This window comes from Nostoc sp. (assembly GCF_036919495.1).
Taxonomy (GTDB): Bacteria; Cyanobacteriota; Cyanobacteriia; order Cyanobacteriales; family Nostocaceae; genus Nostoc.
The window spans coordinates 1-57,671 of record NZ_JBALBZ010000134.1 but is presented as its reverse complement, the minus strand read 5'-3'; the positions used below and the strand labels follow the sequence as shown (position 1 = coordinate 57,671).

Sequence of the window (57,671 nt, the reverse complement as noted above, 5' to 3'; positions counted from 1 at the left end):
ATTCGCTAGTGGGTTACCTGATTTACTTTCTCTGGATAATCAAGGACACTTCCTAAGTTTAGAACGGTCTTTTACTGGTATAGGATTTGCTATTTCTCTATTTCAGGTTTCTTTAGAAGGATCTGATGATATTCATCAAATAAATAGTCTTTTAGCAGTTGACTCCAAGAAGATTAAACCAGTTCAGAAAAAACTTCTGTTAGATTTGAGAACCCTAGATGTGCTGCTAGACAACATTGAAGGCTTAACTCTTGGCCCTAAACTACCCGATGGTCAGCAATCATTAATTCTCATCAGTGATAACAATTTCAACTCCCTGCAACGCACCCAGATACTAGCCTTTAAAATTAAAATTGAAACACCATTAATCAGATTATTACGCCGTTTATTACCGAATCTCAACCCTTAGCCATACAGAGGTATTAGGGTTTTAATACCATTTACTTTTCCTGTGTATTCACGGAATTTACTAGCCAGCTTTATCTAGCTTATTTGTAGCTTCCGTGTAATTTCTCAACCCTATTGCTTAATAGATATGTTACACAATATTTAGGAGATTTTTCGAGAGATTAACCATGATTACAGGATATGATTAGTTTTCTACAAATTATGATACTTTCTAAATTTAAATTTAATAATTAACTAGACTTATTAAAGTATTTTGCCAACAATATTTTTTATATATGATTTTTATGTCACCAAATAAAATTGAGAATATGGTAGGGCAAAAAGTAGAATTAGACAATTACATTGGACAGTTTTTAAATAATCGCTATTTAATCAGAGATTTGATTGGCAAAGGTGGTATGGGTAGAGTTTATTTAGCAGAAGATACTGCTAAAGGTGGTATGCCGATCGCAGTCAAAATTTTATCACTCAGTTTGGCGAACCAGCACATGTCCCAACGCTTTGCTAGAGAGATTTTTATCGGCGCTCAATTGGGCCGCAAAAGTAAACATATTGTTCGCATATTAAGTTATGGCGTTACTGAAGATAAAACTCCGTTTTATGTTATGGAATGCCTGCAAGGAAAAAATCTCAAACAAATTCTTAAAGTTCAGCCCTTAACAATATCGAAATTTTTGGAGATTTGTAATCAAATTTGTTTAGGCTTACAATGTGCCCACCAAGGTATCAGCCTCAAAGGAGAGATTTATCCTATTGTTCATAGAGATATTAAACCAGAAAATATATTCATTACTGAAGATAGTAAACAAGGAGAAATTGTTAAAATACTAGATTTTGGTATTGCCAAGTTTTTAACAGAGCGAAGTGGGATGACGCTAACAAATTCTTTTATTGGCAGTTTACCTTACTGTTCTCCCGAACACATGGAAGGGCAAAAATTACTAGATGTCCGCTCTGATATTTACAGTTTGGGAGTACTAATGTTTGAGATGCTGACAGGAAAGCATCCATTTCAGACTCAGACAAAAAGTAACTCCTTTGGTACTTGGTATCAAGCGCATCGCTTTCAAATTCCACCTACCCTTGAGGAAGTGAACCCGCAAGTCAAAATTCCGCAGGTGTTAGAAAAAATAGTGATGAGTTGTTTAGCTAAAGATGTAAGCGATCGCCCTCAAAATATCAACCAAATATTAGAAGATTTAGAAAAAGTTAATATTCAAATTAATGATGCTATTCCTAACAATAGTAGTGACATTATTCAACTTTCATTTCCGGTTCAATTAGTACCTTCAACTTTATTATCAGAAAAAGAGTGTTTGCAGAAGAAGTGGCCAAAAAATAAACCAATTGCGCCAATTGGGTTTCCCCATTTACTACAAACAACTGAAAGAGCTATACCAACTTTTTGGGCAATGTTACCCAAACAAGAAATTACAAAATTTTTAGATAAAATGCATGTTACTGAATTTATCAGTAAAATAAATGTTTACCCGATGTTATTGTGGGTAACCGTACTATATGATGCCCAACTTTCTATGACTAAGTGGTTACCTTATTTTCTGGATTTAAAAGATAATAAAGGTCAGAATATAGCACGTACTTTAGCAGAAGTAGGCTACTATCATCTACTATTTTTTGCCATAGAAGATCCAACTCATTGCTCTCATGTAACAACTTTAAGCCTTACGGCTAACCAGCGCCAGCACCTTATAGATTGTTTAGAGATAAGTCAACATTCAACTGAATTAATTCTGTTTAATCAAGCCAAAAATCTTCTAAAAGCAGATTATGAAAAGTTGAAATTAGATATCTTACACAAGTTAAACGCAGAGCAAAAATCTGAGACAGAAGGTTTAAAAAATTTGATGGATAAATTTTTGGAGATGTTTTTAAAAGTTTTATCACATCCTTGAAAGTCTGCTATCACAATAAAAATGCTTTCTAATATTACCTAATGATATTTGTATATGTCTATATGCTAACTTTAAATATACTCAGCAACAGAGGTGAATAAAGTGAATAAAAGCCCATTTACATCTCCAACTAGTACGGGCTTGCTTGCCAATCGTTATCAAATCAAGCAATTAATTGGTAGCGGTGGCATGGGTGAAGTTTTTTTAGCAAATGATATTTTGTTAGGAGGCACACCAGTTGCTATCAAGTTTTTGACTCAAACTGTTGTCGATAATAAAATGCAACAAGACTTTGCTCGTGAAGCTTTAATGAGCGCAGCTTTGAGTCAAAATAGTTTACATATAGTCCGGGCGTATGATTATGGTGTAAATGAGAAAGGAAAACCATACTACGTCATGGAATATCTATGTGGTAAGAGTTTAAAGGATTTAATTCCGCTAGCACTGCCCATGTTTTTGACTCTCTCCCGCCAAATTTGTTTGGGCTTACAGTGCGCCCATCAAGGCATTAATATTGATGGCAAAATTTTTCCGTTAGTTCATAGAGATATTAAACCTGCCAATATATTAGTTATTCCCGATCCGATATTGGGCCAGTTAGTTAAAATTCTCGATTTTGGTATTGCTAGATTTTTGAATTATGCATCATCAACAGCTAGTACAAGCAGAGGATTTAATGGCACTTTACCTTACTGTTCTCCAGAACAGCTAGATGGGGAAAAATTAGATAGTTGCTCTGATATTTATAGTCTGGGTGTGATGATGTTTGAAATGCTCACAGGCAAAAAACCTTGGGAACCAGAAACTGATTACTTTGGTGCTTGGTATAAAGCACATCACTTTGAGCAACCAAAAGCGATCGCAGATGTTCAACCTACTCTTAAAATACCTCAAAAGCTAAATAATTTAATTATGTCTTGTCTTGCGAAAAAATCTTGCGATCGCCCACAAAATATCGCTCAAATTTTGCAAGTATTAAACAGTTTAGAAGAGTCTAATTATCCCAGTATACCTACAATACCTCCTAGCTCCATTCTTAGCCGTCCTTTAGATTCAGGTTTACCAATCATAGTAGAACAAAGCTGTCGCAAACTTTTGTGGCCTCAAAATAAACCAATTCAAGAAATTGTTTTTCCCCAGCTTATAGACACTGCACAGGGAGCTATAACAGCACTATGGTTGATGTTGCCTAAACAAGAAATCAAAAACTATGCCCTTTCTACCCGTTATAACCACTTTATCTTTATGACATCCCCTCACCCAATGCTTTTATGGGTGACTGTACTCTACAATCGGCGATTGGCTCCTAAGTGGCTACCATGCTATTTAGATATGCAAAATCCCCAAAATCTTAAACTGGTAAATTTCCTGGCTGAAAATGAACACTATCCTTTGATTTTCTTTACTCTGGAAGCACCACATTCCTGCACTAACGTTCTCAGTAGTCGCATCGAGCCAACTCAGCGACAAATGTTGAAGAACTGGGCGCAACAAATTCATAGTCTACCACCAGCTTCTCAACCCCAGTTGAGCAAACAGCTATTAAAGCAGCAGTATAAACAAATGCAATCTCGCATATTGCAGCATCTGGAATCACAGCCACAGGTTGTATTACCCTGCTCTATTTGAGGAAAAATCTGCACCTTGGAAAGACGCGACAAAAAGAATTTCTAATTTCTAACTCCAAAACGCTTGACAATTAGAAAAAAAATAGTGATAATAGCAAAGTTGCCAAACAAGGGACTGTAGTTCAATTGGTTAGAGCACCGCCCTGTCACGGCGGAAGTTGCGGGTTCGAGCCCCGTCAGTCCCGTTCTAAATTTAAGAGTAGTAAATCACTGAACTGAACTTCGGTGATTTTGGATTTTGAATTCCCCAAAGGGATTGACCCAGAATTCAAGGTTTGAATATAAGCTACATTTATCATGCTTTCCGAAAGAGAGAATTAACTGTGACTGTCAGAGTCCGTATTGCGCCAAGTCCAACCGGAAATTTACATATTGGTACAGCTAGAACTGCTGTATTTAACTGGTTGTTTGCCCGCCACCACGGCGGGAAATTTATCCTGCGAATAGAAGACACAGATTTAGAGCGATCGCGTCCCGAATACACCGACAATATTCTTGAAGGATTGAGTTGGCTAGGACTGAACTGGGATGAAGGGCCATTTTTCCAATCTCAACGCCTGGATATTTATAAGGAAGCAGTGCAAAAACTGCTAGATCAAGGATTAGCCTATCGCTGCTACACCACTTCTGAAGAACTAGAGGCTCTCCGAGAAGCCCAAAAAGCTAGAGGCGAAGCTCCTCGTTATGACAACCGTCACCGCAATCTCACGCCAGAACAACGCGCCGCATTTGAAGCAGAAGGTCGCTCCTCTGTGATTCGCTTCAAAATCGAAGATGGGCGGGAAATTGTCTGGAACGACCTAGTAAGGGGAAAGATGTCTTGGCGAGGTAGCGATTTAGGTGGTGATATGGTTATCGCCCGCGCCTCAGAAGAAGGTAGCGGCCAACCTTTATACAACTTTGTCGTTGTAGTGGATGACATCGATATGCAAATCACCCATGTCATTCGGGGAGAAGACCATATTGCCAACACCGCCAAGCAAATTCTGTTGTATGAAGCAATGGGTGCAAAAATCCCAGAGTTTTCTCACACGCCGCTAATTTTGAACATGGAAGGGCGCAAGCTTTCTAAGCGAGATGGTGTTACTTCCATTTCTGAATTTCAGCAAATGGGCTTTACTGCTGAAGGCTTGGTGAATTACATGACATTGCTGGGTTGGTCGCCACCGGACTCGACGCAAGAAATATTTACCTTAGAAGAAGCAGCAAAAGAATTTGGTTTTGAGCGTGTAAATAAAGCAGGTGCAAAGTTTGACTGGGACAAGCTGGATTGGTTGAACAGTCAGTATATCCACAAGACGCCAGTAGATCAACTGACAGATTTACTGATACCCTATTGGCAAGCAGTTGGGTATAAATTTGATAGTGGACGCGATCGCTCCTGGTTAGAACAGTTAGTAAGTTTAATTAGCCAGAGTTTGACTCGTTTAGTAGATGCAGTAGCTCAAAGCAAACTGTTTTTTAGCGACACAGTTGAATTTAGCGACGAAGGTAGTACACAACTCAAGCAAGAAGGTTCTACTGCTGTCCTTGAGGCGATTGTCACAGCCTTAGAAAATCAGCCGCAACTGTCGGAAGCTGCCGCCCAGGATATTATTAAACAAGTGGTGAAAGAGCAAAAAGTCAAAAAAGGTTTGGTAATGCGATCGCTCAGAGCAGCCTTAACTGGGGATGTTCATGGCCCCGACCTTATACAATCTTGGTTACTACTAAATCAGATTGGTTTAGATAAGTCACGCTTGAGTAAGGCAATAACAGAAGCTAATTAGCGATTACAACAATTTTTAGATGGATCTGGGAGTGGAAAGAGACGCGATTAATCGCATCTGTACGGAGTGGTAAGTGAGGGATTATAAGAATTCTTCCCCCATTCCCCATTCCCCATTCCCCATTCCCCATTCCCCATTCCCCATTTCCGACTCGCGACTCCCTACCTTCACCCATAAATTTTGGATTGATTAAGTAATAGAGCAACTATAAGAACAAGAAATCATTAACTAATTACTAATGAATTATCCCCACTTTAAAATCTAAAATAGGTAGTCAATTATCCTCACGTTGGGAACTTGGTGTGTAAAATTCATGTCTTCAAAAACACTTAGAAGCGAACGTAATTACAATGCCAACAAAAGCGCTCAATAGTGGGATGAGATTATCGTTCATGATAGTTATGCTGTTCATCACATCAACAGTAAATACTGCCGTTGATGCTGAGGAAACGCCAACGATATTTGGAGATGTCACCATTAGCCCTCAGTTTTCTCCAGATCCCCTGACAGTTCGCGGGATGAGTGGTGGTTCAATATCTGGGAGTCAAGTAGGTGGGAGAAGTGAAACAGCTACTGGTCCTTGCACCGGATTTGTTGATGTAACACCAGACCACACATTAGCGCTAACAAGTAAATTTGACTACCTAAAGCTGCAAATACAAAGTCCTGAAGACACCACCATCATTATCAAGGGGCCCGGTGGTACTTGGTGCAATGACGATTTTGATGGCAAAAATGCTGGCATGATTGGTGAATGGCTGCCTGGAAATTACGAAGTTTGGGTTGGTTCCTACGAAAAAGACAAGTATCTTCCTTACACTCTACAAATTACAGAAGTTAAGTAGGGAATGGGGAATGGGGCATTGGGCATTGCTTATTTCCCTGATCTCCCTCATCTCCCTCACTGCCCCTAATAATGATTGAGAGAGGCTGGAACAACACGAGGAACATTCTGGAGAAATTATTCAGTGTCTTTGCATCCGGTTGCGCTCCCTTTTCTCGTGCGATTTTGTATTAAAATTAAGTTAACTTTGATTAAGATTCTTGTTGGCATCGCCATAATGCGCCAATCGCTGTATGGGAGTGCATATAAGAGATCAAATTACACAAAATGGATTTATAAACATCCGTTTAACAGCTTAAAGTCGCATGATGAACATTCGGTTACTAAGGCTGATGAATTGTATAGGCATCTAGAGGCAAATTAAGATGAAATTCTCTTGGAAAGTCGTAGTACTCTGGACATTGCCTGCTTTGGTAATTGGTTTTTTCTTTTGGCAAGGGGCTTTTGCAGGCGCTCCTACTGACATGAGTAAGAATGCAGCCAATACGCGCATGACCTATGGTCGCTTTCTAGAATACCTGGATGGCGATCGCGTCACCAGCGTGGATCTGTACGAAGGCGGTAGGACAGCAATTATAGAAGCCCGCGATCCAGACATCGAAAATCGTATCCAAAGGTGGCGGGTGGATTTGCCTGTTAACGCTCCTGAGTTAATTAGCAAGCTCAAAGAAAAAGACATTAGTTTTGATGCTCACCCAATGCGGAATGATGGCGCAATTTGGGGATTGTTGGGCAATCTCATATTCCCAGTTTTATTGATTACTGGGCTGTTCTTTTTGTTCCGGCGTTCTAGCAACCTGCCCGGCGGGCCAGGTCAAGCGATGAACTTTGGCAAATCCAAGGCGCGTTTCCAAATGGAAGCGAAAACCGGGGTCAAATTTGACGACGTAGCCGGGATTGAAGAAGCTAAGGAAGAACTACAAGAAGTCGTCACTTTCCTGAAGCAGCCAGAAAGATTTACTGCTGTAGGCGCACGGATTCCCAAGGGAGTGCTGTTAGTTGGGCCTCCTGGAACTGGTAAAACTTTACTAGCAAAAGCGATCGCTGGTGAAGCAGGTGTACCTTTCTTCAGTATTTCCGGTTCGGAATTTGTGGAAATGTTCGTTGGTGTGGGTGCATCCCGCGTCCGCGATTTGTTTAAGAAAGCCAAAGACAACGCTCCCTGTATCATCTTCATCGATGAAATCGACGCAGTTGGACGGCAACGCGGCGCTGGTATCGGTGGCGGTAACGACGAGAGAGAGCAAACCCTCAACCAGTTGCTCACCGAAATGGACGGCTTTGAAGGTAATACAGGCATTATTATTATTGCTGCCACCAACCGTCCCGACGTACTAGATTCAGCTTTGTTACGTCCCGGTCGCTTTGACAGACAAGTAACTGTCGATGCACCCGATATCAAAGGGCGTTTGGAAATCTTGCAAGTCCATTCACGCAACAAGAAATTAGATAATAGTGTATCTTTGGATGCGATCGCTCGCCGCACTCCTGGATTCACTGGTGCTGACTTAGCCAACTTGCTCAACGAAGCGGCAATTTTGACTGCTAGAAGACGCAAAGAAGCTATCACCCTCCGCGAAATTGATGATGCGGTAGATCGGGTAGTCGCTGGGATGGAAGGTACTCCTTTGGTAGACAGCAAGAGCAAGCGCTTAATTGCATACCACGAAATTGGACATGCTTTGGTTGGGACTTTGTTAAAAGACCATGACCCAGTGCAGAAAGTTACCTTAATTCCAAGAGGACAAGCGCAAGGTTTAACTTGGTTTACTCCCAACGAAGAACAAGGGTTAATTTCTCGTTCTCAGTTGAAAGCCAGGATTACTGGTGCTTTGGGCGGTCGCGCTGCTGAGGAAGTAATTTTTGGGGCTGCCGAAGTTACAACTGGCGCTGGTGGAGACTTGCAACAGTTATCGGGAATGGCGCGGCAGATGGTGACTCGTTTCGGGATGTCCGACTTAGGGCCATTGTCGTTGGAAAGCCAGCAGGGTGAAGTGTTCTTGGGTCGTGACTGGACAACCCGATCTGAGTATTCCGAATCTATCGCCTCTCGCATTGATGGACAAGTGCGAGCGATCGTGGAAGAATGCTACGAAAACGCTAAGAAGATTGTCCGTGAACATCGTACTGTCACCGATCGCTTAGTCGATTTGCTCATCGAAAAAGAAACCATTGACGGCGAAGAATTCCGCCAGATTGTCGCTGAGTACGCTGAAGTTCCTGAGAAACAACAGTATGTACCGCAACTGTAGTAATAGCTGACTCTTTTCTGGGCTAATACGTGGGAATGAGTAAAAAAAGCTAAAAAAATGAGGATGCTATGTGCCATCCTCATTTTTTTTACCTCATCTACTATTTTTGAAGCGATTTCAAGATAGCACTCTAATTTTTGGATTTTACCAATCAAATAAAAATCCGAAACTGGCAAGATGGCTATTGTATATAAATATCTACTCCTTTTTTATTTACAGAAAATGAATAGCAAAGCTAAATTATTGACTTTTGGCATCGTAACGCTTGCTCTTTCTTCTCTAACTGTCGGCACAGTTGTAGCACAGGCGAAACTGACAAATAAATCAAAATTGTTCATCAATGGTATCGGAGAGGTAAGAGTTGGGATGACTGTTTCCCAAGCGGCAAAGGCTGCTGGTACTAAGCTAGCGGGAGATTCGCCGAATAACAGTTGCTACTATGTTAAGCCACAAAACGAACCCAAAAATCTTTCGTTCATGGTTACAAAAGGTCGCATTTCTAGAGTAGATGTGCGGCAGAATACTCAGATTACTACCTTAAAAGGTGCAAAAATTGGCGACACCGAAGCGCAAATCAAGTCTCTCTACCCAGGACAAATTAAAGTCACACCTCATAAATACGTCCAAGGCGGACACTACTTGACATTTATCCCGAAAGACCATGCTAACCAGAACTATCGTGTGGTATTCGAGACTGACGGTAAGCGTGTTACTCAGTTTCGGTCAGGTAAACTACCGGAAGTTGAATTTGTTGAAGGCTGTTCTTGATTTAATAACTTTCTGTTATTGCTCTTATTGCTAAAAGTGATGATCGCTGTGATTTTGTCAAACCTACGACCCCTGTAATATTTTTTAATTCCGTCGAACTCACGTCTTTAAAGTTTAACTGTGATTTTTTAGCTTAAATTATCTTAGGGATGGTACATACCATCCCCATTTTTTATCTTTCCAGTTCATCCACGGCTTTGGGAACTCCCGCAGTTAACACTTCATGTCCATCAGATGTAACTAACACATCATCCTCAATGCGAATACCAATGCCAACCCATCGAGGATCAGTCTCTGGTTGGTCTTCTGCTAGTTTAGTATCAGGCACAATATATAGTCCCGGTTCCACTGTCAAAATTTGACCTGGTTGTAAAATCTGCGGTTTATCTTCACCGTGCTGGTAAACTCCCACATCATGAACATCCAACCCTAACCAATGACTGGTGCGATGCATATAATATGGCTTATATTTCTCTTCTTCAATTAACTTATCAATTTCACCTTTGAGGATGCCAAGTTCAACTAAACCTTCCGTGAGAACGCGCACTGCTGTATCATGAACTGATTTGAAGGGATTACCTGGTTTAATTTGAGCGATCGCTTGTTTTTGCGCCTCTAAAACAATCTCATACAGCGTCTTTTGTTCTGGTGTAAATTTACCACCCACAGGAAATGTCCGTGTAATATCCGAGTTGTAATAACCGTAAGCACAACCGGCATCAATTAGCAGTAATTCTCCATCCTGCATTTGACGGTTATTTTCAATGTAGTGCAGTACGCAAGCATTTACACCAGAAGCCACAATCGAAGGATAAGCCGGCCCTAAGCCACCCCGCACTCGAAAGATCCGTTCCATCTCCGCCTGAATTTCGTACTCATAACGTCCGGGTGCGGCAATTTCTTGGGCATAATTGTGTGCTTCGACTGCGATCGCAGCTGCTTGACGCATCAATTCCAACTCTGCTTGACTTTTGATCAATCTCATGCAATTGAGAACAGGGCCAGTATCTTCAATAGCGATCGGCCCAGTACCACGTTTAGGATAAGTTCTTAGTAAACTTTGGTAATGTCGCAGGATTTGGTCATTGAAGTTGCGATCGCGTCCTAAGTGATAGTAAATCCGGTTGGCTTTTTCCAAATACTGCGGCAACTTTTCATCTAACTCACTAATGGGGTATGCTTCGTCAGCACCATAAATTTCCTTGGCTGCATCTACCCCAGAAAGATAACCAGTCCATACTTCCTTTTCGCGATCCTTTGGTTGGACAAACAGCACAAACCGATGTTCTGAATGATGCGGCGCTAACACTGCTACTGCCTGTGGTTCATTAAAACCAGTCAGGTAGAAAAAATCACTGTCTTGGCGATAAACATACTCGACATCGTTGTGCATCACTGCCATTGGCGCACTGCGAAAAATGGCTGTCCCATCACCAATTTTTGCCATTAACTGTTCGCGACGCTGCCGATATTCTGCTTGCATAGCTGATGTATTTATGAAAGTATTGTGTTATTTTACACTTTTCGCAACTAGAGGATGCATTCATGCCTCTTAATAGTTGCTAATCTAAGTTATTCTAACCAATATTTGTTTCCACTCAAGTTATAAATCATTCGAGAATAATCAATTATCTTGAAAAGCTCAGATCCCGGACTTCTTTAAGAAGTCCGGGATCTAGTTATTCATCAATAATTTAGACTTGCTATACAAACTACTATGTAATCACAGCAGTATTACAGACAGAATAATGATTACATAAATGTGTATGTTTTAATTGAACATTTTAAATATCAAAACAATAGATAAAATAATCAATTTTCATCTATAAATCATCATATATGTAAAGCACAAAATAGATTTTGCAATTGCTTATATAGAACTTGAAAATATTATAATAATCCTTTAAAATAAACATAGATTTATATTCAAACAATGACATTAATAAATAAAAAATAGTTATAAAGAAATCTTAAAAAACTGGTAAATGTTATTTCGTTACAGAAAGAGATTATCGAAAAAAGTTAAAAAAATATGACAACCAATAATAAAAATACACCATGCCTGAAAGTACAAATTCCTCACCCTTATCTTTGAATACATCTAAATGGGTATCAGATTCTTTTGCAAAATCACAAATCTTGACAAATTCTTTTGAGAATTTAAATTATGGTTCGACGTTTGGGAATAAGAGTTCCTCACTTGCATTAGAAAATGAACCGGTAACCACGCCTGTCAAAACATCATCAAATCCCAATCCTAATCCTTACATAACTAGTGCGGCGATTACTCCTGACTTTAACGGTGATGGCAAAACGGATAAAGTTTGGGTCGATTCTACAACCGGTGAGATTATCATTCGGTTAATGGATGGAACAAAAGTTATCGAACAAGGTTCTTTAGGTAAATTTGACCTGACTGCCTATGATTACAAAATTGCTGACTTCAATGGTGATAACAAAACCGATTTCTTATTACGCAATAAGACAACAGGTGAAAATAGCATTGTATTGATGGATGGCACAAAAGCTGCTAGTATGGCATCTTTAACCAGCGTTGATCCAGCGTGGACTCCTCAGATTGGGGATTTCAATGGCGATCGCAAAACCGATATCTTCTGGCATAATGCTACAACTGGTGAAAACGCTATTTGGCAGATGGATGGCACCACCGTTCTAAATGCAACTGTTTTAGATAAAACAGACCCAGCACTAACTCCTACCATTGTTGATTTTGACGGCAATGGTAAGAGCGATATTTTCTGGCGCAATCAGACAACCGGCGATAACACCGCTTGGTTTATGGATGGCGTACAAAAAACTGAATTGGCGCTGCAATCACAGGATGCTGCCTGGACTCCTACCTTTGGTGATTTCAACGGCGACTATAAGACTGATATTCTGTGGAGAGACACTCAAACTGGTGAGAACAAGGTTTGGACGATGAATGGTATCTTAGTCACAGAAGGCGCTCTAGGGACACTTGACTCAGCGTGGACTTCTAAAATTGGCGATTTCAACGGTGATGGCAAGACCGATATCTTCTGGCACAATGGCACAACTGGTGAGAATACCGCTTGGTTGATGGATGGTACAACAGTTGCTACTGAAGCTTTCTTACCGACTAATAGCGCAGCTTTGACACCATCCCTTGGCGACTTCAACGGCGATGGCAAGACCGACATCTACTGGCGCGATCAGACAGCCGGTGCAGACAAAATTTGGACTATAGATGGGACGACGGCGGTTGAGACTCCCATCAGCGACGCAGATAAGCTTACCGGAGAGTGGTATACGTTCTAAAAGTACAGACGCGATTAATCGCGTCTGTTAGGAATGAGACTTAAATAACATACAATTTATATCCCTGGTTTACCTCACCCTCAATCCCTCTCCGATATATTGGAGAGGGAAGCTAGAGACAGGATAAAGTTTTGCATCTTATTTAATCCATGTCCCTTAGAAATCTTCCTGCTTCCCCTACTCCTGTGCTCTAAAAACTTGTAACTCAAAATTTGTAACTCAAAACCTGAATCACGCTATTTTCCGGCAAATCTTTTGGGCTAATGGAAATACTATCTCCATTGCTACGCCGCACTGTCATACCTTGCATCAAGGTCAGAAAATTATCGAGTGGTGAAATATCGCACTTAGCAGCATCAGCGGCCTGTGTGCGGTAATGGGTTGGAATCACTATTTTGGGATTTAAGATTTGCACAGCCTGCTTTGCTTCCTCAGCATTGTAGGCTTTTGCACTGCCTCCCACTGGAATAAATGCTACATCGGGACGCCCCATCAAGATTTTTTGCTCAATGGAAATGGGTGCAGCAGCTCCACCTAAGTGTAGGATATTAATTCCGCCTTGCTTCCAACTCCAAGCGGTGTTTGAACCAAACTGCTTACCACCTTTGCGATCGTGGTCTATGGCAATTCCTTGGAATTTAATGCTTTTAAACTCATAAACTCCTGGTTCGTAAATGAGTTTTGCATTTCCTGGTAATACGTCCACAGCACCTTCATCCAGCAATTGACTGCTAATCAGTACTAAATCTGCTGCAACTTTTGGTTGACGATACCCAGCAGTACAACCGGCCGTCCGAAATGGATTAACAAGAATTTTCGCACCGCCACCAGTAAAAAGAAAGCAAGTATGACCCAACCACTGAACTGATAAACCGCTAGATTGTGCGTCAGCTTGAGATTCAGAACCCAAGTTAGTAACCAAAGCTGTGACTAACCCCGCCCCAGCATAGCCCATCAACTGTCGTCGTTTCATTAATTATGCTCTCGACTGTAACTGTTCCAGAAAATTTCGCAATAACTGTTTTCCTGAAGATGTCAGGACACTCTCTGGGTGAAACTGGACGCCCTGAATATGAGGATACTTCCGGTGTCGCACTCCCATAATGGTGTTATCTTCAACCCAAGCGGTGATTTCTAACACATCTGGGCAAGTCTCACGTTCTATCACCAAACTATGATACCTGGTGGCGGTTAAAGGATTTTCTAATCCCTGAAAAACCCCCTCCCCAATGTGAGACACCTGAGAGGTTTTGCCATGCATCAACTCTGGAGCAGGAATTATTTTACCACCGAACACTTGACCAATGCTTTGATGTCCTAAACAAACACCCAAAATTGGCAACTCTTGTCCTAACTGTTCAATCAATTCTAAAGAAATACCGGCATCTTCTGGGCGACCAGGCCCAGGAGAAATAACCACGGCTTTCGGCTTTAATGCCTGAATTTCATCTATGGATATTTTGTCGTTACGAAAAACTTTAATATCATCTGCCACTGGGAATTCTGCTGCCAATTCTCCCAGATACTGCACTAAATTATATGTAAAACTGTCGTAATTATCGATAACTATAATCAAAGCTCATAACTCCTGGTTTTTACCACTCATCACTATACAAAAAGCATAGACAAATATCTCATGCAATTTGTTCGCTAGGTGTAAAAATAACGCTGATGGGGACGGCTAAAAATTACCAAGTAACCCTTTACCCAGGATGCTTGGCACGTAGGCGTAGCCCGTCGTAGACATCGCCTCACTTTTGAATTGCTTATTAATGTGTTCTCTAGGGGATCGGACAGAGTGTGATCCTAATTATCGGCTTACTTAGCGATGCCTGGGTTGGGCTACGCCAAAGCAAATCACGTATACAAAGCCGATATAATTAACTTTACCAGAGGAGGGAGCAATAGTATACCAGCTACCAGCACCGCTACCAAAGCAGAGACAAGCACTGCACCAGCCGCACAATCTTTAGCAATTTTTGCCAAATCATGGTATGTCTGCTTAACGGTTAAGTCCACAAGAGACTCGATCGCTGTATTTAGTAACTCTAATGCCAAAACTAAACCACTAGTTACACCTATTACCGCTATTTCTACCGCTTGCAGATGTAGAAAAACGCTTAAAGCGATCGCTAACGCGCAAACACTTATGTGGATGCGAAAATTACGTTGAGTTTGAAAACTATAGCTGATTCCAGCCCAGGCATATTTAAAACTAACAAATAAATTAGAGGCTACTTTCCAGGAGAATTCCCGTTCGTTAGACACAAGTGTTTGTAACGAGGTAGGCGTTGGTGATGGAGAAATTTTTTGGGACATAGACTTAAAAACACAAAAACAGAGTTGCTACGTGGGAATATTCGCCGATTTTAATGGCAGAATTAACTTTGAGGCAATCTTTAAGCAATTTTCCACAGAAGTATTATAAAAGTATTACCCAAAATTAACACTATAGAAATACACGAACTACTACTATTCCATGTCAATAGGAATACCTATTGCATTCAGCAATCTCACTTGCTGTTCTAACATTCGCCCCAAACTTTCTTCATCAGGATGATCCCAGCCCAAGAGATGTAACAAACCGTGACTAGCTAACCAGGCTAGCTCAGTGGGTAAGCTATGTTCCTGCTGTTGAGCTTGACGTCGTGCTGTATCTACAGACACGATGATATCACCTAGATATAATGGTACAGAAGCAAGCATCTCTTTGCTTTGAGGAAAATCCACCTCCAAAGCAGCAAAAGCTAAAACGTCTGTAGGCTTATTTTGTTGACGATATTGGGTATTTAGTTCTTGAATTTGCGAGTCATCTGTCAAACGCAGCCCGATTTCATAGCTTGGCGCTGGTGGAATATGAGGGTAAAGGATTTCCAACCAGTCATTAAACCAATTTTCCCAAGTTTCAGGAGCAATTCGGGAATCAGTATCATCAATTTTTACAGATGTTGTCGGGGACAACTCGTAAAAATCATCCTCTACATATAGTTCAACGCTCAGGGGCACATAGTCTCCTAGTCTGAGGTTTACGGTTTTTCGCTAAGACTGTCCTTTGGCCTTTGTCATTGGTCATCTGTCCTTTTAAATATAATTAATGACTAATGACTAATGACTAGTTTAGTGAGTTAGGTAAGCAAGACCAACAAGGAGAGATAAAAGCCCTACAGCAGTCAACGCAAAATGCTTTAGGGAAGTTCCACCCTTCCGTACCATGTTTCGCATGGCTAGTTTTACGTAGCTAGGTTGAGGTTCTGTTGAAGGAGTGTTGCTCATAGTTATTTGTCCACAGACTCTTTTATAACTGTAACAGTTGGTCTGGAATAGAATGGCGATCGCCTGTATATTACTCAGGAATTTATTTGAAAACGCCCCAATAAGAAGGAATGCTATGCAATCGCGCCAATCTTAGAAAAATAAATAACAAGTGCTAAGTAATATTAAAAATAATTACTTAGCACTTGTAAATAATCCCAAATTATGCAGGACTGTTTTCTACTAATTTATTTTCTTGGCGCAGATAAGCTTGAATGAATGGATCAATTTCGCCATTCATCACATCGCCAATCGCCGTTGTTTCTGTATTTGTACGCAAATCTTTCACCATTTGGTAAGGGTGAAATACATAGTTACGGATTTGGTTTCCCCAGGAGGCCTCCACCATATCGCCACGAATTTCGGCAATTTCTTGGGCGCGTTGCTCCTTGGCGATGACCAACAGCTTTGCTTTAAGACGATTTAGAGCTTTTTCTTTATTTTGCAGCTGCGATCGCTCCTCTGTACAGCGCACGGCAAGACCCGTGGGAAGGTGAACAATCCGCACAGCAGTTTCTACTTTGTTGACGTTTTGCCCACCTTTACCACCAGAACGAGTTGTGGTGATTTCCAAATCCTTGTCTGGAATATCCAATTGCACAGAGTTATCAATCTGCGGCATCACTTCCACCCCTGCAAAACTGGTTTGCCGCTTACCGTTAGCATTAAAAGGGGAAATCCGCACTAAGCGATGTGTACCCATTTCCGCTCGCAAATAACCATAAGCATAGCGACCAGTAATTTCTAGGGTTGCCGATTTAATTCCGGCTTCATCACCCTCCGACTCTTCAGCTAAAGTTACCTTATAGCCGTGAGCTTCGCCCCAACGGGTGTACATCCGCATCAGCATAAATGCCCAGTCTTGAGCATCTGTGCCACCAGCACCAGCACTAATCGTCAGTACAGCACCTTCGGCATCATAGGGGCCGGAAAGTAACTGTTGTAACTCCCACTGATCCAGGTCACGATTCAGCTTGGTGATTGTAGATTCCGCTTCTTGCAGTAGTGCCTCATCAGTTTCTAACTCCAACAACTCAACAACAGCTTTAGTATCTTCTAGATTGGCGTGCCACTGATCGTATTGCTGGAGGTGGGCTTTCAGGTCGTTGAGTTCTTGCAGAGTTTGTTGGGCTTGGGTTTGCTCATTCCAAAATTCTGGTTGAGCGGATATTTTTTCCAGGTCTTGAATTTTGGCTGTCAGTGCAGGTACGTCAAAGATAGTCCTGGGTTTTACCCAGGCGGCCAGACAACGTTTCGATTTCGCGTTTGAGTTCTAAGACATCCATAATGCTTGCTGAATAATAGATAGAGCGCTTTGGTTTGGAAAATTGCTCTTTATTGTACTTAATGTTTCTTGATTTTAGCTGTAGTTGGGCAAATTTTTTCTGCACAACTTGTATAGGTTAATGTTTCTCGGCAGTTGACATTCCGCCGATGGCTACGCCAAGTAATTTCCAAATCCTTCTCTGGAATCTCCAACTCAACAGACTCACCCAATATTGGGAGAAATTCTACACTAACTAAACTCGTGTGCAAGCTGTTAGTAACATCAAAGGGGGATATTTGCTGTAGTTGATGTGTGCCTGTTTCTGATTTGAGGTAGCCGTATGCATAACGACCGATAATTTCCAAGGAGGCAGATTTAATCCCAGCTAAATGCCCCGTAAGATTCTTCCACTAAAAGGATTTTGTAACTGTGGCTTTCTCCCCATTTAGAGTACATTCCTAGCAGCATATATGCCCAATATTTAGCATCTACACCACCAACCCTAGCAGTAATAGTGAGAAATGCACCTTTTTGGTCGTGGGGGTTGGACAATAATTGTTGTATTTCTATTGTTTCGAGTTCTTGCTGGAGTTGGGTAAGGTTGATTTGCGCCTCTAGCAACAATTCTTCATCAGCAGATAATTCTAGTAGTTCTAGTGCAGCCTTGATATCTTCTAGAATGAAGTGCGATCGCTGATATTGTTTCTTTGTAGCCTTGAGGAAATCAATTTCTTGAAATATCTGATAAAAACTGGCAGAATTATGCCAGAAAGTAGCTTGAGAAATCAATTGATTCAACTCTTCAATTCTTGCACTCAGTTCTGGGAGGTCAAAGACAGCCTTCAGCCTTGGTCAAGATATTAGACAACCTTTCTACTTCAATTTTGATGTTTAAGAGTTCAAGCATAGTTTTGCTCACTTGAGGCTTAACTTATCTACATATTCTACTGTTAAACAGATAAAAAACCGTGGTTGCTAAAAATTTAACCACGGTTTTTACTTTATAAAACTTTACTTTTGTTAGCGCCTACAGACAATTAATCGCGGCCATTTATAGCAATTAGCAACCGCAAGATAAAGACAAACAAGTTGATGTAAGTAAGGTACATCGACAAAGCAGCAGGTAGATATTGGTCATCGCTGTAAGTGCGGGGTAAGATGTAGAAATCGACAACAGAAACCCCAACAAACAGGAATACTCCTAAACCGGAGATGGCAATTTCTATCCAATTTGGAGTGTAAACACCAAACATCGCAAACCCGAATTGGGCTAGGCACACAACCACCAAGGCGATAACGCCGAGATTGATGGTTTTCGTCAAAGCCATCCCATCTTGTTCAGAAAGATTTGAACCAATTTGACGGGCAGCAATAAAAGTAACGCCACAACCAAGGGCAGCTATACCAATACCTTGAATGCCAACACCTTGGGATCTCAAAGCGACAAATACCAAGCCACTAAGAGTATATCCAGACAAGAGGCTGTAGGTTGCCAACAGGGGTAGTGCAAGACCCTTATTACCTTTTTGGGCAACATTTTGGGCAATAAAGAACAAAATTAACTCCACAATCACCGCACCAATGAAGGTACGAAAGAAGATTCCGGGGTTAGTACGGATAACTCCCAAACCGCCGTAGGTTCCTAATGCCGTTAGCACCAATCCACCACCGACGTAGGGTAGGGCGTTGGCAATTACGTTTGGGCCAACGAGGGCGTGAGATTTAGCCTCACGGAAAGCTTCACGAAAGTTACTGGTATTGCTCATATTGAAAAACTGTTTTTTAGGAAAACGTTCAGCCTATTTCTATTCTTACCAAGATTTAGGGCGAGAAACCAGTAAGGGGTTACGTAAGGTAGGAGACAACTAAACAAAAAGATTATGTAAGGTCGAAATTTTTATCTGAAAAACAAACATAACCTGCAACAGCGAGGGTAATAAAATCATGCGTACAAATACTGAATTATGGAGTGCGACCCCTCACAAGTTCAGTGAAACGACGATAGCTTATTCTGCCCTTGCTGAGGAAAATAATAACAGCTTAGAAGAAAATATACGCAACTCCATTTTCCCAGAAATAGGAGTTACAACAAAGGAATGTATATGGCAGCAAGTGAGTCCTCTTTACGAACTGATGGTATAGAATTATTACACTTGTACCACCAGAATCCTTCTATTAAACTTCGTAATAAACTTGTACAGTTACATACTGGCTTAGTACGGAAGATGGCTCATAAATTTAGCCATCAATGTAATGAACCTTATGAAGATTTAGAACAAATCGGTTATTTTGGTTTGATTAGGGCAATTGAGCGTTTCGACCCTAGCCAAGGATATGCTTTTAGTTCCTTTGCAGTGCCATACATTCGCGGTGAGATGCTGCACTTTTTGCGCGATCGCAGTACTCTATTAAAAATTCCCCGTCGTTGGCAAGAATTATATAATGAAGGGCAAAAGATTCGCAAGGACTTGGCAATGTCTTTAGGTCGCCAGCCCAAGGATGCTGAAATTGCCAGCCACCTCCGGGTATCTGTGCAAGAATGGCAAGAAACCAAGTTAGCTGCTCAAAATCGGATGCCTTTGAGTTTAGATGCAACCGCAGTTAACTATGTTGATTGCCAAATAACCTTGGGTGAAGCACTTCCTTGTCCTCGTTCTCATGTACTTCTGCAACAAGAAGAAGAACGCCAACAACTCCAAGGCGCAATAAATATGTTGGAAGAAAAGCCCCGCATGGCAGTTGAAATGGTATTTTTGAAGGAACTTTCTCGCAAGGATGCTGCTAAAAACATTGGTACTAGTCCAATGACAGTAACGCGTTATCTGCAAAAGGGAATCCAAGATTTGATTTGCTATTTGCAACCACAGGTAATGCCAACTGGATCGTAGTTATTAGTCAATGGTCAGTGGTTAGTAGAAAAGCAACTGACAAATGACAAATAACTAATTATCGAGATTTTAAATCAGCGATCGCACCTTTGGTCATAGCAGCAATAGCTTGATCTGTCGCTTTGGGCAAATGATAATATTTACCGCCTGCTGTTTGCGATAATTCTTTAGCAAAGCCAGTAGACACAAATTTACTTTCTGTATCAATTACTAATAGTTGCATTCCCAGAGCACGGATTCTGGCAGCAATTTCTAATAGTTCTCCTTTAATATCTGGCTTTTCTCCTGGTTCTAGCTGTTCACCCAAAGAACGCGCTAAGGGAATATTACCCCGCCCATCGGTGATTGCTACAAGGACAACTTGCCCAATATCTCCACTCATCTGAGCATTTAAGCCGACGCGCACAGCTTGAGTTAAACCATGCGCTAAGGGCGAACCCCCACCACAGGGCAACCTTTCCAAACGGTTTCGCGCCAAAGCAATAGAACGTGTTGGAGGCAATAATACCTCTGCCTGTTCTCCCCGGAAGGGAATTAATGCTATTTGGTCGCGGTTTTGATAAGCTTCTGTTAACAGTTGCATCACCGCACCTTTAGCCGACTGCATTCGGTTCAGGGCCATTGAGCCAGAAGCATCTACCACAAATACTACCAACGCCCCTGCTTTGCGTACCAGGCGTTTCGAGCGAATATCAGCCTGTTCGACAATAACTTTTCTATCTGGGTGTCTTTCTCTTCGTGATTTTTGATAAGGAGCAGCTGCTCTCAAGGTAGCATCTACTGCAATACGTCGCGCTTTCCCTTTAGGCAACATCGGCTTAATGTAGCGTCCCCTGTCATCGGAAAAGATGACACTGCGACTACCAGATTTACCTTGCCGCTTCGCCATTTGAGTAAAGTACAGCACGTTGTCATCAAGGATTACCCCTTCTGGATCAAAAATGAATTCTTCCGGGATGCTAGGGGGTTCTTGCTCTTGATTTTCTTCCTGTTCTTCTTGTTCCTCTTGTTCCTCTTCAGATTCATCCTGGGGTTCTTCTTGATTCTGTTGCGGTGGGGGTGGCGGAGGTGGCGGTGCTTGTTCGGGTGGTGGTGTCTGCACAACTGTGGCGCGTGGTACAATCACCAATTCCACAGCACGGCGCAAATCTTCGGCATTAACTGTTGTTCGTCCCTCCAAAGCCGCCGCAGCTTTGGCAACCCGCGTGGCGAATAACTCGGCGCGATGTCCCTGAACTCCTCCGCGAATGGCCTCATCCACTAAGTAGGCAATTTGTTCATGGGTGATGATTACTTCTTTCAACCATTCCCGCGCCAAAATGATTTGGGTTTTCAGGGAGTCTAAATCTTCGTTGTACTGTTTGAGAAAGTCTTGGGGAGATTTAGAATAAGCGATCGCAACTTCAACTGCTTCTACTCTTTGATCTAAACCGAGTACACCATCAGCAGAAAGTGCGATCGCAATTCTATCTAATAAATGCTCCCGTAATCCGCCTTCTTCTGGATTGTAAGTGGCAATAAATAAGGATTTGCACGGATGCTGAAAACTAATCCCTTCCCGTTCAATCTGGTTGCGTCCGTCAGATAATACTGTTAGAAGCTGATTTGATATTTGGTCATCTAATAAATTAATTTCATCTACGTACAGTACACCCCGGTTTGCTGTAGCGAGTAATCCAGGCTGAAAAATGGTATCACCTTGTTTTACGGACTTTTCAACATCTACTGAACCTAATAGTCGGTCTTCAGTGATACCTAGAGGAATTTGCAAAAAAGGCGCGGGGATAATTTCGACGGGCACATCTTGAATATCTTTGTCTGCGTACTCCGCCAACAATTGATCGTCCCATTCTTCTGGATGGTTGGGGTCACAATTACTGATTGAGCCTTTGACAACTTCAATCGGCGGTAGTAGAGCGTGGATAGCACGAGCCATCACAGATTTTGCCGTACCGCGACGACCTGCGATCGCTACTCCTCCCAAACCAGGATCAACTGCGGCTAACAGCAAGGCTAATTTTATTGCTTCTTGACCAACTACGGCTGTCAAGGGAAAGGCAGTGATAGTGGGATTGATAGTAGGCGCAGGCATTGTTTGCTTTTATAGCGAGTCTCGGCCTTTAGCATACCAATTTCTGACGCATTTAGAATAAGTATTATGTATGGCAAAGAGAGAAAGGTAAGGTTATGAGTATTGCTCAGGCTAAACGCTTCACACTGGATGAATACCACAGGCTTGGAGAATTAGGCTTTTTCCATGAAGATGACCACATTGAATTAATCAACGGGGAAATTATTGAAATGGCATCCAAAGGTAAAGCCCATGAAACTTGTTTAAGGAATTTGTGGAAGCAACTCCCAAAAATTGTAGGAGATAGGGCAACTTTGCAATCTCAAGCCCCGATTACTTTGCCACCTAAGAGCGAACCTGAACCTGATTTTGCGATTGTTCAAAACCGAGATGATAATTATCTCTCGTCTCACCCTAAACCGACTGATGTGTTATTGGTGATGGAAGTTGCAGATTCTTCTTTAACTTATGACCAAGATGTGAAAATACCTCTCTATGCTAAAGCAGGTATTACTGATTATTGGATATTCAATTTATTCGATAATTATTTGGAAGCTTACAGTGAACCATATCAGGATAATCAAGGCAGACATGGTTATTCAAATAAGCGAATTTTCTTATCAAATGAGGTAATAACTTTTTCCTGCTTCCCTGATTTATCTCTTGATTTAGCTAGGGTGTTTCCGCCAAAGCTGAATTTTTAAACTTTGTTATAGAATTCAGTCATAAGACAAAGGAGTAAGTTTTATGGCTTATAGTGATTTTAAACTTTTTGAAGTTATTGATTCTTTTGGGTTAGTTATCCACGAATCATCTGGACTATTCGCAAATGTGCAGGAGCAAGAATGTAGTGATTTATTATCTACTATTCTGAAGGAAAATGTTGATTTAGCAGTAGCGATAAGTTCAGAAAAAGCTCGTAGTGAAATGATAATTAGTCCAATTTTGTTAGAGATTAGACGCAAATTCAATTATGAAATAAGCTTTTTTTCTGGAGTTGATTTTACTGTTGATAGCCAACGAGGATTAAACGGCTTTTGTGATTTTATTTTGAGTCTTTCTACCGAGCAGTTGCTTGTGCGTAGCCCGGTAATTGTTTTAGTAGAAAGTAAAAATGAGAATTTGAGGTCTGGTTTAGCCCAATGTATTGCCGAAATGGTAGCTGCTCAGTTATTTAATGAGAAAGGTGGAAATCAAATAAAAGCTATATATGGTGCTGTTACTATCGGTACTATCTGGCAATTTCTCAAACTGGAAGGTAATGTAGTTTCGATTGATTTGAGTGAATATTATATTAAGGATATTAAGAGGATTTTAGGTATTTTGTATGGTGCGATCGCTCAAAGTAAATCATAAATTATTTATTGTATAAAATATTATTTTAATAAATAAATGCTGGTTTTGAGGTAATCCCATAGATGATTATTAAAATTGATAAATTGCACGCGATAAATTTTAGGTTAAACTAGATTTTTGTTTAGTAAAATTATCTAAATATATGCAAATACAGGACAAGCAGGATAAAAAACTTGAATTATCACATGAAGATATTTTGAAAAGAGTTGAGAAAGTCATCTTGGAAACCTTGTACGAAAAAAGATATATTGAACTGAGTTAGATATGCTGGCTGCCTAAAATAGCTTTGATAAACCTAGATTTATACTCAACTATATTTTACCAAGACACCGCTATTTGAGTTTTTTTCACATCTTATGATAATAGTGTTATACCGTTTCTTTGTGAAGCTGCATATATTTACCCCCCGGCTACGCCGTCCCCCCTTGTGAAGGGGGGACTGATTATGTGCATTTTCATACAGAATTGGTATTAGTAAAGTTTGCTAACAGTCAATTTCTACAATAGAAAATAAGATAAAAATGCACAGAATTTTGATTTTCAAAAATGAAAAACTTCTGCGACAAGCACTTACCCACCGTTCTTATGTCCATGAAAACCCCGGAGAAGGCGAACATAATGAACGCCTAGAGTTTCTCGGTGATGCTTTGCTGAATTTCTTAAGTGGCGAGTATCTATATAGTTGTCACCCAGAAATGGGAGAAGATGAATTAACACGGCGGCGTTCGGCGCTAGTAGATGAAAAACAATTGGCAAAGTTCGCTGAAGAGGTAGGTTTAGACTTTAGGATGCGGTTAGGAAAAGGCGCAATTCGAGATGGAGGCTTCCAAAATCCTAATTTACTCAGTAGCACCTTTGAAGCTGTACTTAGTGCTTACTATTTAGATAATGATTCCAATATTGAAGCAGTTCGTGCAATTATAGAGCCGCTATTTGATTCTGTAGATCCTAAACATATAGTTGTGTCTCGTTCTAATGTAGACTCAAAAAATCGCTTTCAAGAATGGGTGCAACGCAACGTTACTCCAAATCCCCCCAAATATTTTACAGAACAAATAGGAGGCCCTTCTCACGCGCCAGAATTCATCGCAAAGGTATTAGTAGATGAAAAATTTTACGGCGAAGGTAAGGGACGGAATAAGAAAGACGCAGAAAAAGCTGCTGCTGAGGATGCACTAGATAAGTTGAAAAAACAAGGATTGTTGTAATAATGTTTTTTGATTTCACGCAAAGGCGCAAAGAAGATTTTTACGTCTTGGCGCAAAATCAACTTTCTATTTGTAAGGGCAAAATTACGGTGAAGGTAGAACCAACGCCTACCTCAGAGACTAGCTTAATTTCACCTTCGAGTAGTTTTACTAAGCGGGAGACGATCGCTAATCCCAATCCTGTACTATCAGGCAGATAGGGACGATCGCTAAAACTGACGCGAAAGTAAGGTTCAAATATCTGGGCTTGGTTTTCTGGTGCAATGCCAATTCCAGTGTCAGAAACTGCGATCGCCCATTTTTGATTCTCCAACACCTGACACATTATAATAATAGTCCCCGACTCTGTATAGCGAATTGCATTACTAATAAGATTTGTAACAATCTGTTGGCATTGAAAAGGATCTGTGATTATTTCTTTGGGAGCGCGTTCGCTTTTGGCGTTGGCAAAGCCATCGCAATCTATTACGACTTTTAAATTTTTCCCACCAGCTAAAGGTTCCAACATTTCACAGACATTATTGATTAATTCACACACATCGGTGGGTGCTAGGTGGAGTTTTATCTGCCCTGCCTCATACCGGGAAAGTTCTAATACATCGTTGATAAGGTGGAGTAACTGTCTACCATTGCGTAGTACCCGCTCAATATGTTCGAGATTAGCAGAAGTGTCTTTTATCTCAGTCTTTCGTCGTTGTTGGCGTAAAAACAGATCCGAGTAACCAATAATGGAAGTTAGGGGATGTTTCAATTCGTGGGCTAGTTGCGAAAGATACTCTTGATTGGCGCTAATCAAACGCGTCAGTTCTTCATTATGAAGTGTTAGTGATGACTGCAACTGCTGTAATTCTCGCAAGCGTTCCTCAACATAACTCTTGAAACAGCGAGCGATCGCTTCGTCTATGATAGCGTCAATCAAACGCATGGAACGAATTATCTCTACAGGTGTTCCATCCAATAAATCTGGTTGTAGAGCATCAAATATTACTGTTCGCAGCAGATGATATTCTCTGGCAATTTCTGCTGGATCAAAGCCTTGTTCCGCTCGAATCGCTCCATGCTGAAAACTGGCAGTAACTATTGACTGAATATCATTATCCTGATGTTTTGAAAGCACTGTCACCATTGCTTTCAAAACATCAGGGATGTGATCCTTTACTGCTGTGTAAGATAAGTCATCAGCACTTTCAATCCGTCTATCCTTGCGAACTGCTACAACCCATTTATCGATGATGGTGTCCGTTTTTTCAGCCAGTACTTGACTAAAATCCATTATGTTAAATATCAGCTAGGAAATAGATGAGTAAAGTTCCATATCCAATTAGTTTAGCGAGTGCAGTGAGTTTTTACCAAATTTACCAATTTTGTTCACCTACCAAAAGGAATAGATTATACATGCTCTTTTTTTGCTGATTAACTAACCGTATATAATTTTTTTCAGTATAATTATATATCTGTATTAAAAAATATTGATCAAGCACATAACATTCTTAATGCTTGGCTCGACTATATTGTTTAGTTGTCTATGCAAGGAGTTCACTCACAACACACTTAAAAATATAAGTCCGATTTATTGCAAAATCCCAATATTAACACTTAATTTTAGTATTAAAGTTAACAACATTTATCATAAGCTATATGGCTTTTACTGAGCATCGATGTTATATTGTGCATAATTTAGTATCCATTAGAGTAAGTCAGCCTAATTCAGCGTGTCACAGTGCATAACGCTGGAGCGGAGGAACCAAATTGTGGGGCGTATCTAATAAAAAGTGAGGAGTTGAGAGTGAGGAGTTAGACATTAGTTTACTAAATACTTAACTCATAACTCATAACTTATAACTTTCTTCAGAAGGGCATCTCTCAGCCCTAGCCCGTCAGCTAACTTCGTAGGCATTGAGAGGAGACTGAAGAGACGGCATTTTTATAGTGTTCCGATCTCATCGGTGTCCAAGGCTGGTACTGCTCGGATTCTTTGTACCTGCACTTAAATCTGTTGAGGTCGTAAATGATATTTCAATTAAATTTAGTAGCGATCGCTGCGATCGCTGGACAATCTGCTTGGAAAAAAACAAAACCTGTTATCGTTAGAGATGTCTTTTTTCTACCTGTGTTGGGCTTCTTAGGAATAATTGTGTTGTGGTGGATTATTGCACTTGCCAACCATGAATTGATGCCCACCCCGCCAGAAGCGTTAATTGCTAATCTAGACTACATATTAAATCCCTTCTACCAGCGAGGCCCGGGCAACTTAGGAGTTGGTTGGCTGTTGATTGCAAGTCTGCGCCGGGTATTAATAGGCTTTTTGTTAGGTGCAATAGTAGCGATTCCTCTGGGGTTTCTAATTGGTATGTCTAGATCGGCAATGCTAGCGCTCAATCCGATCATTCAAATTTTTAAACCTGTATCGCCCTTAGCTTGGCTACCCATCGCCTTAGCAATTTTCAATTTAGCAGATCCTTCAGCCATTTTTGTCATCTTTATTACTTCCCTATGGCCAACAATTATTAATACCGCTTTAGGAGTTTCTAGCGTTCCCAAAGATTATTTAGATGTGGCACAAGTCCTAGAAATGCCCCGTTGGCGACGGATTACAAAAATCATTTGGCCTGCAAGTTTGCCATATATTTTTACAGGTTTGCGAATTAGTTTAGGGATAGCTTGGCTGGTAATTGTCGCCGTAGAAATGCTTACAGGCGGTATTGGTATCGGCTTTTTTGTCTGGGATGAATGGAGTCGCTTAAACCTAAGTTCAGTCTTTTTAGCTGTTTTAATAATTGGTGTAACTGGGTTAATTCTAGATTCCGCCGTGGGCAAAATTCAAGAATTAGTAACCCATCGTCCTAAAATTTCCAACTAACAAAATTTGGCTGTTATCAAAACAGCAGAGACTCTGCATCTGAAGCGTGAGCAATTAATCACCAATGGAGCTACAAGAATGGGTGATATTAACTGGACTCGGCGAGATATTATCAAGGGAATAGGAGCAACAACGGCGGGAATGGCGCTGTCTTCCTGTGGCATTTCAGGAGATAGATCCGCCAAAGGATTGACCGAAGAAGCTTTAGCTGTGCAACCAGTAGTTAAAAGCGACGACCTAGAAAAAGCCGATATTACAGTTGGTTACGTTCCTGTTAATGATTGTGCGCCATTTGCGATCGCCTGGAAAAAAGGCTTCTTCCGCAAATATGGTTTGAACGTCACACTCAACCGCGAAGCCAGTTGGGCTACCTCTCGTGACGGTATAATTTTTGGTCGCCTTGATGCTTCACCCGTAGTATCTGGTGCGGTCACCAATGCCAGAATTGGTGCTGAAGGCGCACGCCACGCCCCATTGTGTGCAGCCATGACCATACACCGCCACGGAAACGCCATGACGATGAACAAAGCCATGTGGGATTTTGGGCTGCGTCCGTGGTACGAGTATCAAGAAAAATATGGCGATGGTGCTTTAGAAGCCTTTGGGCGCGATTTCCGAGGCTACTTTGACAAGCAACCGCCAGAACGCAAAGTATGGGCAGTTGTTCTAAGTTCCTCCATTTACGAATACTTTATCCGTTACTTATCCGCCGCCGCAGGTGTTGATCCTTTTAAAGAGTTTCGTGTCATCATCGTTCCGCCACCCCAAATGGTAACAAACGTGCGGATTGGTGCGATGCAAGCTTACATGGTTGCAGAACCTTGGAATACACGAGCAATAACAGGTAACGAAAACATCGGCTTTACCTTCGCACAAGGTAAAGAAGTCTGGTTGGGACACCCAGATCGGCTTTTGGGGGTGATGCAATCTTTCATTGACCAATATCCCAAAACCTATCGTTCCCTAGTCAAGGCAATGATTGAAGCTTGCCAATATTGCAGCAAAGTAGAAAATCGCCAAGAAGTAGCCGAACTCATAACAGACCGTTCCTTTACAGGTGCTAGACCCAAAAAGAAAAATGCCCCAATTGCACAGTTTACAAGTCCGGGAATTCTCGGCAATTACAACTATGGCGGCTTTGACGGCAAAGATCGCACCATCAAAGCAGCTGACACCACAATTTTCTTTGATATTCCTGACAACCTTCCCAAACAGCCAGGAGAACATTCCACATTCTTATGGAGATCGAGAAGTCTTTGGTTGATGACACAAGCAGCGCGGTGGGGACAAATTAAGCAATTCCCCAAAAATGCCGAGAAACTAGCAGAACTTGGCTGGAGAACAGATTTATATCGGGAGATAGCATCTGAAATGGGCATTCAGTGTCCCAAGGATGATTACAAGGTCGAGCCACCAGAAGTATTTATAGATAAGAAAGGCTTCGACCCCAGCGATCCTGTGGGTTATCTGAATAGTTTTGCCATCAGGGCTAACGCTCCCACTAACTTTTTCATGTCTTAAATCCCTGCCAATTTTAGATTTTAGATTTTGATTCCTTGGTTTATGTGTCGCTTTTGGGTGGAATAAACATAAAATCCGACGCTCCTACGTCGCTAAAGCTGCACTATCAGCAACGCAGCATCCTTTTGATCGGGAACAATCCAAAATTGCAAATCTAAAATCCAAAATTGTTTGATGACTAAATTATTCCCGGAGCATTTGATGATGGAATATACCTCATTACCCATTAATACCCAGACCGAAGTTCTTCCCCGCCCTGGATTTTTAGAAATTGAAAATTTAGTCAAGTCTTATCCTACACCTGATAAAGATAACTTTGTTGTTTTAGATGGGGTTAATCTGACGATTGGTGAAGATGAATATATTTCTGTAATTGGTCACTCAGGTTGTGGTAAATCAACTCTAGTAAAGATAGTAGCTGGCTTAGAAAAAGCCACTTCCGGCTCAGTAAGGCTAGATGGAAAAGAAATTCGTCAGCCAGGAGCCGAAAGGATGATGGTATTTCAGAACTATTCACTGTTACCTTGGTTAACAGTGAGAGAAAATGTCCGTTTAGCTGTGGATGAAGTGTTAAAAAATGCTAATCGGGCTGAGAAAATTAGCATTGTAAATCAACACTTGGCAATGGTAAACTTGACGGCGGCGGCTGACAAATATCCTGATGAAATCTCTGGAGGTATGAAACAACGAGTAGGTATTGCCAGAGCTTTAGCAATTCGTCCTAAAATGTTGCTGATGGATGAACCTTTTGGGGCGCTAGATGCACTAACTCGTGGCAAATTGCAGCGCCAGGTATTGGATATTTGGGAAAATAATCGTCAAGCAGTGATGATGATTACCCATGATGTAGATGAAGCAATTTATATGTCCGATCGCATCGTCTTGATGACCAATGGCCCGGCTGCTAGTATAGGAGAGATATTAAAAGTTCCTTTTGAACATCCACGCGATCGCGGGGCCATGCGAAACTCAAAAGAATATTTTGAACTTCGCAATCACGCTCTGAATTTCCTCGATCGATATTTTGCCCAAGACGAGTAAGTTAGATTATCATTTTTTTTAGTGGGTAGCCTAATTCAAATTCATGAAAGCTGAATTTGGAACGGAGGAACCAATGTTTGGGGCTAATCTTACGAGAGACACCTTCCAGTCTTAGCCCGTCAGCTAACTCCGTAGGCAATGGAAGGAACCCCCAAGAGTTTGGCTGTAATACAGTTCTTATTGGGGTTTCCTTGATTGATTTAGGATTTTAAATTTTGGTTATCGTCACTCAATCCAAAATCCAAAATCTCAAATTGATCGCCCTGCTTCTCATTGTTAATTCATTTCATTGGGAGAAGTAAAGCTGTGCAAATTAAGCCAATGTTAGCACGTCTGCAAAGTGCCACAGGCCGAGATGACTTAATTGAACAAATGGTACTGTTGCCAGAACCAAAAAAACCTTTTTCTAAAAAACCTCAACAAGTAAAATCAATTAATTTAATTGTTGCCTATGACGCATCTCCTAACAGTCATACGGCACTAGATATTGCCTTTTGGATTGCCCATCAAACGCGTTTAGCCACTAATGCAGAAGTCACAGTTCAAGCCGTTTATGTCCTAGAAGACAATTCAAAAAGCCAATATCCAAATGTCTTGAGCTTACCAATACAACAGCCTCAACTTGAGTGCCAAATCAGTGAAATATCAAATTCTGCCACACAGGTATTAACTCAACCCCAATTGCAGACAGTAGTAACTCCCCTGCAACAAGCAGATATAATTCTCTGGCAAGCCCGAAGTCTAGCTGAAGAATGGCAAGGTTGCTTCAAATCTCATTTACGGTTTGGCTGCATTTCTACAGAACTTAAAAAAGTTGTTGAATCAGAAGCTGCTGATATCTTATTCCTCGGTTGCAACTCTGTCAATCATCCGATGATTGAGGCACTAGGTTCTAATTTTCCCTGCGCTGTTTTGGGTATCCCCAGTTGTATTGATGAATAATCACTGTTAAGAATTTCAGTAATTTTTATCCAATTGTAATCATAGATAAGTCACCTATAACTAGGTGGCTTTTTTCGCTACTAAATAAATAAACCAAAGGAGGAACCCCTGCGTTGCAGGGGTTCCTCCTAACTTCTTAGCTATTTGCTAATAACTAATGATGTGTAGCACGTCACGAAGAACGCTATACCCAGCTAAATCCCAAAGTAAATATGCAAGGAATCCAATTGCTGCCAAGCGACCATTCCAAATTTCGGCTTGAGGTGTCCAGCCAAACAAAAATTCATTGCGATCGCGTCCATTGTATTCTGTTGCAACAGGTGGTAAATCTGTAGATGGACGAGTTCCTTGAGTTGCCATTTTTTTTCTCCGATATCTAGTAATGTTTCCGGTGTTTAATGTCTAGTAGCCAACTATGCGTAAAACGTCACGCAGAACGCTATAGCCTGCTAAATCCCACAATAAATAAGCTAGAAAACCAATTGCTGCAAAGCGACCATTCCAAATTTCGGCTTGGGGTGTCCAGCCAAACAGAAATTCATTACGATCTATGCCGTTGTATTCTGCTGCAACAGGTGGTAAATCTGTAGATGGACGAGTTCCTTGAGTTGCCATTTTTTTTCTCCGATATCTAGTAATGTTTCAAGCGATGTTCTAGTAGCTAACTAAGCGCAAAACCTTACGAGCAACACTCTAGCCAAATAAATCCCAAAATAGATAGGCAAAAAAGCCAATTATTGCAAAATGACCGTTCCGAATTTCGGTTTGAGGAGTCTAGCCAAACAGAATTTTATTGCAATATTTGCCATTCCATTCTGTTGGAAATAGTGGCAAATCCTTGGAATAACGAGTTGCCATTTCTTTATCCTCAACGCTTCATTTGTTAACTTTAATGTAGCTGTTTGTAACTAGACTTATTTCTGTCTTTGGGTACAAACTGTAGGCACTTCTTCTGGACGATTATCAGAAAGGTATTTTTTTAGACAAATCCACCTTGAGAGGGTGACCAAAAACAAATATGTAACAAAATGTAAAGAACTTATAAAAAACTACCATTAAAATAGAATCAATGGCTACAAATAAGCAATTAAAAAGTAAAAATTAGCTATACATAATTAAGATTAGGTGGTAATTTGATTAAGATTCTCACCGAGGAATAAAAAAAGTTATATCTTTCGCTGGATACACTTTTCAATCTTTAGAGAGATGCTTTTAATAGCCAAATTCCAGGATTCTGAGCTAATGAGTTAGGTATTGCCATAGGTACAAACATACATAAATATAAGAGTTGCTTCTCAAGAAAATCTTAATTCCCCAAATTTAAACCTTAGAAGAAGGAAATACAATGTTCCAAAGTACGGAAATCATGTTGGGACTCTACAAACCACTATTGTGGGTAGCACAGACTCCATCATTAGATACCTCAAACGTCACGCCAGCACAGGCATCTGCTCTCATTTCCGGGCCGCACTTTTTTGTGGCTTTAATTTCCGGCGTGATCCTAGCCTTTGCTTTCCAATTAGTTCTAACTAATTTCTCCCTTGCATTCGGTATCTCCTACCTGGGGCACTCATCTGACTCTGATTCAGATAGTGGGGAAGCGGAAAGTTTGGGCGGTAACATTCGCAAAATTGGCACCGCAGTAGGGTTTTGGACATTATCCACTGTGAGCGTCGCCTTATTAATCGCTTGTTTTCTCGCGGTGAAATTGAGCCAGGAAATCTTTAGCCCAGGATTGGGAGCGATTCTCGGTTTGGTGATTTGGGGTGCTTACTTTTTACTCCTCGTCTGGGTAAGTTCCACTACCGTAGGTTCCTTAATTGGCTCAGTAGTGAATACGGCAACTTCCGGTTTTCAGGCGATTATGGGCACAGCCACCGCCGCACTGGGTGCTAAAGCTATCAATAACCAAGTTGTCGCAACAGCTGAAGCCGCCGCCGCCGCCGTCCGCCGGGAACTAGGAAGCGCCATCGACCCTGGAAGTATCCGCGAGAATATAGAAGATTACTTAGACAAGCTGCGTCCTCCAGAGCTAGATTTGTCAAAGATTCGGAGCGACTTTGAAAATTTACTCAACGATCCGCAATTAAAAGCGATCGCAGGGACTCCAGATATTCGCAACATCGACCGCCAAAAGTTTATCGAGTTAGTCAGCAGCCGCACCGACCTTTCCAAAAAAGATGTTAGCCGGATTGCTGATACGTTGTATAAAGTTTGGCAGCAAGTCGTGAGTCAGCAATCACCCACCGAAGACCGACTGGGTGAGTTGATGGATTATCTGAAATCACTTCCAGCAGGACAAAACAAAACAGATGAACTCAACGCCAAACTGGATCGGTTATTAGCAGAACAGGGTGGTTCCAAAGAAGCTGACCAAAAAGCAGCGTCTGGCCCAATGCAAAGTACAATCCAGCAAGCACTATCCGCCTTAACCGCCACTGTGCTAGGACGGGCAGATTTGCCTGATTTGGATGTAGAAAAAATCTTGCGTAGTCTCACCACCGCCAAAGATAAAGTCACTCAACAAGCAGATAAGCTAGGTTTGCCAACACCATCAGAACCTTATAGTCCAATTCGGACTGATGTCGAAAACTACCTACACAACACTTATGCTTGGCAACTAAGCCCAGAAAGAATCGCCCAGGAATTTCGTGATGTTCTCTATGACCCAGCAGCTGATCCTGGAATAGTCCGCAGGGAACTAGAACGACTATCCCGCAACGATTTCGTCAATATCCTACAACAACGCGGACTCCTTACCCAAGCTCAAATTCAGCGCATTGCAGATCAGTTAGAAGCTGTCCGCCGCGATGTGCTAGTGATAGTTACAGGTATTGAAGAAAGAGAGATAGTCCAAGACTTGCAACGGGCAGTGGAAAGTTATCTGCTAGTTACCCCGAAAGCAGAATTGACAGTACAAGGCATTGAGCAGAATTTCAAACCACTGGTGCAAGACGCAGATGCTGATTATGAAACTCTGACATTGCGACTAGCCCACCTCGATCGTCAGGAAATGCGGGCGATATTGCTGCAACGTAATGATGTCCAGCTATATGAAGTAGACAGCATTATCGAGGAGTTGGAAAAACAACGCGATCGCGTCTTGGTAGAATCCAAAGGGCTAGCAGAACAGGCGCAATATCAAGCAGAAACCCTGTGGCTGAATGTAGAATCATATCTGCGTAATACAGGGAAATCAGAACTGAATCCTAATGCCATCCGCGCGGAGTTCAAAAAGCTACTGGAAGATCCGCAAGCTGGAATTAGCTCAATTCGGGCGCGGTTGTCTCGTTTTGACCGCGATACCTTGGTGCAATTGTTGAGTCAACGGCAAGATTTGAGTGAGGATCAAGTTAATCAAATCATCAATACTGCTGAGGAGTCGTGGCATAACATTCGCCACACACCCCAAGCTGTAGTGGATAAAGCCAAAGAGCAATACGACTCTGTTACTACCACGATCGCAGATTATCTGCGGAATACTGGTAAACAAGAATTGAACCCAGAAGGTATCCAGCGAGATTTGACCAGATTGTTTGAAAATCCCCAAGAGGGAGCCGTAGCACTGCGCCGTCGGTTGTCGCAGGTAGACCGGGATACACTGGTGAAGTTACTCAGTCAACGTAAAGACTTGAGTGAAGAACAAGTCAATGAAATCATTGATTCCACGCAAAGTTCGATTCGCAACTTTGTGCGTGCGCCTCGTCGTTTAGCTACCCGCACACAGCAAAGAGCGGAAACATTCAAAACTTATGTGGAAGAGTATCTGCGCCAAACTGGTAAGGAAGAACTGAATCCAGAAGGTATCAAGCGCGACTTGCAATTATTGTTGCACGATCCGCGAGTTGGGGTAGAAAGTTTTAGCGATCGCCTTTCCCATTTTGACCGTTCTACGATCATCGCCCTGCTGAAAATTCGGGAAGATATTTCCGATGAAGAAGCGGCGCGGATTGCCGATAACATTGTATCCGTAAGGGATCAATTTGTAGAACAAGTGCGGAATATCCAACGAGGCATTCAAGATGCGATTGACGGGGTTTTTGCCCGGATTCGTAACTATCTCAACTCCTTGGATCGCCCGGAACTTAACTATGATAGTATCAAGCGCGATGTCCGCACATTTTTTGACGATCCGCAAGCGGGGTTTGATGCCTTGCGCGATCGTCTCTCCTCTTTTGACCGTGATACCCTGGTGGCAATCATGAGTTCTCGTGAGGACATCTCTGAGGAAGATGCCAACCGGATCATTGACCAAATTGAACGGGCCCGCAACACAGTATTGCAACGTGCAGAACGCATACAGCATGAAGCCCAACGCCGCCTAGAACAGGTGAAGCATCAAGCACAGCGTCAAGCGGAAGAAACCCGCAAAGCCGCCGCAACAGCAGCTTGGTGGCTGTTTGCCACAGCATCCGTATCTGCGGTTTTCTCTGCATTAGGAGGAGTAATCGCTGTAGTTACGCAGTAGTTTAACAAGTTTTCTCCGCTAACTTTTAAGCCTCCGTTATGGGAGGCTTTTTTTATTTGGGATGTCATTAGTAATTACGAATTGTTTAATTGTCCTAATGTACATCGGAGCAAGCTCCTCGCAACCGTATTGGGATTGGGGGTGGAGTTCAGTACCTACTTAACACAGAACCGCTAAATTTTATAAAACCTTCCGTGGCAACAATGGCAAAATTTTTTAGCTAAAATTCAAAATGTGAATAAAGTCATGCTGAAATTATGACTTTATTCCACTGTGTATTATTTTTTAGTATTTTAAACTGAGAGCAATACAGCAAATCAATTAATTTGTCTAACAAAGGAAACTTACTATAAATCTAATAAGTAAGAATATTTGTTCATAAATTCTTGATAAATGCTGTATAAAACTCAAGTAAATTGATGGAAATTTAACATGAAACGTATTTTATTAGGTACATTACTTGCTCTACCATTGGCAATTTCCTCCTTGCCATCGCAGGCATCGGCAGCAGAAATTATTGTCAGACCCAATGTTCATAGAGCCGCTATTGTGCATAGACCTATTGTTGCCCTATTTCACCGAAAACTGATTCCTGCACATTGGGAAACAGTACGACGCGGTAACCGATGGGTTAAGGTTAGAGTTCCTGCTCATTATGTAAATGTAAGAGGTTAATATCTAAATAGAGGCTAACAACTGTAGTAGAGTTGTTAGCCTCTAGTCGGTAGTTTGTTGCTAAAGAAGACTTACAAAGTAAATAAAAGTATCTGACATAAGTCAATATAATTAACATGAATATATCTCAAAATTTTCCGAATTTAAAAAACCTTCTAATAGTTATACTTGGAATTAGTTTATTGACAGCCGGCGATTCCATTCAGGCTGAAGAAAAAAGTATAACTAAAGAAAAAATCTTGAGTGGTGATAATTATGGAGAACTACATGACCAAGGAAAGTTACGTACTTACTATTTGTACACTCCAAAATCTTATAATCCAGACCGCCCGATGCCGTTAGTTTTAGTGTTTCATGGAGATGATGGTAATGGTCGATCTATCAGTAATGTGACTCGCTTCAATGAATTAGCAGATAAAAAAGGATTTATTGTTGTTTATCCAGATGGAATTGACCAAAGATGGAGCCTTAGAGGTAACGTTCAAGGAAGGGTGGATGATGTTGCGTTTGTCAATGCTTTAATTAATCATCTTCAGCAGCAAATCAATATTGATAGCCATAAAGTTTATGCCAGCGGTTTTTCTAGAGGTGCCATACTTACCCAAGCACTGGCTTGTAAGTTACCTGATAAAATTTCTGGTTTTGCATCAGTAGCTGGTTCACTCCCAGTTAGACTCAAATCTAATTGCCAGCCTCGAACTTCTATTTCGATGTTAACGATCAACGGTACAAACGATCGCGATGTCCTTTATGAAGGTAATGATCACACTCAACGAGGAGCGCTGCTTTCTATCTCAGATATGGTAGATTTTTGGCGATCGCACGATCAATGTACTTCATCAAAAAAATCTCCTGACTTTTCTGAAGATAAAGTGAAAACCGCTATCTATACTGGTTGTAGTGGCAACTCAGAAGTCTGGCAGCTAGCGGTAGTAAACGGTGGACATTTCTGGCCTGGTGGTTCCTCAACTGACAAAAGCGTAAACAAATTCAATGCAAAGCTGGGGCTGAATGCCAGTGAAACAATTTGGAACTTTTTTCAAAGTCACAGTTAGGAAACCGATACCGTTAAACACCATTTTTCTTAAACCACGCCAAAAGACGTTTCCAACCGTCCTTAGCATCTTTCTCGCGGTAGGAGGGACGATAATCGGCAAAAAAAGCGTGGGGTGCATCGGGGTAGACGATAATTTCAGATTTGCTGCTGCTTTCCTTTAAGTGATTCTCGTTCCGAGACGCAAGGCGAACACGCATCTGCTCTATTGTATCAAGAGGAATACTGGTATCTTTCCCACCATAGAGTCCGAGAACGGGGACTGTCAGTTTTGATGCAATATCAATAGGATACTTGGGCTGAAGTTCGTTAGCATCGCCCACAAGTCGCCCATACCAAGCCACACCAGCTTTCACCTTGGGATTGTGTGCGGCATATAACCAGGTAATGCGGCCACCCCAGCAGAAGCCTGTAATTCCCAATTTACCGACATTACCTTTAGCTGATTTCACAGCCCAGTTTACCGTCGCATCAAGATCGGATAACACTTGGGCATCTGGCACTTTGGCGACAATTGGGCGAATTTCGTCTATGCTGCTTAGTTTCGAGACATCGCCTTGACGGATAAATAATTCGGGTGCGATCGCTAAATACCCCAACTTGGCAAAGCGACGAGTGATATCCTGAATATGCTCGTGTACTCCAAAGATTTCTTGAATTACCAGAACAATTGGGAAATTTTCACCAGTGGCTGGTGCTGCTCTATATGCAGGAATTTCGCCATCTTTGACGGGAATTTTCACCGCACCAGCTACCAACCCCTTGGCATCGGTGGTGATGACTTCGGCAGAAATGGGTTGTACTGCGAGGGCAAAACCCGTCGCCACGGTGGCTGTTGCAATAAATTTGCGGCGTGTTATTTCTTGCATCATTTCTACTTTACAATTGGCGAAAACTTTATTGTTGCTTATCCGTACAGTACTACAACGTAAATACTACGGTTTATAAATCAGTTTACCGTGATATTAAGAGCCTTTGCTACCTTTTCATCTAAATACAAAGAGCGATCGCTATATAAAAAGTAACCCTTTATAGTATTTGAAACGCTACAATCGTACAATTTTAGATTTGAGATTGACCACTTCAAAAATAGGGCAGCGGCAACCCTTAATGAAATCTAATAAAGATGTTCCATCATTCCTCAAAAAGTAACATCCTGGGGCATTTCCTCTACTACCTTGAAGATTTGATATTTTACAGTATTATCTGCTGTAATTTGTATTCTCTTCAAAAGTTGACGGTAATAATCTGAATTTAACACTTGACATCACTGCTAAACAAAGAGTCGATACTTATTTCTACCGATTTATCCAATCTTCACCACCAGCTAACTGAGTGAGATAATCATCCATAATCGCTGGTAATTCCTTTGCCGAATGAGTATATGTTAAAGCCAGTAAACTAATAGCTGTAGTCAAAATTTGGCTTTTATCTAACATTGCAGATAACTGAGAGCGAGTAAATTTGCCATTCATTACTTCATCGCTAGCATCTGCGATCGCATCTTCAATTACTTCCTCTTCTATGAAATTCTCCCACTCATCTAAATTAATATAGTAAGATTTTTTATTATCTTTGATATTTAGCTTTTTAATTTCTCTGATTGAATTCCGAATAGAATTTGCCCAGGAACCAGTTAATCGTTGTTCTACTTCGTTCTTAATCAAATGAATCAGTAGAATGTTTAAATAAGCTTGGATATTCCGCAGAATAGCTTGTTTACTCATGCCTTCTAATTCATCTACAATTGCCAAGGCATCTGCATAACGTCCTTCCAAAATACTCTTTTTAAGGTCTATTAATTCTTGTGTCATTCTTTTACCGCCTACCTGCTTTCCAATCTTCTCCACCGACTAGCTGAGTTAAATTTTCAGCCACAATTGCGGGTAACTCCTTAGCTGAATAAGAATAAGTTAGCGCTAACAACTTCAAAGCACTCTGAATTATCTGGTTTCTATCCACCATTTCAGTAAGTTTAAATTCATTGTACATTCCATTCAAAACTTCCACACTGGCATCACCTACTGCTATTTCTATTTCATCTTCAATACAATTATCCCATTCGTTTAAATTGATATAATAGGATTTTTTATTATCTTTGAGATTGAGTTTCTTAATTTCCATAAGTGAATTACGAATAGAAGCAACCCAATAATTGGTTAATCGCTGCTCTAGTTGGTTCTTAATCAAATGAATCAGCAGAATCCTTAAATAAGCTTGGATATTCCGCAGAATAGCTTGTTTGCTCATGCCCTCTAATTCATCAATAATTACCAAGGCATCTGCGTAACGTCCTTCCTGGATGCAACTTCTGAGGTCTATTAATTCCTGTGTCATTTGTTATTAACCTCAAAATTTCATCATGCTAATTTTAATATAACAATCACCTATACTTTATTAATAGCAGAGTATCTTACCTGCCATTAATAAAGCAGTATTGTTTACTTATGAGCCTGTATCACTTGCAGACTACCACCTGCATATAAAGTTGGCTGACTCACATTAAACCCAGCCTCGGTTAACAATCCAGGTAAATCAGTTTTCAACAATTGCCAAGCTGTTTCCGTTTCAAATAACAACAAAAACACTGATACCCCAGGCCAAAATATCGGATTCGTAGGAGCATGAAAATCCACCAGTGTAAACACTCCTCCTGGCTTCAACACCCGATAAACTTCACTAATAATTTTTCGTAATTGCTCAGGTTGCATCTCGTGTAATGCAACGCTGGTATGTACCACATCAAATAGATTATCCGCAAATGGCATCTTCTGGGCAAAAGCTTCGAGATAGACTGCTAATGGTACATTTTGCCGCGCTCGTTGCAAAGACTTAGGTGAAGCGTCTAATCCTGTTACATTTTGTGATAACTTTACCAAAAATTGCGTTGTTTGGCCACTGCCGCAACATAAATCTAAGACCTGAGTATCTGAGTGAATTGTTAAGCCTTGCAAAGCAAGTTGCCGAAAACGGGCTTCACCACCTACACTTAAGGCTGCTAAACGAGAGATCCCATCATACAGCCACTGATAACGGTAACTCCAATCTCTTAAAATTGTTGCCATTGCATATTTCCTTGCTATTAAGCTTTATTATTTAATAAAGATATATTGTTAACATTAGTAAAAAACCTGAAAAGATTGGGGGAAAGTAACTGCTATGGGTCGTGTAGGCGTCTTATTACTCAATCTCGGTGGCCCCGATAAGCTAGAGGATGTCGGGCCGTTTTTGTACAACCTATTTTCCGATCCGGAAATTATTCGCCTACCATTTCGCTGGTTGCAAAAGCCCCTAGCCTGGTTTATTGCCTCGCGGCGAACCAGAACATCTCAAGAAAATTATAAGCAAATCGGTGGTGGTTCTCCACTGCGGCGGATCACAGAAGCGCAAGGGGAAGCTTTAAAAGAACAGTTGAGTCATTTAGGACAAGAAGCCAAGATTTACGTGGGGATGCGTTATTGGAATCCCTATACAGAAGAGGCGATCGCACAGATCACCCAAGATAATATAGAACACCTGGTAATATTACCACTATATCCCCAGTTTTCTATTAGTACGAGTGGTTCTAGCTTCCGGCTTTTAGAAAAACTTTGGCAAGAAGATCCAAAGCTTCAACCCATTGATTACACCGTCATTCCTTCCTGGTACAAAGAACCAGGCTACCTGCAAGCAATGGCGGAACTCATAGCCCAAGAACTCGAACAGTTTCCTAACCCGGATGAGGTTCATATATTCTTCAGCGCTCACGGCGTTCCTAAAAGCTACGTTGAAGAGGCTGGCGACCCTTACCAGCAAGAAATTGAGGAATGTACTGCCCTGATTATGCAGACCCTCAATCGGCCCAATGCCCACACCTTAGCTTACCAAAGTCGCGTTGGCCCAGTAGAATGGCTCCAACCTTATACTGAGGATGCCCTCAAAGAACTAGGCGCACAAGGCGTGAAAGATTTGGTTGTTGTGCCAATCAGTTTTGTCTCAGAGCATATTGAGACACTGCAAGAAATTGATATTGAATATCGGGAAGTAGCAGAAGAAGCAGGAATTCACAACTTCCGTCGTGTTCCTGCTCCCAATACACATCCAGTATTTATTAATGCACTTGCAGACTTAGTGATTGATGCGCTTAAAAACCCCAGTTTCAAGCTTTCGCAAGCTGCCCAAATGAAAAAAAGGGTGAAAATGTACCCCCAAGAGCGTTGGGAATGGGGTCTGACTACTAGCGCTGAAGTCTGGAATGGTCGGATTGCCATGCTGGGCTTCATCGCCTTAATCATCGAGTTGATTACCGGTCATGGCTTCTTACACATGATTGGACTTTTGCAGTAAATGAAAAGAATTAGGAGTTAGGAGTAGAAACGCGATTAATCGCGTCTGTACAAAAGTTAGGAGTTTTAAATTTTTGTCCCTAGTTTTTCACTCTTAACTTCTATCTTCAATCCTCACCTCTCACTTTTAACTCCTAACTTTTCTGCCAATACCAGTCATACCATTGTTTAGCACTACGAACTGCAAACCAGAGCAGTATTAAAGCAATTAATCCCCCTTGCCAAGGAGCATCAAAGGCAAAAAGTACTAGAGCAATACACAAGGTATCTTGAAGAAAGACTGCCCACAAGGGTAAACCACGTAACCGATAGAACCAACCAACTTGAACTAGCTGGAGTACTAAAGCTAACGAACCCCCAATACAGGCAATCAGCCAGCTTGGCGTTGCTGTTGCACTAGCTACTGCTAACCCCATAATTGCCCCCACGATGGGAGACATGAATAATTGAACTACTTGTAGCAGTCTTTGCCCCCATAGCTTTTTTGAGGCTAATAATTCAACTAAAGACCAACAGCTGAGGCAAGCTAACAATATTGGTGGAGAAATGTGAGATAAAATCGGAACTTGTGACCACAGGCTACTACCCTGCAACAATCCAATGATTAGCAAAGGTATACCTATTCTCATTCCTGCTGCCGCAGAGGCTGAAAGTGTGGCTAGGATTTCAATCATTTAGGCACTCGAAGCACTAATAAATAAGTAAACAAGTAAGTCGGCACAATAAAAGCAAATTGTGTGAAGAAAAGTAAATCAGGTTAAAACCCCCTTTCCCCCTGCCTTATCGCAACGATAATTATTTACACGACCTACTTATCTGTTATTTATACTACCCAGTGCTGACAAAAATTCCAGCACCAAACTAACAGTCTTCAGCAATGCAATACTAAAAATTTTTGGTATTTTTATATATCTTCTTTAAAAAAGTTTGTGTATTTTTTGAATAACAAGTTAGTAGTGAGCGCTTAAGCGCTCACTACAAGCAAATTAATCCTAAATTCCCAGTCGTTGGTAAACTTCTTCTAAATGGCTCAGATGCTGCTGGGGGTCAAAACAGACTTCTAGTTCTGCTGGGGACAACTTTTCGGTAACACGAGGATCTTTGCTAATCAAGTCCTGGAAATTACCTTCTGGCTTGTTCCAAGCGGCGTGAGCGCTTTCTTGAACGGTGGCATAAGCATCCTCTCGGCTGCTTCCCTTGTCTATCAAAGCAAGCAGGACTTTTTGGCTGAACACAACGCCGCCGTAGCAGTTGAGATTTCGTTCCATGTTTTCAGGATAGACCAACAGGTTTTTCACCAAGTCGGTTATTTCTGATAACATAAAGTGCGTCAAAGTGCAAGCATCTGGCAAAATTACCCGTTCTACAGAACTATGGGAAATATCCCTTTCATGCCAGAGAGCAACGTTTTCTAAAGCTGCACCGGCATGGCTTCTGACGAGTCGCGCCATTCCCGTCAGCCGTTCCGAACGGATGGGATTGCGCTTGTGTGGCATTGCCGAGGAGCCTTTTTGACCTTTAGAAAAGAATTCTTCAACTTCCAGAACGTCTGTTTTTTGCAGATTGCGAATTTCTACAGCAAAACGTTCGATGGATGCTGCTACCAAAGCTAATTGTTGCACATAGTCGGCGTGGCGATCGCGGGAAATAACTTGAGTTGAGGCCGTATCGGGTTTGAGTCCGAGTTTTTGGCAAGCGATCGCTTCTACACGCGGTTCAACATTCGCATAAGTTCCTACCGCACCGGATATCTTACCCACAGCGATCGTTTCGTGGAGAATTTTCAGGCGTTCTTGGTGTCGCAACACTTCTGCTAACCAGCCAGCTAGCTTGAAACCAAAAGTAATCGGTTCAGCATGAATACCATGCGATCGGCCAGCCATCACTGTATGACGATGTTCCCGTGCTTTTTCGCGAATTACCTGAATTAAATCTTCCAGACGTTGCAATAATATATCCAGGCTGGCAACTAATTGCAGTGCTAAAGCTGTATCCAAAACATCCGAACTAGTTAAACCCAGGTGAATGTAACGTCCTGCATCACCTACATATTCGTTGACATTTGTCAAGAAAGCAATAACATCGTGGCGGACTACAGCCTCAATTTCCAACACTCGCTTTGGATCAAAATCTGCTTTGGCTTTAATTTCCTCAACTGCCTCAGATGGAATGTAACCTAGTTCAGCTTGAGCCTCGCAAACAGCAATTTCGACTTGCAGCCAAGTTTTTAGCTTATAGGCTTCACTCCACAGATTAGCCATTTCGGGTAAAGTATAACGCTCAATCACAGTTCGGCACAGAATACAACCGTCATATTTTACAGTCTAATTAATGTAGATCGCTTTTTAGTACTGCTTTTTGCTCAGGGACGGTACTAGTTTTGGAGTCGAAGGTGATGATACTAATCCTGCCATCAGCCTCCATATATGCAAACTTCACATCTGCTAAAAATTCCACACCTTGCTCGCGTAACTTGCTCATCAACTCATCCTCTGTAATTAACTCTCGTTGTAAATGACGCTCAATCATCCGACCATTTTTTACTAGTAGCAGTGGTGGCTGATTCAGAAAACGTTGGAACTGGGGTATTTTGTAGCCTAACCAGTTCAGTAAGTAGCTCCAAAAAATAACAGTTCCTACCAAGATAGCGCCTTCAGTAATTGATGTATAATTACTCGCCATAGCGTTTTGGGCAGCTTCAGCAAATAGCACAACTACAAGTAAATCAGTAATCCCTAGTGTTCCTAGTTGTCGGCTAGGAAGAAAACGTAGTATTGAGAACAGCGCTAAATAAACCAGCGAACCACGGATAATCAACTCAAAGACGCTGATGCTAGGAACAAAGATTGCCTGCCAATCGATAAAAAACCATTTTTCCATTAGCACTGATTTTCTTCCTTTCTGAATAAACTTCTGGAAAAAATCCAGTATAAGGTTAATTATCTGTGGTCTTATTTCATAAGACTAACTTTTATTAGAGGTTAAATACTTCAACATTTATCAGATTTACAAACCGAATAATCAGGAATTAAAATCGCTGATTTTTTCTTCTCTGTTTTAAGCGCTTAGGCTTATTGAAAGACTGAAACAAGCGATTAATAAAATTAGAAGGAGGCTTTTTCTTCGTGGACGATTGGCTTGTTGGAGCCTTGCTATTATTTTTCGTGTTATCAGATAAAGGTATGGCATGTTTACTTGGAGTAATGCCGCTACCGTACCTTTTGGCATAAACTTGGGTAAACTCCGCACCAAAGAAAAGAATCTGCGCGGCATAGTTAACCCAAGCTAAGATTACCACTAGTGAACCGGCTGCACCATAGGCTGAACCAAAACTACCATTACCTAAATATTGTCCTAACAAAAATCTCCCGATAGAAAACAAAAAGGAGGTGAGCATAGCTCCAATTAAAACATCACTCCAAGCAATTTCGACATCTGGTAGAACTTTAAAAATGAGTCCGAACAAGAACGTAGTGATGGCAAAAGAGAGGATGAAATTGATAATCTGCCAGAGGATATCAACACCTGGCAGCAAGTTACTAAAGTATGTTACTAATGCTGCTAATGCCGTACTAATTACTAGAGAAACTAAAAGTAAAAAGCCAATACCGATCACCATTGCAAAGGACAAAACCCGTAGGCGAATCATGTTAGTTACATTGCGTCCGGGTTTCGGTTTCACTTCCCAAATCGTGTTGAGAGAATCTTGTAACTCGGTAAATAAGCCAGTAGCACCTAATAACAAAACTACGATACTAATGATAGAAGCCATCGCTCCTGTTTGTGGTTTGTTAGCATTGCTAATAGCTGTTTGGATCAATTGTGCGCCATCTCTGCCGACTAAGCCTTGAATTTGTCCAACAATTTGCCCCCTTGCCGCTTCTTCTCCAAATACTGCCCCTGCGATCGCAATTACAATAATTAGCAATGGTGCAATAGAAAAGATTGTGTAATAAGCTAGCGCCGCCGCTAACCGTGAGGCTTTATCCTCACTCCATTCTTTGAATGTCTCTTGTAATAACTTCCAAATCACCTGCAAATTCATCCAATCAGTCTCCTTTAGGGATGTAGCTTACTTCCTGATATATTGGATACTGATTTCATAAGTAAAGGCATCCCCCCAAGGGAGTTTGTGCAGCGTCCTGGGGGAGGAATTTAGAATTTTATAGTGATATGACAATGCGATAGCGCCAATTGGCGATAAAAAAGATGCATTGATGTTGATAATGTAGGAAAGCAACTGTTACCTAAAAGCAATGACACGAACAGCAGCAATTACAGAAGCGATTACCACTCTTGAGGATGCAGAAAATCGATTCGGTTTTGTCCGTGTTGAAGACGAGAAATTTTTCCCAGAGTGGTATGACGGATTGTCTGAAATTACAGAAGCAGAAAAAGCCTCTGTGGATGTCGTGCGGCGTAGGTATCTTTATCACCGTGCCGGAGGTGATTTACTAGAAGGGACAGTTATATTGTTGTTAGTTTCACCAATACTTGCACTCTCAGTATTTTACGATCCTCCTTTCAGAATTAAGGCTGAATCATCTGTGGAATTAGTGCTGGATGATGGCGAGGAAATACTGCGCGGGCGGATTGACGTTTTAGTGTTACAAGAGCAGTTGTGGGTGATGGTGTTGGAGTCGAAAAAAACTACGCTATCAGTTTGGGCGGCTCTACCACAAGCCCTAGCTTATATGATGGCTAACCCTAACCCCAGTAAACCTGTATTTGGGATGGTGACGAATGGAGACGATATTTTATTTGTTAAAGTGACGCAAACTAATACACCACAGTACGATTTGTCAAGGGTCTTTGCTCCGTTTGCATCCGCGAGAGAACTGTACGCCGTTTTGCAAATTCTCAAGCGTATTGGTCAGTTAATCTCTCCTGCGTCTTAGAGGCTGGGCGAATAGAATTCGCGGCTACACAAACAAAGTCCACCTCCGTGGACTAAGAAAAAATTGAGAGATTGTCAATCCACGTTCGCCCTTGGTGTTCCCACAAGGTAGGTGCGTAAAGCTTCGTGTAAACGAAGTTTCTAACCGCCCTTTCACTGCATTCTATCGATTGTGCGATACTGAATTGCTTCCGCTACATGATTGGTTTTTAACTCATCTTCTGCTGCTAAATCTGCAATAGTTCGTGCTACTTTGAGAATGCGATCGCTTGCTCTTGCCGATAAACCTAATTTTCTAATTGCTGCTTCTAATAAATTCCGGCTAGCATCATCTAGCTTGCACCATTTCTGGAGATGACGACTCTGCATGTGGGCATTGCAACGCAGATTTGCTTCTCCTTGGAAGCGGGTAATGGCGCGATCGCTTGCTTGTTGAACTCGTTGTAGCACCGTTATTGATGCTTCTCCGGTAGGTTGTTGGGTAATTTCTTCTGGTTTCAAGCGATTCACTGCAACTTGTAAATCAATCCTATCCATCAACGGCCCAGAAAGTTTTGCCCAATATTGCTCGCGTTGACGGGGAGAACAAGTACATTGTTGGATGGTATCGCCATAGTAACCGCAAGGACAGGGATTGGTACTCGCTACCAAAGTAAACTGCGCGGGAAACATTACTGATAGTTTGGTGCGGGAAATCGTCACATAACCATCTTCTAAGGGTTGGCGCAAAAATTCTAATACATCTCGTTTAAATTCTGTCAACTCGTCAGGCAGTTTTCTATAGTTATTTCTTATAACCCTTGCAAAATAAGCTTTATAGCTGTAATGCATTCATATAAACAATAACCTATCTTTTTTCTATATATTTTTCTTACATTCAAATAAACTATTCAATTTTGAACAACCTGCACCCTCTGATTTGATTTATACCAGGTTAAGTGTAATGATAAAAATGCAACCCCAACTTCATTTAGTACCCTGAAGATATAAATAACTTAAGAATCTGAGTGGAAGATTCAAAAAGTCACGATTGACAAAAACCTGCGATCGCTAAAATCTGAATTTAGTGATTGATCGCATTGAAGAACCTTATCTCTACTTTCATCTAGCTACCAATATTAATTAGTGAGAAACAGTCTAAAATCGAATAGCAAAATTTTATACTATATCAGTCTGGTAGACCATAATTTTAAAATGGGGAAATTACTCACTTTAATTCTTCAAGCTCAATTTGAGCTTCTCGCGCTGACTATTTTACTAACTAATAACGAAGGCGAAGAGTATGATCAACAAATCATTGCTTCACAAGCAGTGAGTGAAGCTGCAAAACGTGGGCTTGCACTGCATAAAAAGTTTGGTGGAGGCAGGAATCTAGCTTTGGCTGAAGCACTGGCAAAGCAAAAAGCTTTAACTATGGAAGATATCAATATAATGGTAGATTTTTTTGAGAAATTTAAGCTAGATAAAAACGATCCAGGATGGTACAACCCTGAAAACCCATCTGTAAAATGGATTTGTTGGTCGCTTATGGGAGATGAGTCTGGCAAACAATGGGCAATAAAAATGAAAATTATGATTGAAAAGGGTTTGAAGGATAAATCAATAAAAATCAAAGCTGAGTAGTATTTATACAAATAAATTAATTAATAATAAAACTTTCAGTTTCTTCTCTGTAATTATACTAAAATCGTTGATTAGGAAAGAACGCGATAATTAATGAGTAATTTCTAATACCGCGCCCACAATTTGCGAGAATATCTCCTCTGTCACATCACTCACCCTATCCGAAGCATTGTTATACAGCATTTTTACTGGATGACGACAGTTTAATCAGGAACCATGTTTAAGGGACTTAGCCAGATATTATTGGCTATAAGCAAGAGACTCTTTGCTCGTTCCTCGATTTCTGGTGTCTGCCAATTCCCCTGCTGAAGAATCCATCGGTTTAGTTCGATATGAGTATTTTCAAGTTTAGCTTTCTTCTCTGAGAATGGGAGGTTGCTCAACTCCGAATTGTAGCTAGTTAGAGTCAAATTGCCGAATGTATTAACTAGAGTAGTATGAACTTTTTCTGCTTCTGAACCCAACTCATCTTTCCATTGCTGATTCAGCGTTTGAGGCAGTATATGCTCTATTGTTGCCGTTGAAAGATCCACAGTTTCTTTGTGATTAAAAGATTTTTCAACACGGCAAAGGATAAAACGAGTGGTTCCACGTCCGTATTGTGGTTGGTTCATAAAGGCTGTGGCAAATTCAGCATCTTTAGGAAAACGGCGATTGCCTCCAAATGATGATAAAGAACGGTGCAACCATAGGACATAATCTGTGTCGGGGAAGTTTTTAGCCAACTGAATAAACAGTTTGTTTAACGGATTATTCGGTACTCCACAAACAACGCGCCGAACCACGAAGGATTCGATCAATCTAAGACATTTTTCCAAGTCAACATTACTGAGATGTCCAGTTTGGCGAACATCAAACAGGCGGAGCAAGAGCGGGTAGGAGGTCGTTACTTTAAGTTCTTTGATGTTCTCTAAGCAGTCACGAATGCTCATTACTGTTTCTTGGTTTGGCAACAAAAATTTAGCATAAAAGTTTCCAAACCTTTGCATTGACTGAACTTCTGCTTCCACTTCATCAGTTAATTTCATACTTTTCAATTTCGCCCTGATAGCCGCATAAATGCCACCCTGCTTGATATCATCGCCATCTTTCATCGTGTAATGGCGAAGAAATTCAGTGAGGTTGGATTTAAGCGTACTCTCAAGCGGAACCCAATATTTTGAGTAAACCCGCTCCTGCTCTCCGCCCGTAGAAATCGAATGGCGGAAGCGCATTAGCAAATAATTTCTTACTAAATCAGCTTGTGTGAGTGGTTCGCCCTTGAAATTTAGGCTTTCAAAAATTAGATACGGATCATCAGCATCATCAAGGTTAATCATCACGACCTGAAGACATTGCTCCAGGGTGGTTAGTATCTTAACGCGATCTACAGGATCTTCGTTGAGGTCAGTGCCTTTGAGCAATTTGTTCTTGAAGAAATGATAGGCTGTTGCCATCTGAATATCTTTACTGTTTTCTGGAATCTGACGATCAAGAACGATGGATCGATAGACATCTCGATCTACCTGAGTTGGCACAAACTTCAAGGTGTCCTCCAACTCGCGAAAGCGATTGGTCAGATAAACTTCCTGTATGCGCGATGCTGAATTGGAATCAAGACAGTCACGTAAAGCGCAAAGGAGCAGTGACACGGTTGTGAGACGCTGCTGTCCATCAATGATGAGATACTTACTGACTCCAACAGGTACACTGCGAGCCGGGATAGAGACAATTGCGCCCATGAAGTGCGTACCAGTATCACCCATTTCATACTGCACCATCAGATCGTCCCAGAGTGCCTGCCAATTTTTATCAGTCCAGGTATAGGCACGCTGAAAGAGGGGAATTAGATTCTGCTTTTCACCGTTAAAATACTGAATCACTTTGGCGGGCGAGGCTTCCATTGAGTTTCCTTTATCTTTTTATTTATGAGGGTTACTTGCTGATCAGACAATTTCGTGCTTATTGCTAACAGGTTTAAGCATCTTTGTCACTTCAAACAACATCGTAACTTGCACCTAAACTAAACTGCTAACAGTAGAAACTCTTGATTTACAAAACAAAGCCACTGATGTGGAATAGATAGTGTGGAGATTCGTAACTCCGATAACCTTTGATAAAACGGCGTTGCATAAATGCGGGATGAATTTAGGTTTTTGACCAAGACTAAAGATAGATTCTTAGAGCCTTTGCGCCTTTGGACAAGACAAAAATCATCCCATTAATCGCAACGCCGATAAAACTTATACAATAGTCGTGAACTCCGACTTTTACAGCAAATACATCCAAAAAAAGTGATAGACAGTGTTACTGTTTCAACCCAATATATAATCGACGTACTCAGTAGACTACCTTTGGAGCCACTAGAATACTGTCAGCGATGGGTTGAAGTACCTTCAGATGAACGTGGTTATCGTAAAGCTTGTGTTACGGCTCTAGCCGAGGCCACAGGCTTAAGTCCGCGTACAATTAACGACTGGGGCCCGAGCTTTAAGAGGCGACCAGATCATGTTCTACACGTCCTCAGGATGGCGGATATGCTGAACCAGATCAGGAAAATCGTCTTACCCCCTGATTATCCGCAAAAATAATTTAATCGGATTTTCCGACTAAAGTACTGGTATTGTGGGCAGAGATTTCTTAATCTGTAGACTGTTGTATTAGACTGCCGCTTGAGTACAACAGCAGTTGCCTTCACTTTTAAATCAACAAATTAACAGTAGGCAATAGCCAACATCAAACTACTCAAGCCTTCATCTGGTACTTGCCCATCCATTACCAGCCCCAGATGTTTGTGAGACTTTCTCCTAATCCAGAAGAGCAGAGGATTGATGCTATCCGTCAGCTGCCTTTGGAGCCAATGGAATACTGTCGTAAGTGGGTAGATATTGACCCAGCCAGAGGTTATCGCAAAGCTTGTATCAATGCTCTGGCACAAGCCACAGGGTTAAGTCCTCACACCATCAAAGACTGGGGAACTAATTTCGACAGACGACCCCATTACATTCCTTTTCTGCTACGACAGGCTGATTTACTCAATCAATTTAAACAGCTTGTAATCAGTCAGAAAATAATTTTACCTCCCAACTTTCTTACTAACTAAATGTTAGTGATTTACGACTAAATCGTCATAAAAAATCTTGCTGTTACAGTACAAGGTGTTTTATTATATGCTACATCTATATTAATTGCGTGAAAGCAAGTGACATTTTATCAACCTAAAATTGCTCGTACTTCACTAAATAAATGTAATTTATCTACACTTACAGTATGTGAACAAAAAATTACTACTTCAGAGCAGCAAATGCACTCCATCAGCACATTTGACATCACTAAATACCCTTTACTCGATATTTTAAAAGATATAAAAACTGGACGCATTCAACTGCCAGATTTTCAACGAGATTGGGTTTGGGATGATGCGCGTGTGCGCCGTTTGCTTACCAGCATCTCTCTTGCTTACCCCATTGGTGCAGTCATGTTGCTTCAGCAAAGTAACGAGCAAGCGCAATTCAAACCTCGCCTCATTGATAGGGTTAGAGAGCCACAATATCGTAGCCCCAACTTATTAATTCTCGACGGACAGCAACGCCTAACCACTTCATTCATGGTTTTACTGTCTGAGCAACCTGTTATCATTAAAGACCAAAAAACCCAAAAGCTAATAAAAAAATGGTACTACCTCGATATTGCCAAATCCCTTGACCATAACATCGACCGCCGCAGTGCTATCATTGCTTTTCCAGAATCAAAGAAATTACGAACTTTTGGTGGGGAAATTATAGACTGTTCTACTCCAGAATATGAGTATGAACTAGGATTATTCCCCTTATCAAGGATTTTCTTGTTTTCTGAATGGAGAAGTAAATATTCCAAATATTGGCAATACGATGCTCAAAAGCTAGAACTCATCGACACCCTAGAAATAGAGGTGCTTAAAAAATTTGAGCATTATCAAATACCAGTAATCCAACTACGCGACTCCTTACCTAAGGAAGCAGTCTGTCAAGTATTTGAAGATACCAACACATCTGGCTGTGACCTCAATTATTTCGACTTGATGAGTTCTAGCTACTGTGCCAACAACTTCAGTCTCAGAGATGATTGGAAACTACGAGAAGCAGATTTTCAACAATTTAAAGTATTACGTTTAGTCCGTAACACAGACTTTGTGCAAGCTGTAACTTTAGTAGCTGGTTATGCACGGAGACTGGAAGCTTTAAGTCAATGTATCAATTTAGATAAATTACCTGGTATCTCCTGTGGTCGTGCAGATGTTTTAAAACTTTCCATTACAGAATACTCTACCTGGGCTAATAAACTTACCGCAGGATTCGAGGAAACAGCTAGATTTTTGCATGGGCAGAAAATTTTTGACGCAATGGATTTAGCTTATCCCATTCAACTTGTGGCCTTGGCTGCTCTGTTTACTGTTTTAGGGGAGCGTTCCCATTCTGTTAAATGTCGTTCTATGCTAGAACGTTGGTTCTGGTGTGGGATGTTTGGTGAAATGTACACAGGTTGGCATGAAACCCGTACAGGAAAGGATTTATGGGAAATACCACTGTGGCTGCAACAAGGGGGTTCACTCCCATCCACTATCCGAGAAGCTAATTTCTTCCCAGAGCGATTGCTGACTGTACGAAAACGTTACGGCGCAGTTTACCAAGGCTTATCGGCACTGCTACGCCTTTCTGGAGCGATTGACTTGATTACAGGGGAGGAAATTAATGATGTGCTTTATTTTGATGAGCAGATTGACTCCCACCATATCTTCCCCGTAGCCTGGTGCAGAAAACAAGGTATCGACCCGAAAAAGTATAACTGCTTGGTCAACCGCACCCCTTTGAGTGCCAAAACCAACAAAAAAATTGGTGGCAAAGCACCTTCAGTCTATCTCCAAGAGCTTGAGATGTGCGGTGTATCACCGCAGAGATTAGATGAAATATTGCGATCGCACATCATTGAGCCAGATACACTACGCCGAGATGACTTTGAGGGATTTTTCGAAGCACGCACAACAGCATTGTTGGAGTTGATTAGTAATGCAATGGGCAAACCTTTAGGAATAAAAACGTTTGATTAAAAAATTCTATGGTAATACTCAAAATGAAAATTAAAGCAGACTAAACCAAAAGATTTTCTTCAAGTGTTATGTAAGAGCTAGCTACAAAGCTAGCAAGCGTAGTAACATAGGCAATTAAAATGAATTATTGATTTACAATTAAACTGTGATATTACAAAACTTTCCAATAGTAGCATCACAAATGACTTTACAAACCCCAGTAGCACCATTTCGATTCTTTGCTACGTTAATCTCCATCACATCTTTATTTAATGTATTGGAATTATAATATTCATCTCGATAAAGAAGCAGTCCTATATCCATATCCTGTTCTATATCGCCTGAATCCTTAATATCTGCCATTGTAGGACGTTTATCTGTCTGATTTTCGACAACTCTGTTAATTTGTGCTAATGCTAAAAAAGGGCAGTTAAATTCTTTAGCAAGGTCTTTAAATGCACCAGAGAGTTTCCCAATTGTTTGCGCTCGATTTGAGGCTGCTCTATCTCCTAATTTTTGGATGTAGTCCATGACTATCAATCCTAAACTTCCCCTTTCATACTTGATTCGACGCAATGCAGAGCGCATTTTAGTAATATTTTGTATACTGGCTGGTGTATCATCAATAATGATAGGTAAGCTATTCAATACCTTCAGAGCTTTACTAAGTTCAGTTACCTCACTTTTATAAATCTTGTTATGAATCAGGCGATGAGAATCAATTTTTGAGTGCATTGCTAAAAATCGCTTCGTTAGCTGTTCTTTATTTGTTTCAGCACTGAAAAATACTACAGGAAGATTGTAGGTGAGAGCAACGTGATTTGCAAAATGACAGCCGAGCCAAGTTTTTCCCATTGAAGCTCTGGCTGCAATCACGATTAAATCTTCATTCAGCAATCCACCCATTAATTTGTCTAAGTCTATTAATCCTGTGGATAAAGCAGGGGTTACTCTCTGCCCAAATTGCTTTACAATCAAGGCAAGAGAATTACTGATTGGTTCTGGGCTGAATTTATCAACTTTATTTTCCGTAATTCTGAAAATATTCTCTAATGCTAAATCAATAACTTTCTCTAAATCAACAGTAGTGTCAAAACCTATCTCAACAATTTTAGTACCAGCTTCAACGATTTGGCGGCGTTTATACTTTTCCAAAATTAATTCAGCATAGCTTTCTATGTTATCTGCTGATACTTTTTTATCTGCTAAATGGGCTAGTTTATCTTGCCCACCAATCTTCTTTAACAGCTTATGCTCGGATAGCCAATTAGTAACAGTTACTAAGTCTGTTACCTTATCTTGACGGTAAAGTTCTAAGGCTGCCTTGTAAATTTGTTGATAAGCAAATACATAGAAAGCATCAGCAGGAAGGATATCAACAATTCTGTTAATAGCACTAGAGTCTAGTAAAATACTGCTTAGTATGCTTTCTTCGGCATCTGTATTTTGGGGAGGAGACTTTTCAGCCATTGGACTGGCCAAAAATACTACTTAACATTTCCAAATCTTCTGGTGAAGCAAATTCTTGCTTTATTGCTGAGTGCGTATTATTTAAATTATCTGTTGTATAGCGATTAGATATGGGCTTATATTTTTTATTTGGTACAGATTCTCTCTCAATTGCTTTGCATAGCCATCCGCTTGGATTTTGAATTTTGGTATCTTGTTCTATAGCTTCTTTTAAAGCTGCAATGGCATTGATAACAACAGATTCTGGCTTTGATTTCATCTTTTCCTTTAAAGTTGGATTTAAGGAAATATTTAATAAAGATAATTGTTCTTGAATTTGTTCTATAAAATTGGGTTGATCAATTAGTAATTCACCTGTGTTATGGTTGGAGCTTTCGCTTGATGTTTTATTAATTGGCACAACATTACCTACCTGAGCAGGTAGATTTTGTACAGGTAAATTAACTACCTTTCCTTGGGCATTAGACGAAGAACCTTGCAGTTCTTTAATCACAGTTCGTAAACGCTGTACCTCATCCTCTAAGTCTACAACCTGTGCAGCCTGCGCTAGAAGCTCTTTGTTCATTCGTCGCTGCTCATCTAGTATTGTTTGCAAGCGCTTATTTGATGCTTTCAGTTTTTCTAGTTCATTTTCTAATACATCAATGTTGCGTGCAGTGCGTGGTTTCTGGGTGGACTCCTTCTGTTGTTTCTGTGCTGTTTCAATTTCATTACGCAGGTGTTTATTAACAAATCCAACACTGAAACCAGTTCGCCTCGCTACCTCATTCTGGCTAATAGTGACACCCTGATCTTGCATTTCCTGAATGACAGCTTTAGCAGAAATAACTCTTTCCTCACGTTCACGGGCAGAACGTTCTCGCACCTGTTGACCATGACGGCTACGTTCTGCCTCATCCCAGTTCCGGTGAATTTGTCGCTTCTTTTCCTCGCTCATCTGCTCCCTCTAGTGCATCAATAATACTCTCTAGAGCGTTTACAATTTGTTGATAACTTTCATAAATTTCTGAAGAGCCATGATTAAAGGCAATCTCCTCTTTTATTTTTAATTGCTCAAGTTGAGATTTGTAATGGGAAAGTTTATCGGCAGAAGCAACATGGAAACCGCAGGTGTAGCACTTTCCAAAGCGGGGGCAGAATTCACGGAAGGAGCAGTAGCCATAAAGGGGTTCCCCATTGAGCATAGTTAGCCCATCTAACTCATGTAATTCTGGATTCTGGCGTAGGCTTTGAGGATTCAGGCTTTCAGGATTGCTATCGTAGGGATAAAATTTCTGCTCAAGATTTGCCATTACACTAGCTACATCCAACAGTTGACCAGGCTTATAGCGCGCATAGTGCCGCCTTGTAGTGCTTTCACGGCGGTGTTTAAGCCACCTACGGACAAAATTTAGGCTATAGCCAGTGTTTATAAGATGTGTTGCTTGTGATGGTCGTAGAATAGCTCCAGTGAAGTTTACCAGTTTTCCGTTGCTGTCTAGGATATTACATTTTTCGATGAGAGATTTAATGGCTTTAACCATAGGGTTACTAGAAGCTGTAGGTATTGGCGGTCGCTTTATAGCTTTCATGTGTGGATAGTTTGGATAACCAGTTATCCCTAATTCCTGATAATGGCAGAAAAGGTAAGGATAGTCATCACCAAAAAGTTCATTAATGTAAGTTTTCTGCTTTTTAATAAGGTGAACAATCTCAGTTGGAACGGGTAGCCTATGTTCGTCTAATCGTTTTTGACGCTCAAACTCCACCCACCAAATAGTCCCGTCCTGGCCGAGCTTGCAACAGTCTTTAAGAAGATAGCACAGTTCGCTCGGACGTGTACCAAGATGAAAACCTAGCATGAACATTAGCTGTAGTGGTTCTGGTAAAATATGAAGATTCTCTATAATTGCCTCGATAACAGAGTCTTCTAATGGATCAGGTTCTTCATTGAAAAGCTTTGGAAAGTCAAAAGAACTAATTAGTGTAGATGGAGTGATAAAATTCTGCGTTTCATTTCCCCAGTTAAAAAAATTGGACAGTTGGGAAAGAGTCTTGATGAATGTACTATCTGCTAAATTGCAAAGTTCTTGATTGTAATAAGTTGCTAGCAAATTTCGGTCTATTTCCTCCATACAAGTTACGTCCTGCCGTTCAAGAAACCACCCAAAATGCTTAAAAATATCCATGTGCGTATACAACGATGTTCCTTTTATGCCATAGTTAATACGCCAAATTAAATAAGTTTTAAGCAAATTTACGAACCATTTTGAACCACAGTTAGTAAAGTTTAGAAATAAGTTCTTTAATTTGTACTCCTCAATACCTGGATAGAGTTCTCGTAAATCCCACTTGTCTTTCTCAAACTCCCAAGGCTCAGGAGGGATTGTTTTTCCAAGCATTCGCCTTGTATGATTATTCCAGTCTTTTCCTTCTCCATTAAACTCTTGACCACAACCTAAGCAAATCATTGTTTTTTTCTGCTTATGGCTTCTATTGTCATAATGCTTTGTCTTTGACACTACCTCGTTTTGCTTACAATTCGGACAAGAAATATTGTCTATAATCAGCAAGCCTGAGTCATCCCAATAGCTATGTATAACTTTACCTTCACGGTAAATGTTTTTTTTCTCTCTACGGCCCAAAGTAAAGCTCTTGCGACATTTCTTACATAAGCATATCTGGACAATACCATATTTACGTTCTCTAGGGCTTCCATGTTTAATAGTTTCAGAACTCTCGCAGTATGGACAATTTACACCCGCAGGTTGAGCTTGAGTTTTCTTAC

The 57,671-nt window shown here is 41.0% G+C and carries 52 protein-coding genes, 1 tRNA gene, 1 pseudogene and 2 riboswitches (1 of these 56 running past the window's edge); of the genes and pseudogenes, 27 read left to right on the top strand and 27 right to left on the bottom strand.

Annotated features, from left to right (window positions below):
- The 8 genes from V7K25_RS18680 to V7K25_RS18645 form a co-directional block, all read left to right on the top strand.
- Positions 1-409 carry the 3' portion of an esterase-like activity of phytase family protein gene (locus tag V7K25_RS18680; RefSeq protein ID WP_335160005.1) on the top strand. Its footprint begins 776 nt before the window's first position, so 409 of the gene's 1,185 nt are visible here — the last part of the coding sequence; its start codon lies beyond the left edge, outside the window; the stop codon is at positions 407-409.
- A gap of 283 nt (positions 410-692) precedes the next feature.
- Positions 693-2,321, top strand: coding sequence for a serine/threonine protein kinase (locus V7K25_RS18675; protein ID WP_335160004.1), 1,629 nt, complete (start codon positions 693-695; stop codon positions 2,319-2,321).
- Positions 2,322-2,423: 102 nt separating this feature from the next.
- Positions 2,424-3,950, top strand: coding sequence for a serine/threonine protein kinase (locus V7K25_RS18670; protein ID WP_335160003.1), 1,527 nt, complete (start codon positions 2,424-2,426; stop codon positions 3,948-3,950).
- Between the two features lie 110 nt (positions 3,951-4,060).
- Positions 4,061-4,134, top strand: a tRNA-Asp gene (locus V7K25_RS18665).
- Positions 4,135-4,272: 138 nt separating this feature from the next.
- Positions 4,273-5,718 (top strand): glutamate--tRNA ligase, encoded by a 1,446-nt coding sequence (gene gltX / locus V7K25_RS18660; protein ID WP_335160002.1) that lies wholly within the window; start codon positions 4,273-4,275, stop codon positions 5,716-5,718.
- Between the two features lie 350 nt (positions 5,719-6,068).
- The gene (locus V7K25_RS18655) at positions 6,069-6,563 is read left to right on the top strand and encodes a hypothetical protein (RefSeq protein WP_335160001.1); all 495 of its coding nucleotides are present in this window, start codon (positions 6,069-6,071) and stop codon (positions 6,561-6,563) included.
- A gap of 364 nt (positions 6,564-6,927) precedes the next feature.
- Positions 6,928-8,814, top strand: a complete 1,887-nt coding sequence (ftsH2, locus tag V7K25_RS18650) for an ATP-dependent zinc metalloprotease FtsH2 (protein WP_335160000.1) — start codon at positions 6,928-6,930, stop codon at positions 8,812-8,814.
- 222 nt (positions 8,815-9,036) lie between these two features.
- On the top strand, positions 9,037-9,582 hold the full coding sequence (locus tag V7K25_RS18645; RefSeq protein WP_335159999.1) for a hypothetical protein: 546 nt from the start codon (positions 9,037-9,039) through the stop codon (positions 9,580-9,582).
- Positions 9,583-9,754: 172 nt separating this feature from the next.
- Here the strand turns inward: V7K25_RS18645 and V7K25_RS18640 are convergent, their stop codons facing one another.
- Complete coding sequence (locus tag V7K25_RS18640; protein WP_335159998.1) at positions 9,755-11,065, bottom strand: aminopeptidase P N-terminal domain-containing protein; 1,311 nt, start codon at positions 11,063-11,065, stop codon at positions 9,755-9,757.
- A 575-nt stretch (positions 11,066-11,640) separates the two neighbouring features.
- Here V7K25_RS18640 and V7K25_RS18635 point away from each other — a divergent pair.
- Complete coding sequence (locus tag V7K25_RS18635) at positions 11,641-12,882, top strand: FG-GAP repeat domain-containing protein (RefSeq protein WP_335159997.1); 1,242 nt, start codon at positions 11,641-11,643, stop codon at positions 12,880-12,882.
- A 205-nt stretch (positions 12,883-13,087) separates the two neighbouring features.
- Here the strand turns inward: V7K25_RS18635 and V7K25_RS18630 are convergent, their stop codons facing one another.
- From V7K25_RS18630 to V7K25_RS18590, 9 genes are all read right to left on the bottom strand, one after another.
- Positions 13,088-13,855 (bottom strand): MBL fold metallo-hydrolase, encoded by a 768-nt coding sequence (locus V7K25_RS18630; RefSeq protein WP_335159996.1) that lies wholly within the window; start codon positions 13,853-13,855, stop codon positions 13,088-13,090.
- A gap of 3 nt (positions 13,856-13,858) precedes the next feature.
- On the bottom strand, positions 13,859-14,458 hold the full coding sequence (locus V7K25_RS18625; protein WP_335159995.1) for an anthranilate synthase component II: 600 nt from the start codon (positions 14,456-14,458) through the stop codon (positions 13,859-13,861).
- Between the two features lie 281 nt (positions 14,459-14,739).
- Positions 14,740-15,201, bottom strand: a complete 462-nt coding sequence (locus tag V7K25_RS18620; protein WP_335159994.1) for a diacylglycerol kinase family protein — start codon at positions 15,199-15,201, stop codon at positions 14,740-14,742.
- Positions 15,202-15,354: 153 nt separating this feature from the next.
- A complete protein-coding gene (gene ybeY, locus V7K25_RS18615) occupies positions 15,355-15,882 on the bottom strand; it encodes an rRNA maturation RNase YbeY (RefSeq protein ID WP_335160067.1) in 528 nt (175 codons plus the stop codon).
- A 117-nt stretch (positions 15,883-15,999) separates the two neighbouring features.
- A complete protein-coding gene (locus V7K25_RS18610; protein WP_100899181.1) occupies positions 16,000-16,155 on the bottom strand; it encodes a DUF3285 domain-containing protein in 156 nt (51 codons plus the stop codon).
- A gap of 202 nt (positions 16,156-16,357) precedes the next feature.
- Positions 16,358-17,480 (bottom strand): peptide chain release factor 2 gene (prfB, locus tag V7K25_RS18605; protein ID WP_335159993.1). Its coding sequence is split into 2 segments (ribosomal slippage): positions 16,358-17,407 and positions 17,409-17,480, totalling 1,122 coding nucleotides; the frame shifts between segments, so codons are not numbered across the junction.
- Positions 17,481-17,538: 58 nt separating this feature from the next.
- Positions 17,539-17,826, bottom strand: coding sequence for a PCRF domain-containing protein (locus V7K25_RS18600; protein WP_335159992.1), 288 nt, complete (start codon positions 17,824-17,826; stop codon positions 17,539-17,541).
- 10 nt (positions 17,827-17,836) lie between these two features.
- Positions 17,837-18,268: a PCRF domain-containing protein gene (locus V7K25_RS18595; protein WP_335160066.1), complete on the bottom strand. Its 432-nt coding sequence runs from the start codon at positions 18,266-18,268 to the stop codon at positions 17,837-17,839.
- 230 nt (positions 18,269-18,498) lie between these two features.
- Positions 18,499-19,227 (bottom strand): Bax inhibitor-1/YccA family protein, encoded by a 729-nt coding sequence (locus V7K25_RS18590; RefSeq protein ID WP_335159991.1) that lies wholly within the window; start codon positions 19,225-19,227, stop codon positions 18,499-18,501.
- A 178-nt stretch (positions 19,228-19,405) separates the two neighbouring features.
- On the opposite strand from V7K25_RS18590, the gene V7K25_RS18585 reads away from it, so the two are divergent.
- Both V7K25_RS18585 and V7K25_RS18580 read left to right on the top strand, forming a co-directional pair.
- Positions 19,406-19,603: a hypothetical protein gene (locus V7K25_RS18585; protein ID WP_335159990.1), complete on the top strand. Its 198-nt coding sequence runs from the start codon at positions 19,406-19,408 to the stop codon at positions 19,601-19,603.
- Positions 19,564-20,349, top strand: coding sequence for an RNA polymerase sigma factor SigF (locus V7K25_RS18580; RefSeq protein WP_118167949.1), 786 nt, complete (start codon positions 19,564-19,566; stop codon positions 20,347-20,349). Before V7K25_RS18585 ends, V7K25_RS18580 begins: the two co-directional genes overlap by 40 nt.
- Before the next feature lie 58 nt (positions 20,350-20,407).
- Here the strand turns inward: V7K25_RS18580 and bchD are convergent, their stop codons facing one another.
- Positions 20,408-22,441 (bottom strand): magnesium chelatase ATPase subunit D, encoded by a 2,034-nt coding sequence (bchD, locus tag V7K25_RS18575; protein WP_335159989.1) that lies wholly within the window; start codon positions 22,439-22,441, stop codon positions 20,408-20,410.
- A gap of 95 nt (positions 22,442-22,536) precedes the next feature.
- Between bchD and V7K25_RS18570 the strand changes: the two genes are divergently transcribed.
- The 3 genes from V7K25_RS18570 to rnc all read left to right on the top strand — a co-directional run bounded on the left by V7K25_RS18570 (position 22,537) and on the right by rnc (position 24,984).
- Positions 22,537-23,124, top strand: a complete 588-nt coding sequence (locus V7K25_RS18570) for a Uma2 family endonuclease (protein ID WP_335159988.1) — start codon at positions 22,537-22,539, stop codon at positions 23,122-23,124.
- Positions 23,125-23,167: 43 nt separating this feature from the next.
- Entirely contained in the window at positions 23,168-23,776 is a 609-nt protein-coding gene (locus V7K25_RS18565) for a hypothetical protein (protein ID WP_335159987.1), read from the top strand.
- Between the two features lie 521 nt (positions 23,777-24,297).
- The gene (gene rnc, locus V7K25_RS18560) at positions 24,298-24,984 is read left to right on the top strand and encodes a ribonuclease III (RefSeq protein ID WP_335159986.1); all 687 of its coding nucleotides are present in this window, start codon (positions 24,298-24,300) and stop codon (positions 24,982-24,984) included.
- Positions 24,985-25,042: 58 nt separating this feature from the next.
- On the opposite strand, the gene V7K25_RS18555 is transcribed toward rnc, so the two are convergent.
- Positions 25,043-26,257 carry a sensor histidine kinase gene (locus V7K25_RS18555; protein ID WP_335159985.1) on the bottom strand — a complete coding sequence of 405 codons (1,215 nt, stop codon included), beginning with the start codon at positions 26,255-26,257 and terminating at the stop codon, positions 25,043-25,045.
- Positions 26,258-26,673: 416 nt separating this feature from the next.
- A riboswitch (cyclic di-AMP (ydaO/yuaA leader) is annotated at positions 26,674-26,895 on the top strand.
- A 97-nt stretch (positions 26,896-26,992) separates the two neighbouring features.
- Between V7K25_RS18555 and ntrB the strand changes: the two genes are divergently transcribed.
- The 4 genes from ntrB to V7K25_RS18535 all read left to right on the top strand — a co-directional run bounded on the left by ntrB (position 26,993) and on the right by V7K25_RS18535 (position 31,348).
- The gene (gene ntrB, locus V7K25_RS18550) at positions 26,993-27,844 is read left to right on the top strand and encodes a nitrate ABC transporter permease (protein WP_335159984.1); all 852 of its coding nucleotides are present in this window, start codon (positions 26,993-26,995) and stop codon (positions 27,842-27,844) included.
- A 78-nt stretch (positions 27,845-27,922) separates the two neighbouring features.
- The gene (locus V7K25_RS18545) at positions 27,923-29,365 is read left to right on the top strand and encodes an ABC transporter substrate-binding protein (RefSeq protein ID WP_335160065.1); all 1,443 of its coding nucleotides are present in this window, start codon (positions 27,923-27,925) and stop codon (positions 29,363-29,365) included.
- Between the two features lie 204 nt (positions 29,366-29,569).
- Positions 29,570-30,406, top strand: coding sequence for an ABC transporter ATP-binding protein (locus tag V7K25_RS18540; protein ID WP_335160064.1), 837 nt, complete (start codon positions 29,570-29,572; stop codon positions 30,404-30,406).
- A gap of 38 nt (positions 30,407-30,444) precedes the next feature.
- A riboswitch (cyclic di-AMP (ydaO/yuaA leader) is annotated at positions 30,445-30,559 on the top strand.
- 168 nt (positions 30,560-30,727) lie between these two features.
- The gene (locus tag V7K25_RS18535; protein WP_335160063.1) at positions 30,728-31,348 is read left to right on the top strand and encodes a universal stress protein; all 621 of its coding nucleotides are present in this window, start codon (positions 30,728-30,730) and stop codon (positions 31,346-31,348) included.
- Positions 31,349-31,495: 147 nt separating this feature from the next.
- Here the strand turns inward: V7K25_RS18535 and V7K25_RS18530 are convergent, their stop codons facing one another.
- Both V7K25_RS18530 and V7K25_RS18525 read right to left on the bottom strand, forming a co-directional pair.
- Positions 31,496-31,708, bottom strand: a complete 213-nt coding sequence (locus V7K25_RS18530; protein ID WP_335159983.1) for a high light inducible protein — start codon at positions 31,706-31,708, stop codon at positions 31,496-31,498.
- A 42-nt stretch (positions 31,709-31,750) separates the two neighbouring features.
- Positions 31,751-31,963, bottom strand: a complete 213-nt coding sequence (locus V7K25_RS18525; protein WP_335159982.1) for a high light inducible protein — start codon at positions 31,961-31,963, stop codon at positions 31,751-31,753.
- Between the two features lie 730 nt (positions 31,964-32,693).
- Here V7K25_RS18525 and V7K25_RS18515 point away from each other — a divergent pair.
- The 3 genes from V7K25_RS18515 (at position 32,694) to V7K25_RS18505 (ending at position 37,546) form a co-directional block, all read left to right on the top strand.
- A complete protein-coding gene (locus V7K25_RS18515) occupies positions 32,694-35,816 on the top strand; it encodes an MFS transporter (protein WP_335159981.1) in 3,123 nt (1,040 codons plus the stop codon).
- Positions 35,817-36,248: 432 nt separating this feature from the next.
- On the top strand, positions 36,249-36,491 hold the full coding sequence (locus V7K25_RS18510; RefSeq protein WP_335159980.1) for a hypothetical protein: 243 nt from the start codon (positions 36,249-36,251) through the stop codon (positions 36,489-36,491).
- A 116-nt stretch (positions 36,492-36,607) separates the two neighbouring features.
- On the top strand, positions 36,608-37,546 hold the full coding sequence (locus V7K25_RS18505) for an extracellular catalytic domain type 1 short-chain-length polyhydroxyalkanoate depolymerase (protein WP_335159979.1): 939 nt from the start codon (positions 36,608-36,610) through the stop codon (positions 37,544-37,546).
- Positions 37,547-37,559: 13 nt separating this feature from the next.
- Here V7K25_RS18505 and V7K25_RS18500 read toward each other — a convergent pair whose 3' ends face one another.
- The 4 genes from V7K25_RS18500 to V7K25_RS18485 all read right to left on the bottom strand — a co-directional run bounded on the left by V7K25_RS18500 (position 37,560) and on the right by V7K25_RS18485 (position 40,610).
- The gene (locus tag V7K25_RS18500) at positions 37,560-38,414 is read right to left on the bottom strand and encodes a dienelactone hydrolase family protein (protein WP_335160062.1); all 855 of its coding nucleotides are present in this window, start codon (positions 38,412-38,414) and stop codon (positions 37,560-37,562) included.
- 429 nt (positions 38,415-38,843) lie between these two features.
- Positions 38,844-39,359, bottom strand: coding sequence for a DUF29 family protein (locus V7K25_RS18495; RefSeq protein WP_335159978.1), 516 nt, complete (start codon positions 39,357-39,359; stop codon positions 38,844-38,846).
- Positions 39,360-39,363: 4 nt separating this feature from the next.
- On the bottom strand, positions 39,364-39,882 hold the full coding sequence (locus V7K25_RS18490) for a DUF29 family protein (RefSeq protein WP_335159977.1): 519 nt from the start codon (positions 39,880-39,882) through the stop codon (positions 39,364-39,366).
- A 104-nt stretch (positions 39,883-39,986) separates the two neighbouring features.
- The gene (locus V7K25_RS18485) at positions 39,987-40,610 is read right to left on the bottom strand and encodes a class I SAM-dependent methyltransferase (protein ID WP_335159976.1); all 624 of its coding nucleotides are present in this window, start codon (positions 40,608-40,610) and stop codon (positions 39,987-39,989) included.
- 94 nt (positions 40,611-40,704) lie between these two features.
- On the opposite strand from V7K25_RS18485, the gene hemH reads away from it, so the two are divergent.
- Entirely contained in the window at positions 40,705-41,871 is a 1,167-nt protein-coding gene (gene hemH, locus V7K25_RS18480; RefSeq protein ID WP_335159975.1) for a ferrochelatase, read from the top strand.
- Positions 41,872-42,004: 133 nt separating this feature from the next.
- Here hemH and V7K25_RS18475 read toward each other — a convergent pair whose 3' ends face one another.
- From V7K25_RS18475 to V7K25_RS18460, 4 genes are all read right to left on the bottom strand, one after another.
- Positions 42,005-42,544: a DUF4126 domain-containing protein gene (locus V7K25_RS18475; protein WP_335159974.1), complete on the bottom strand. Its 540-nt coding sequence runs from the start codon at positions 42,542-42,544 to the stop codon at positions 42,005-42,007.
- A gap of 318 nt (positions 42,545-42,862) precedes the next feature.
- Positions 42,863-44,158, bottom strand: coding sequence for an adenylosuccinate lyase (purB, locus tag V7K25_RS18470; protein WP_335159973.1), 1,296 nt, complete (start codon positions 44,156-44,158; stop codon positions 42,863-42,865).
- A gap of 40 nt (positions 44,159-44,198) precedes the next feature.
- Positions 44,199-44,750, bottom strand: a complete 552-nt coding sequence (locus V7K25_RS18465; RefSeq protein ID WP_335159972.1) for a DUF421 domain-containing protein — start codon at positions 44,748-44,750, stop codon at positions 44,199-44,201.
- 148 nt (positions 44,751-44,898) lie between these two features.
- The gene (locus V7K25_RS18460; protein ID WP_335159971.1) at positions 44,899-45,915 is read right to left on the bottom strand and encodes a YihY/virulence factor BrkB family protein; all 1,017 of its coding nucleotides are present in this window, start codon (positions 45,913-45,915) and stop codon (positions 44,899-44,901) included.
- Between the two features lie 211 nt (positions 45,916-46,126).
- Between V7K25_RS18460 and V7K25_RS18455 the strand changes: the two genes are divergently transcribed.
- Positions 46,127-46,768 carry a type I restriction endonuclease gene (locus tag V7K25_RS18455; RefSeq protein ID WP_335159970.1) on the top strand — a complete coding sequence of 214 codons (642 nt, stop codon included), beginning with the start codon at positions 46,127-46,129 and terminating at the stop codon, positions 46,766-46,768.
- Positions 46,769-46,920: 152 nt separating this feature from the next.
- Here V7K25_RS18455 and V7K25_RS18450 read toward each other — a convergent pair.
- Positions 46,921-47,535 (bottom strand): annotated as a pseudogene (locus V7K25_RS18450) (ATP-binding protein); the annotation flags it as partial.
- A gap of 426 nt (positions 47,536-47,961) precedes the next feature.
- Between V7K25_RS18450 and V7K25_RS18445 the strand changes: the two are divergent.
- Entirely contained in the window at positions 47,962-48,390 is a 429-nt protein-coding gene (locus V7K25_RS18445) for a hypothetical protein (protein ID WP_335159969.1), read from the top strand.
- A gap of 203 nt (positions 48,391-48,593) precedes the next feature.
- Here the strand turns inward: V7K25_RS18445 and V7K25_RS18440 are convergent, their stop codons facing one another.
- Entirely contained in the window at positions 48,594-50,273 is a 1,680-nt protein-coding gene (locus V7K25_RS18440) for a DUF262 domain-containing protein (RefSeq protein WP_335159968.1), read from the bottom strand.
- Between the two features lie 390 nt (positions 50,274-50,663).
- Between V7K25_RS18440 and V7K25_RS18435 the strand changes: the two genes are divergently transcribed.
- The 3 genes from V7K25_RS18435 to V7K25_RS18425 all read left to right on the top strand — a co-directional run bounded on the left by V7K25_RS18435 (position 50,664) and on the right by V7K25_RS18425 (position 53,455).
- Positions 50,664-50,960: a hypothetical protein gene (locus tag V7K25_RS18435; protein ID WP_335159967.1), complete on the top strand. Its 297-nt coding sequence runs from the start codon at positions 50,664-50,666 to the stop codon at positions 50,958-50,960.
- A gap of 197 nt (positions 50,961-51,157) precedes the next feature.
- The gene (locus tag V7K25_RS18430; RefSeq protein WP_334723677.1) at positions 51,158-51,472 is read left to right on the top strand and encodes a hypothetical protein; all 315 of its coding nucleotides are present in this window, start codon (positions 51,158-51,160) and stop codon (positions 51,470-51,472) included.
- A 99-nt stretch (positions 51,473-51,571) separates the two neighbouring features.
- Positions 51,572-53,455, top strand: a complete 1,884-nt coding sequence (locus tag V7K25_RS18425) for a GmrSD restriction endonuclease domain-containing protein (protein ID WP_335159966.1) — start codon at positions 51,572-51,574, stop codon at positions 53,453-53,455.
- 138 nt (positions 53,456-53,593) lie between these two features.
- Here the strand turns inward: V7K25_RS18425 and dnaB are convergent, their stop codons facing one another.
- From dnaB to V7K25_RS18410, 3 genes are all read right to left on the bottom strand, one after another.
- Positions 53,594-54,904 carry a replicative DNA helicase gene (gene dnaB / locus V7K25_RS18420; RefSeq protein ID WP_335159965.1) on the bottom strand — a complete coding sequence of 437 codons (1,311 nt, stop codon included), beginning with the start codon at positions 54,902-54,904 and terminating at the stop codon, positions 53,594-53,596.
- On the bottom strand, positions 54,897-55,841 hold the full coding sequence (locus V7K25_RS18415) for a DUF6262 family protein (protein ID WP_335159964.1): 945 nt from the start codon (positions 55,839-55,841) through the stop codon (positions 54,897-54,899). Before V7K25_RS18415 ends, dnaB begins: the two co-directional genes overlap by 8 nt.
- On the bottom strand, positions 55,798-57,671 hold a 1,874-nt coding region (locus V7K25_RS18410; protein ID WP_335159963.1), incomplete at its 5' end, for a tyrosine-type recombinase/integrase. The genes V7K25_RS18415 and V7K25_RS18410, both read right to left, overlap by 44 nt.

What these genes read in the sequence shown, in the direction of transcription:
- V7K25_RS18675 (WP_335160004.1), top strand. Translation starts at nt 693, where the DNA reads ATGTCACCAAATAAAATTGAGAATATGGTAGGGCAAAAAGTAGAATTA.
- V7K25_RS18655 (WP_335160001.1), top strand. Translation starts at nt 6,069, where the DNA reads ATGCCAACAAAAGCGCTCAATAGTGGGATGAGATTATCGTTCATGATA.
- ftsH2 (WP_335160000.1), top strand. Translation starts at nt 6,928, where the DNA reads ATGAAATTCTCTTGGAAAGTCGTAGTACTCTGGACATTGCCTGCTTTG.
- V7K25_RS18645 (WP_335159999.1), top strand. Translation starts at nt 9,037, where the DNA reads ATGAATAGCAAAGCTAAATTATTGACTTTTGGCATCGTAACGCTTGCT.
- V7K25_RS18640 (WP_335159998.1), bottom strand. Translation starts at nt 11,065, where the DNA reads ATGCAAGCAGAATATCGGCAGCGTCGCGAACAGTTAATGGCAAAAATT.
- V7K25_RS18635 (WP_335159997.1), top strand. Translation starts at nt 11,641, where the DNA reads ATGCCTGAAAGTACAAATTCCTCACCCTTATCTTTGAATACATCTAAA.
- V7K25_RS18630 (WP_335159996.1), bottom strand. Translation starts at nt 13,855, where the DNA reads ATGAAACGACGACAGTTGATGGGCTATGCTGGGGCGGGGTTAGTCACA.
- V7K25_RS18620 (WP_335159994.1), bottom strand. Translation starts at nt 15,201, where the DNA reads ATGTCCCAAAAAATTTCTCCATCACCAACGCCTACCTCGTTACAAACA.
- V7K25_RS18610 (WP_100899181.1), bottom strand. Translation starts at nt 16,155, where the DNA reads ATGAGCAACACTCCTTCAACAGAACCTCAACCTAGCTACGTAAAACTA.
- V7K25_RS18590 (WP_335159991.1), bottom strand. Translation starts at nt 19,227, where the DNA reads ATGAGCAATACCAGTAACTTTCGTGAAGCTTTCCGTGAGGCTAAATCT.
- V7K25_RS18585 (WP_335159990.1), top strand. Translation starts at nt 19,406, where the DNA reads ATGCGTACAAATACTGAATTATGGAGTGCGACCCCTCACAAGTTCAGT.
- V7K25_RS18580 (WP_118167949.1), top strand. Translation starts at nt 19,564, where the DNA reads ATGGCAGCAAGTGAGTCCTCTTTACGAACTGATGGTATAGAATTATTA.
- bchD (WP_335159989.1), bottom strand. Translation starts at nt 22,441, where the DNA reads ATGCCTGCGCCTACTATCAATCCCACTATCACTGCCTTTCCCTTGACA.
- V7K25_RS18570 (WP_335159988.1), top strand. Translation starts at nt 22,537, where the DNA reads ATGAGTATTGCTCAGGCTAAACGCTTCACACTGGATGAATACCACAGG.
- V7K25_RS18565 (WP_335159987.1), top strand. Translation starts at nt 23,168, where the DNA reads ATGGCTTATAGTGATTTTAAACTTTTTGAAGTTATTGATTCTTTTGGG.
- rnc (WP_335159986.1), top strand. Translation starts at nt 24,298, where the DNA reads ATGCACAGAATTTTGATTTTCAAAAATGAAAAACTTCTGCGACAAGCA.
- V7K25_RS18555 (WP_335159985.1), bottom strand. Translation starts at nt 26,257, where the DNA reads ATGGATTTTAGTCAAGTACTGGCTGAAAAAACGGACACCATCATCGAT.
- ntrB (WP_335159984.1), top strand. Translation starts at nt 26,993, where the DNA reads ATGATATTTCAATTAAATTTAGTAGCGATCGCTGCGATCGCTGGACAA.
- V7K25_RS18545 (WP_335160065.1), top strand. Translation starts at nt 27,923, where the DNA reads ATGGGTGATATTAACTGGACTCGGCGAGATATTATCAAGGGAATAGGA.
- V7K25_RS18540 (WP_335160064.1), top strand. Translation starts at nt 29,570, where the DNA reads ATGGAATATACCTCATTACCCATTAATACCCAGACCGAAGTTCTTCCC.
- V7K25_RS18535 (WP_335160063.1), top strand. Translation starts at nt 30,728, where the DNA reads ATGTTAGCACGTCTGCAAAGTGCCACAGGCCGAGATGACTTAATTGAA.
- V7K25_RS18530 (WP_335159983.1), bottom strand. Translation starts at nt 31,708, where the DNA reads ATGGCAACTCAAGGAACTCGTCCATCTACAGATTTACCACCTGTTGCA.
- V7K25_RS18525 (WP_335159982.1), bottom strand. Translation starts at nt 31,963, where the DNA reads ATGGCAACTCAAGGAACTCGTCCATCTACAGATTTACCACCTGTTGCA.
- V7K25_RS18515 (WP_335159981.1), top strand. Translation starts at nt 32,694, where the DNA reads ATGTTCCAAAGTACGGAAATCATGTTGGGACTCTACAAACCACTATTG.
- V7K25_RS18510 (WP_335159980.1), top strand. Translation starts at nt 36,249, where the DNA reads ATGAAACGTATTTTATTAGGTACATTACTTGCTCTACCATTGGCAATT.
- V7K25_RS18505 (WP_335159979.1), top strand. Translation starts at nt 36,608, where the DNA reads ATGAATATATCTCAAAATTTTCCGAATTTAAAAAACCTTCTAATAGTT.
- V7K25_RS18500 (WP_335160062.1), bottom strand. Translation starts at nt 38,414, where the DNA reads ATGCAAGAAATAACACGCCGCAAATTTATTGCAACAGCCACCGTGGCG.
- V7K25_RS18495 (WP_335159978.1), bottom strand. Translation starts at nt 39,359, where the DNA reads ATGACACAAGAATTAATAGACCTTAAAAAGAGTATTTTGGAAGGACGT.
- V7K25_RS18490 (WP_335159977.1), bottom strand. Translation starts at nt 39,882, where the DNA reads ATGACACAGGAATTAATAGACCTCAGAAGTTGCATCCAGGAAGGACGT.
- V7K25_RS18485 (WP_335159976.1), bottom strand. Translation starts at nt 40,610, where the DNA reads ATGGCAACAATTTTAAGAGATTGGAGTTACCGTTATCAGTGGCTGTAT.
- hemH (WP_335159975.1), top strand. Translation starts at nt 40,705, where the DNA reads ATGGGTCGTGTAGGCGTCTTATTACTCAATCTCGGTGGCCCCGATAAG.
- V7K25_RS18475 (WP_335159974.1), bottom strand. Translation starts at nt 42,544, where the DNA reads ATGATTGAAATCCTAGCCACACTTTCAGCCTCTGCGGCAGCAGGAATG.
- V7K25_RS18465 (WP_335159972.1), bottom strand. Translation starts at nt 44,750, where the DNA reads ATGGAAAAATGGTTTTTTATCGATTGGCAGGCAATCTTTGTTCCTAGC.
- V7K25_RS18460 (WP_335159971.1), bottom strand. Translation starts at nt 45,915, where the DNA reads ATGAATTTGCAGGTGATTTGGAAGTTATTACAAGAGACATTCAAAGAA.
- V7K25_RS18455 (WP_335159970.1), top strand. Translation starts at nt 46,127, where the DNA reads ATGACACGAACAGCAGCAATTACAGAAGCGATTACCACTCTTGAGGAT.
- V7K25_RS18445 (WP_335159969.1), top strand. Translation starts at nt 47,962, where the DNA reads ATGGGGAAATTACTCACTTTAATTCTTCAAGCTCAATTTGAGCTTCTC.
- V7K25_RS18440 (WP_335159968.1), bottom strand. Translation starts at nt 50,273, where the DNA reads ATGGAAGCCTCGCCCGCCAAAGTGATTCAGTATTTTAACGGTGAAAAG.
- V7K25_RS18430 (WP_334723677.1), top strand. Translation starts at nt 51,158, where the DNA reads ATGTTTGTGAGACTTTCTCCTAATCCAGAAGAGCAGAGGATTGATGCT.
- dnaB (WP_335159965.1), bottom strand. Translation starts at nt 54,904, where the DNA reads ATGGCTGAAAAGTCTCCTCCCCAAAATACAGATGCCGAAGAAAGCATA.
- V7K25_RS18415 (WP_335159964.1), bottom strand. Translation starts at nt 55,841, where the DNA reads ATGAGCGAGGAAAAGAAGCGACAAATTCACCGGAACTGGGATGAGGCA.